At 68.8% G+C, this 56,687-nt stretch carries 54 protein-coding genes, 1 tRNA gene and 1 pseudogene; 8 read left to right on the top strand and 48 right to left on the bottom strand.

All coding sequences use genetic code 11. The features are described 5' to 3' along the window. The gene (locus AQI88_RS24405; RefSeq protein WP_067003045.1) at positions 1-573 is read left to right on the top strand and encodes a cob(I)yrinic acid a,c-diamide adenosyltransferase; all 573 of its coding nucleotides are present in this window, start codon (positions 1-3) and stop codon (positions 571-573) included. On the opposite strand, the gene AQI88_RS24400 is transcribed toward AQI88_RS24405, so the two are convergent. Further along, on the bottom strand, positions 570-1,112 hold the full coding sequence (locus tag AQI88_RS24400; protein ID WP_067003043.1) for a hypothetical protein: 543 nt from the start codon (positions 1,110-1,112) through the stop codon (positions 570-572). The two genes, AQI88_RS24405 and AQI88_RS24400, sit on opposite strands and share 4 nt — an antisense overlap. Positions 1,113-1,262: 150 nt before the next feature. On the opposite strand from AQI88_RS24400, the gene AQI88_RS24395 reads away from it, so the two are divergent. The 3 genes from AQI88_RS24395 (at position 1,263) to AQI88_RS24385 (ending at position 5,041) form a co-directional block, all read left to right on the top strand. After that, positions 1,263-2,435: a sensor histidine kinase gene (locus AQI88_RS24395; protein ID WP_067003041.1), complete on the top strand. Its 1,173-nt coding sequence runs from the start codon at positions 1,263-1,265 to the stop codon at positions 2,433-2,435. Further along, the gene (locus AQI88_RS24390; protein WP_067003039.1) at positions 2,432-3,082 is read left to right on the top strand and encodes a response regulator; all 651 of its coding nucleotides are present in this window, start codon (positions 2,432-2,434) and stop codon (positions 3,080-3,082) included. Before AQI88_RS24395 ends, AQI88_RS24390 begins: the two co-directional genes overlap by 4 nt. Before the next feature lie 138 nt (positions 3,083-3,220). Beyond that, a complete protein-coding gene (locus AQI88_RS24385; protein WP_067003037.1) occupies positions 3,221-5,041 on the top strand; it encodes a glycoside hydrolase family 18 chitinase in 1,821 nt (606 codons plus the stop codon). A gap of 5 nt (positions 5,042-5,046) precedes the next feature. On the opposite strand, the gene AQI88_RS24380 is transcribed toward AQI88_RS24385, so the two are convergent. The 26 genes and pseudogenes from AQI88_RS24380 to AQI88_RS43490 all read right to left on the bottom strand — a co-directional run. After that, positions 5,047-5,493: a DUF2550 domain-containing protein gene (locus AQI88_RS24380; RefSeq protein WP_067003035.1), complete on the bottom strand. Its 447-nt coding sequence runs from the start codon at positions 5,491-5,493 to the stop codon at positions 5,047-5,049. Positions 5,494-5,647: 154 nt separating this feature from the next. Continuing rightward, positions 5,648-6,025, bottom strand: a complete 378-nt coding sequence (locus tag AQI88_RS24375; protein ID WP_067003033.1) for a F0F1 ATP synthase subunit epsilon — start codon at positions 6,023-6,025, stop codon at positions 5,648-5,650. Between the two features lie 110 nt (positions 6,026-6,135). Beyond that, positions 6,136-7,572: a F0F1 ATP synthase subunit beta gene (gene atpD / locus AQI88_RS24370; protein WP_067003031.1), complete on the bottom strand. Its 1,437-nt coding sequence runs from the start codon at positions 7,570-7,572 to the stop codon at positions 6,136-6,138. Then, positions 7,572-8,489: a F0F1 ATP synthase subunit gamma gene (locus AQI88_RS24365; protein ID WP_067003030.1), complete on the bottom strand. Its 918-nt coding sequence runs from the start codon at positions 8,487-8,489 to the stop codon at positions 7,572-7,574. Before AQI88_RS24365 ends, atpD begins: the two co-directional genes overlap by 1 nt. Before the next feature lie 20 nt (positions 8,490-8,509). After that, positions 8,510-10,102 carry a F0F1 ATP synthase subunit alpha gene (gene atpA / locus AQI88_RS24360; RefSeq protein WP_067003028.1) on the bottom strand — a complete coding sequence of 531 codons (1,593 nt, stop codon included), beginning with the start codon at positions 10,100-10,102 and terminating at the stop codon, positions 8,510-8,512. 130 nt (positions 10,103-10,232) lie between these two features. Continuing rightward, entirely contained in the window at positions 10,233-11,048 is an 816-nt protein-coding gene (locus AQI88_RS24355) for a F0F1 ATP synthase subunit delta (protein WP_067003026.1), read from the bottom strand. Beyond that, entirely contained in the window at positions 11,045-11,590 is a 546-nt protein-coding gene (locus AQI88_RS24350) for a F0F1 ATP synthase subunit B (protein WP_067003024.1), read from the bottom strand. Before AQI88_RS24350 ends, AQI88_RS24355 begins: the two co-directional genes overlap by 4 nt. Positions 11,591-11,627: 37 nt before the next feature. After that, positions 11,628-11,876 (bottom strand): ATP synthase subunit c family protein, encoded by a 249-nt coding sequence (locus tag AQI88_RS24345; RefSeq protein ID WP_067003022.1) that lies wholly within the window; start codon positions 11,874-11,876, stop codon positions 11,628-11,630. A 73-nt stretch (positions 11,877-11,949) separates the two neighbouring features. Beyond that, the gene (atpB, locus tag AQI88_RS24340; RefSeq protein ID WP_067003019.1) at positions 11,950-12,777 is read right to left on the bottom strand and encodes a F0F1 ATP synthase subunit A; all 828 of its coding nucleotides are present in this window, start codon (positions 12,775-12,777) and stop codon (positions 11,950-11,952) included. Positions 12,778-13,002: 225 nt separating this feature from the next. Next, positions 13,003-13,449: a Cg1360 family ATP-synthase-associated protein gene (locus AQI88_RS24335; RefSeq protein ID WP_067003017.1), complete on the bottom strand. Its 447-nt coding sequence runs from the start codon at positions 13,447-13,449 to the stop codon at positions 13,003-13,005. 289 nt (positions 13,450-13,738) lie between these two features. Further along, positions 13,739-15,061 (bottom strand): MraY family glycosyltransferase, encoded by a 1,323-nt coding sequence (locus AQI88_RS24330; RefSeq protein ID WP_067003015.1) that lies wholly within the window; start codon positions 15,059-15,061, stop codon positions 13,739-13,741. 150 nt (positions 15,062-15,211) lie between these two features. Continuing rightward, positions 15,212-16,450 carry a serine hydroxymethyltransferase gene (locus AQI88_RS24325; RefSeq protein ID WP_067003013.1) on the bottom strand — a complete coding sequence of 413 codons (1,239 nt, stop codon included), beginning with the start codon at positions 16,448-16,450 and terminating at the stop codon, positions 15,212-15,214. 68 nt (positions 16,451-16,518) lie between these two features. Further along, a complete protein-coding gene (locus AQI88_RS24320) occupies positions 16,519-17,196 on the bottom strand; it encodes an arsenate reductase/protein-tyrosine-phosphatase family protein (RefSeq protein WP_067003012.1) in 678 nt (225 codons plus the stop codon). Then, entirely contained in the window at positions 17,193-17,840 is a 648-nt protein-coding gene (locus AQI88_RS24315) for an L-threonylcarbamoyladenylate synthase (RefSeq protein ID WP_067003010.1), read from the bottom strand. Before AQI88_RS24315 ends, AQI88_RS24320 begins: the two co-directional genes overlap by 4 nt. A 50-nt stretch (positions 17,841-17,890) precedes the next feature. Continuing rightward, on the bottom strand, positions 17,891-18,736 hold the full coding sequence (gene prmC, locus AQI88_RS24310) for a peptide chain release factor N(5)-glutamine methyltransferase (RefSeq protein ID WP_067003008.1): 846 nt from the start codon (positions 18,734-18,736) through the stop codon (positions 17,891-17,893). Between the two features lie 32 nt (positions 18,737-18,768). Then, positions 18,769-19,845 carry a peptide chain release factor 1 gene (gene prfA / locus AQI88_RS24305; RefSeq protein WP_067003006.1) on the bottom strand — a complete coding sequence of 359 codons (1,077 nt, stop codon included), beginning with the start codon at positions 19,843-19,845 and terminating at the stop codon, positions 18,769-18,771. 106 nt (positions 19,846-19,951) lie between these two features. After that, on the bottom strand, positions 19,952-20,176 hold the full coding sequence (rpmE, locus tag AQI88_RS24300; protein WP_014675000.1) for a 50S ribosomal protein L31: 225 nt from the start codon (positions 20,174-20,176) through the stop codon (positions 19,952-19,954). Between the two features lie 137 nt (positions 20,177-20,313). Continuing rightward, complete coding sequence (locus AQI88_RS24295; RefSeq protein WP_067003004.1) at positions 20,314-21,450, bottom strand: LCP family protein; 1,137 nt, start codon at positions 21,448-21,450, stop codon at positions 20,314-20,316. 196 nt (positions 21,451-21,646) lie between these two features. After that, positions 21,647-23,470, bottom strand: a complete 1,824-nt coding sequence (locus AQI88_RS24290; RefSeq protein WP_067003002.1) for a trypsin-like serine protease — start codon at positions 23,468-23,470, stop codon at positions 21,647-21,649. A 204-nt stretch (positions 23,471-23,674) separates the two neighbouring features. Next, a complete protein-coding gene (rho, locus tag AQI88_RS24285; RefSeq protein WP_067003001.1) occupies positions 23,675-25,681 on the bottom strand; it encodes a transcription termination factor Rho in 2,007 nt (668 codons plus the stop codon). 404 nt (positions 25,682-26,085) lie between these two features. Then, the gene (thrB, locus tag AQI88_RS24280) at positions 26,086-27,003 is read right to left on the bottom strand and encodes a homoserine kinase (RefSeq protein WP_067002999.1); all 918 of its coding nucleotides are present in this window, start codon (positions 27,001-27,003) and stop codon (positions 26,086-26,088) included. 295 nt (positions 27,004-27,298) lie between these two features. Continuing rightward, the gene (gene thrC / locus AQI88_RS24275; protein ID WP_067002998.1) at positions 27,299-28,357 is read right to left on the bottom strand and encodes a threonine synthase; all 1,059 of its coding nucleotides are present in this window, start codon (positions 28,355-28,357) and stop codon (positions 27,299-27,301) included. Between the two features lie 6 nt (positions 28,358-28,363). After that, positions 28,364-29,656 (bottom strand): homoserine dehydrogenase, encoded by a 1,293-nt coding sequence (locus tag AQI88_RS24270; RefSeq protein WP_067002996.1) that lies wholly within the window; start codon positions 29,654-29,656, stop codon positions 28,364-28,366. A 146-nt stretch (positions 29,657-29,802) separates the two neighbouring features. Then, a complete protein-coding gene (lysA, locus tag AQI88_RS24265; RefSeq protein WP_067002994.1) occupies positions 29,803-31,194 on the bottom strand; it encodes a diaminopimelate decarboxylase in 1,392 nt (463 codons plus the stop codon). Positions 31,195-31,255: 61 nt separating this feature from the next. Further along, on the bottom strand, positions 31,256-32,239 hold the full coding sequence (gene nrtL / locus AQI88_RS24260; RefSeq protein WP_067002992.1) for an ArgS-related anticodon-binding protein NrtL: 984 nt from the start codon (positions 32,237-32,239) through the stop codon (positions 31,256-31,258). Positions 32,240-32,558: 319 nt separating this feature from the next. Further along, a pseudogene (locus tag AQI88_RS43490) lies at positions 32,559-33,041 on the bottom strand (response regulator); the annotation flags it as partial. A 119-nt stretch (positions 33,042-33,160) separates the two neighbouring features. Between AQI88_RS43490 and AQI88_RS24250 the strand changes: the two are divergent. Both AQI88_RS24250 and AQI88_RS46050 read left to right on the top strand, forming a co-directional pair. Beyond that, a tRNA-Arg gene (locus AQI88_RS24250) sits at positions 33,161-33,232 on the top strand. Positions 33,233-33,526: 294 nt separating this feature from the next. Next, positions 33,527-34,693 (top strand): hypothetical protein, encoded by a 1,167-nt coding sequence (locus AQI88_RS46050; protein WP_159050388.1) that lies wholly within the window; start codon positions 33,527-33,529, stop codon positions 34,691-34,693. Between the two features lie 74 nt (positions 34,694-34,767). On the opposite strand, the gene AQI88_RS24245 is transcribed toward AQI88_RS46050, so the two are convergent. From AQI88_RS24245 to AQI88_RS24160, 19 genes are all read right to left on the bottom strand, one after another. Further along, the gene (locus tag AQI88_RS24245) at positions 34,768-36,249 is read right to left on the bottom strand and encodes a tyrosine-type recombinase/integrase (protein ID WP_208615885.1); all 1,482 of its coding nucleotides are present in this window, start codon (positions 36,247-36,249) and stop codon (positions 34,768-34,770) included. Then, entirely contained in the window at positions 36,246-36,440 is a 195-nt protein-coding gene (locus tag AQI88_RS24240) for a helix-turn-helix transcriptional regulator (protein ID WP_067002990.1), read from the bottom strand. The genes AQI88_RS24245 and AQI88_RS24240 overlap by 4 nt, the downstream gene beginning before the upstream one ends. Before the next feature lie 249 nt (positions 36,441-36,689). Next, entirely contained in the window at positions 36,690-37,844 is a 1,155-nt protein-coding gene (locus AQI88_RS24235) for a DUF3631 domain-containing protein (protein ID WP_067002988.1), read from the bottom strand. A gap of 367 nt (positions 37,845-38,211) precedes the next feature. Next, positions 38,212-39,135: a bifunctional DNA primase/polymerase gene (locus tag AQI88_RS24230; RefSeq protein ID WP_067002986.1), complete on the bottom strand. Its 924-nt coding sequence runs from the start codon at positions 39,133-39,135 to the stop codon at positions 38,212-38,214. 88 nt (positions 39,136-39,223) lie between these two features. Beyond that, positions 39,224-40,507 carry a DNA cytosine methyltransferase gene (locus AQI88_RS24225; RefSeq protein ID WP_067002985.1) on the bottom strand — a complete coding sequence of 428 codons (1,284 nt, stop codon included), beginning with the start codon at positions 40,505-40,507 and terminating at the stop codon, positions 39,224-39,226. 90 nt (positions 40,508-40,597) lie between these two features. Then, positions 40,598-41,050 (bottom strand): single-stranded DNA-binding protein, encoded by a 453-nt coding sequence (gene ssb, locus AQI88_RS24220; RefSeq protein WP_067002983.1) that lies wholly within the window; start codon positions 41,048-41,050, stop codon positions 40,598-40,600. A 2-nt stretch (positions 41,051-41,052) separates the two neighbouring features. Next, positions 41,053-41,223: a hypothetical protein gene (locus tag AQI88_RS46715; protein WP_167357471.1), complete on the bottom strand. Its 171-nt coding sequence runs from the start codon at positions 41,221-41,223 to the stop codon at positions 41,053-41,055. Positions 41,224-41,241: 18 nt separating this feature from the next. Beyond that, the gene (locus AQI88_RS24215; RefSeq protein WP_244184287.1) at positions 41,242-41,463 is read right to left on the bottom strand and encodes a hypothetical protein; all 222 of its coding nucleotides are present in this window, start codon (positions 41,461-41,463) and stop codon (positions 41,242-41,244) included. A gap of 108 nt (positions 41,464-41,571) precedes the next feature. Beyond that, positions 41,572-41,826 (bottom strand): hypothetical protein, encoded by a 255-nt coding sequence (locus AQI88_RS24210; protein ID WP_067002981.1) that lies wholly within the window; start codon positions 41,824-41,826, stop codon positions 41,572-41,574. A 332-nt stretch (positions 41,827-42,158) separates the two neighbouring features. Beyond that, positions 42,159-44,333, bottom strand: a complete 2,175-nt coding sequence (locus tag AQI88_RS24205) for a hypothetical protein (protein WP_067002979.1) — start codon at positions 44,331-44,333, stop codon at positions 42,159-42,161. Continuing rightward, a complete protein-coding gene (locus AQI88_RS24200; RefSeq protein ID WP_067002977.1) occupies positions 44,330-45,403 on the bottom strand; it encodes a hypothetical protein in 1,074 nt (357 codons plus the stop codon). Before AQI88_RS24200 ends, AQI88_RS24205 begins: the two co-directional genes overlap by 4 nt. 11 nt (positions 45,404-45,414) lie before the next feature. Further along, positions 45,415-46,650 carry a hypothetical protein gene (locus AQI88_RS24195; RefSeq protein ID WP_067002975.1) on the bottom strand — a complete coding sequence of 412 codons (1,236 nt, stop codon included), beginning with the start codon at positions 46,648-46,650 and terminating at the stop codon, positions 45,415-45,417. A gap of 2 nt (positions 46,651-46,652) precedes the next feature. Next, positions 46,653-46,928, bottom strand: coding sequence for a hypothetical protein (locus AQI88_RS24190; RefSeq protein WP_067002974.1), 276 nt, complete (start codon positions 46,926-46,928; stop codon positions 46,653-46,655). A gap of 3 nt (positions 46,929-46,931) precedes the next feature. Continuing rightward, a complete protein-coding gene (locus tag AQI88_RS24185; protein WP_244184286.1) occupies positions 46,932-47,981 on the bottom strand; it encodes a C40 family peptidase in 1,050 nt (349 codons plus the stop codon). Between the two features lie 112 nt (positions 47,982-48,093). Continuing rightward, complete coding sequence (locus AQI88_RS24180) at positions 48,094-49,800, bottom strand: FtsK/SpoIIIE domain-containing protein (protein ID WP_067002970.1); 1,707 nt, start codon at positions 49,798-49,800, stop codon at positions 48,094-48,096. 204 nt (positions 49,801-50,004) lie between these two features. Beyond that, a complete protein-coding gene (locus AQI88_RS24175) occupies positions 50,005-51,021 on the bottom strand; it encodes a hypothetical protein (protein WP_067002969.1) in 1,017 nt (338 codons plus the stop codon). A gap of 4 nt (positions 51,022-51,025) precedes the next feature. Further along, positions 51,026-51,409 (bottom strand): RRQRL motif-containing zinc-binding protein, encoded by a 384-nt coding sequence (locus AQI88_RS24170; RefSeq protein ID WP_067002967.1) that lies wholly within the window; start codon positions 51,407-51,409, stop codon positions 51,026-51,028. Beyond that, on the bottom strand, positions 51,409-51,738 hold the full coding sequence (locus AQI88_RS24165; RefSeq protein ID WP_067002965.1) for a hypothetical protein: 330 nt from the start codon (positions 51,736-51,738) through the stop codon (positions 51,409-51,411). The genes AQI88_RS24170 and AQI88_RS24165 overlap by 1 nt, the downstream gene beginning before the upstream one ends. Beyond that, positions 51,735-52,007, bottom strand: a complete 273-nt coding sequence (locus tag AQI88_RS24160; protein WP_067002963.1) for a hypothetical protein — start codon at positions 52,005-52,007, stop codon at positions 51,735-51,737. Before AQI88_RS24160 ends, AQI88_RS24165 begins: the two co-directional genes overlap by 4 nt. A gap of 1,171 nt (positions 52,008-53,178) precedes the next feature. On the opposite strand from AQI88_RS24160, the gene AQI88_RS24150 reads away from it, so the two are divergent. Next, positions 53,179-53,946, top strand: a complete 768-nt coding sequence (locus AQI88_RS24150; RefSeq protein WP_067002959.1) for a helix-turn-helix domain-containing protein — start codon at positions 53,179-53,181, stop codon at positions 53,944-53,946. Positions 53,947-53,948: 2 nt separating this feature from the next. Continuing rightward, positions 53,949-54,422 carry an NUDIX domain-containing protein gene (locus tag AQI88_RS24145; protein WP_067002957.1) on the top strand — a complete coding sequence of 158 codons (474 nt, stop codon included), beginning with the start codon at positions 53,949-53,951 and terminating at the stop codon, positions 54,420-54,422. Here the strand turns inward: AQI88_RS24145 and AQI88_RS24140 are convergent. Continuing rightward, complete coding sequence (locus AQI88_RS24140) at positions 54,410-54,976, bottom strand: HD domain-containing protein (protein ID WP_107118649.1); 567 nt, start codon at positions 54,974-54,976, stop codon at positions 54,410-54,412. The two genes, AQI88_RS24145 and AQI88_RS24140, sit on opposite strands and share 13 nt — an antisense overlap. Before the next feature lies 1 nt (position 54,977). Then, positions 54,978-55,439, bottom strand: coding sequence for a GntR family transcriptional regulator (locus AQI88_RS24135; RefSeq protein WP_067002955.1), 462 nt, complete (start codon positions 55,437-55,439; stop codon positions 54,978-54,980). Positions 55,440-56,687 lie beyond the last annotated feature (1,248 nt).

The following is a 56,687-nucleotide window of genomic DNA, read 5'->3' as shown; positions in this document are numbered from 1 at the left end:
ATGGTCAATCTGACGCGCATCTACACCAGGACCGGCGACAAGGGCTCCACCGCCCTCGGCGACATGAGCCGGGTCGCCAAGACCGACCTCAGGATCTCGGCGTACGCCGACGCCAACGAGGCCAACGCGGTGATCGGCACCGCAATCGCGCTGGGCGGTCTGGACGCGGAGGTCGTCACGGTCCTCACCCGGGTCCAGAACGACCTGTTCGACGTGGGCGCGGACCTGTCGACGCCGGTGGTCGAGAACCCGGAGTTCCCGCCGCTCAGGGTCGAGCAGTTCTACGTCGACCGGCTGGAGGCGGACTGCGACCGCTTCAACGAGCAACTGGAGAAGCTGCGCTCCTTCATCCTCCCCGGCGGCACGCCCGGCGCGGCCCTGCTGCACCAGGCGTGCACGGTCGTCCGCCGGGCCGAGCGCTCCACCTGGGCGGCCCTGGAGGCACACGGCGACCACATGAACCCGCTCACCGCCACCTACCTCAACCGGCTCTCCGACCTGCTGTTCATCCTGGCCAGGACCGCCAACAAGGAGACCGGGGACGTGCTGTGGGTGCCGGGCGGGGAGCGTTAGCGCTCCTGCTCGGAGACCTTGGGGAACACGGTGTAGCTGGCGGCGATCAGCACGTTGATGCCGATCACCCACACCATGCGCAGCTGCCACGCCCGCAGCGAGCCGGTCTCGCCGTCGCCCCCGACGTACCAGACCGCACCCTGCAACAGGGCCATGGCGACGAGCGCGGCCAGGATCCAGCGGCCCGCGACCTTCCACTCGTGGACGGCGCGGGCCGTGCCGTACTTCGGGGGCTGCACGGGCGGCGGGCCGCCGGCGAAACGGTGGGCGACGCGGGCGTCGGCCCACCGGATCGTGGAGTGACCGAGGCCGACGGTGAAGCCGATGTAGACCGCGGCCAGGCCGTGCCGCCAGCCGGGTTCCGCGCCGTTCTTGAGGTCGATCGCGGTCACGGCGAACAGCACGACCTCCAGCAGCGGCTCGCACAGCAGCAGGGCGAGGCCCACGCGGGGCATCCGGAACGCGTACCGGAAGGCCAGCCCCGCGGCCAGCAGCACCCAGAACGCCACCTCACAGGCGATGATCAACCCGACGACCACGGCTCACTCCCTTCCGGTCACTTCCAGGCTGGCAGCCGGGCCCGCCGCTTTCGTCGTCGCCGTGGGGGACCTCGCCGTAAGCGAAAGATGCAGTTCGGGACCGTTCCCGGGAAGCACGCGGACGGGCCGCGGGCCGTGTTGGATGGGGTCATGGCCCGCGCACTCCCCCGCCCGCACCGCGACGACCTGCGCATCGCCGTGGGCGGACTGCTCGGCGGGGTGCTGCTGTGGGCGCTCGGCATCCGCCCCCGCCTGGCCACGGACAGCCTGGTGCTGTGGCCCGCGGCCTGGGGCCCGCTGGTGCCGCTGGCGGTGACCGCCGCCTGCGAGCCGCTGCGCCGCATCCGGCCCCGCATCGCTCTGCTGGCCGGCACCGTCGCGCTGACCCTGGACACGGTGACCCTCGGCAGCATCGTCACCATCGTGCTGTACACCGACCTGGTGTACGCGGCCGTCCTGTACGGCACCCCGGTCTCCGCCCGCCGTATCTTCTGGCTCACCGGGATGCTGACGGTCGTCGGCGGAGTCGTACCCGCCGCGCTCTGGCGCGATCCGCAGGGCCTGCTGATCGGCGTGGGTGTCGGGGTGGTGGCGTTCGCGCCCGCCTCCACGGGCTGGGTGGTCCGCAACCACCGGGACGCGGCCGAGGCCGCCCGGCTGCGCGCCGAACAGACCGCGCTGCTGGCCGAGATGGACCGCACGCAGGCGGTCACGGCCGAACGGGTCCGGATGGCCCGGGAGTTGCACGACATGGTCGCCAACCACCTGTCGGCGATCGCCATCCACTCCACGGCCGCGCTGTCCCTGGACGACCCGAAGACCTCCAAGGACGCCCTGGCGGTCATCCGGGAGAACAGCGTCGAAGGGCTGGCCGAGATGCGGCGGCTGATCGGGATCCTGCGGGAGCGCACCGGTGACCTCGAACCGTCCGCCACCCCGACCCTGGACGGCCTCGGCGCCCTGGTCGCGGGCGCCCGCGCCAACGGCCTGGACGTCAGCCTCGACGCCGTGCACGACGGGGTCCCCGCGCCGGTCGAACTGGCCGCCTACCGGATCGTGCAGGAGTCGCTGACCAACGCCCTCAAGCACGCGGCGAAGGGGCGCGTCCAGGTCGTCCTGCGCCGGCAGGACGACACCCTGCTGGTGCGGGTGACCAGCCCCTACCGGCCCGGCGACACCCCCCGCGCCCCCGGCTCCGGCTCCGGTCTCGCCGGGATGCGGGAGCGGGCCGCGCTGCTCGGCGGCAGCTTCCGGGCCGGACCCGAGGGCCCCCGGTGGGCCGTACGCGCCGCTCTTCCGCTCACCGAAGGAGACCTCGCATGAACCGCACCATCCGGGTCCTGGTCGCCGAGGACCAGTCCGCCGTCCGGGCCGGCCTGGTCCTGATCCTGGGCAGCGCGCCCGACATCGAGGTGGCCGGGGAGGCGGCGGACGGCGAGCGGGCGGTGGAGCTGGCCCGGGAGCTGCGGCCGGACGTGGTGCTGATGGACGTGCAGATGCCCCGCCTGGACGGGGTCTCGGCGACCCGGGCGATCACTGCCGACGGGCTCGCGGACGTCCTGGTGCTGACCACGTTCGACCTCGACGAGTACGTGTTCGGGGCGCTGCGGGCGGGGGCGGCCGGGTTCCTGCTGAAGAACACCGAGGCGAAGGACCTGCTGGAGGCGGTGCGGACGGTGGCGCGCGGGGAGGGGATCGTCGCGCCGGCCGTCACCCGGCGGCTGCTCGCCGAGTTCGCGGCCGGTCCCGGGCGGCGTACGGGGGCGGACCCGGCGGTGCTCGGCGCGCTGACCCGGCGGGAGCGCGAGGTGCTGTCGTGTATCGGCGAGGGGCTGTCCAACGCCGAGATCGCCGGGCGGCTGGAGATGGCGGAGGGCACGGTGAAGACCCACGTCAGCCGTCTGCTGGCGAAGCTGGAGCTGCGCAGCCGGGTCCAAGCGGCCGTGCTGGCGCAGGAGTTGGGGATCTAGCGGGCCGCACGGGCAAGTGGTCCAGACCTATTGACCTGTGGTCCAGACCTTTCTATTCTCGCGGCACCGTGGGTGTGAAGGCTCAGTCATGCCCCTGACACTCCCCATTCCCAGCCCCCTACAAGAGGGAGGCGCAGCATGCGCTTCAGACACAGAGCCGCGGCAGGGTTCGCGACCCTGTTGCTCCCGCTGGCCGGCCTGGTCGGTCTCGCGAGCCCCGCCCAGGCCGCGGGCAACGCCACCGCCACCTACACCAAGACCAGCGACTGGGGAACCGGCTTCGGCGGTCAGTGGACCATCAAGAACACCGGTACCAGCAGCATCAGTTCCTGGACCGTCGAGTGGGACTTCCCCTCCGGTACGTCCGTCACCTCCGCCTGGGACGCGGACGTCACCCACTCCGGCACCCACTGGACCGCCAAGAACAAATCCTACAACGGCACCCTGGCCGCCGGTGCCTCCGTCTCCTTCGGCTTCAACGGCGCCGGATCCGGCTCCCCGTCCAACTGCAAGCTCAACGGCGACAGCTGTGACGGCACCACGGTCCCCGGCGACGCGGCCCCCTCCGCGCCCGGCACCCCGGCCGCCTCCTCCGTCACCGACACCTCGGTGAAGCTCGGCTGGAGCGCGGCCACCGACGACAAGGGCATCAAGAACTACGACGTGCTGCGCGACGGCAAGGTCGTCGGCACCGTGACGACGACGTCGTACACGGACACCGGCCTCACCGCCGGCACCGACTACTCCTACACCGTCCAGGCCCGGGACACCGCCGACCAGACAGGGCCGGTCAGCGGAGCAGTCGCGGTCCACACCACCGGCGGCGGCACCACTCCCCCGCCCACCGGCGACAGGGTCAAGCTCGGCTACTTCACCGAGTGGGGCATCTACGGCCGCAACTACAACGTCAAGAACCTGGTGACGTCCGGCTCCGCCTCGAAGATCACGCACATCAACTACGCCTTCGGCAATGTCACGAACGGCCAGTGCGCCATCGGCGACTCCTACGCCGACTACGACAAGGCGTTCACCGCCGACCAGTCGGTGAGCGGCGCCGCCGACACCTGGGACCAGCCGCTGCGCGGCAACTTCAACCAGCTGCGCGAGCTGAAGGCCAAGTACCCGAACATCAAGGTGCTGTGGTCCTTCGGCGGCTGGACCTGGTCCGGCGGCTTCGGGCAGGCGGCGGCCAACCCGACCGCCTTCGCGCAGTCCTGCTACAACCTGGTCAAGGACCCGCGCTGGGCCGACGTCTTCGACGGCATCGACATCGACTGGGAGTACCCGAACGCCTGCGGGCTGAGCTGTGACACCAGTGGTGCGGCCGCCTTCAAGAACGTGATGGCCGCGCTGCGCGCCAAGTTCGGCGCCGGCGCCCTGGTCACCGCCGCGGTCACCGCCGACGGCTCCTCCGGCGGCAAGATCGAGTCCGCCGACTACGCGGGCGCCGCGCAGTACGTCGACTGGTACAACGTGATGACGTACGACTTCTTCGGCGCCTGGGACGCCCAGGGCCCGACCGCCCCGCACTCCCCGCTCACCTCGTACAGCGGCATCCCGAAGGCCGGGTTCACCACGGCCGACGCGATGGCCAAGTACAAGGCGGCCGGCGTCCCCGCGAGCAAGCTGCTCCTCGGCATCGGCTTCTACGGCCGCGGCTGGACCGGCGTCACCCAGGACGCCCCGGGCGGCACGGCCACGGGCCCGGCGGCCGGCACCTACGAGCAGGGCATCGAGGACTACAAGGTGCTCAAGACGTCCTGCCCGGCCACCGGCACCGTCGCGGGTACGGCGTACGCCCACTGCGGCAGCAACTGGTGGTCGTACGACACTCCGTCGACGATCGCCGGGAAGATGAGCTGGGCCAAGTCCCAGGGCCTCGGCGGTGCGTTCTTCTGGGAGTTCAGCGGTGACACCAGTAACGGCGAGCTGGTGAGCGCCCTCAGCAACAACCTGTAGGACCCCTAAGCGACGTTGACGCGCTGACCGGGCGGGGCTGCCTCCAGCCACGCGAGGAAACCGGTCAGCGCGTCTTCGCTCATCGCGAGTTCGAGGCGCGTGCCCCGGTGGGTACAGGCGAGGACCACCGCGTCGGAGAGCAGCGCCAGCTCCTCCTCGCCCTCGGGCAGCCGGCGGCCGGCCACCTCGATCTGCGAGCGCTCCAGGACCCGGCGCGGGCGGTAGGCGTAGGAGAAGACCCGGTACCACTCGATACGGTCGCCGTTGTAGCGGGCGACGCCGTAGCTCCAGCCCTTGCCGTTGGTGTCCGGTTTCTCGGCCACGTCCCAGCGCAGGGAACAGTCGAAGGTGCCGCCAGAGCGCTGGATGAGTCTGCGGCGCAGGCCGAACAGGAACAGTCCCACCACCACGAGCGCGACCACGATTCCGCACACAGTCAGAGCGAGGACCATCGGCACCGACCTCCTCGTCTCCTAGGCAATGGAACTGATTTTCGAAACTGGGTAATGAAACGGAAAAGACACCCACATCTGGCTCAGCCGCGACCGGCACCGGATTGCTCCGGGCCGGCCGCGGCTGAGTGACGTCATCACACGGCGCGGTGGATCAACGCGCCGCGGTCGCCGCCCGCAGACGGACATCCGCGCGGCGCTCGGCCTCCGCGTCGTCCTCCGCCTTCGCGCGCTCGAGCTCGCGCTCGACACGCTGGACATCGATCTCGTCCGACAGCTCGGCGACCTCGGCCAGCAGCGACAGCTTGTCGTCCGCGAACGAGATGAAACCGCCGTGCACCGCGGCGACGACCGTTCCGCCATCACTCGTACGGATGGTCACCGGGCCCGACTCCAGCACACCGAGCAGCGGCTGGTGACCGGGCATGACGCCGATGTCGCCGGACGTGGTGCGCGCGACGACCAGGGTGGCCTCGCCGGACCAGACCTCTCGGTCGGCCGCGACCAGCGCGACGTGCAGCTCAGCAGCCAAGGGTGGCTCCTCGGGTCACCACCCGGCGGTAGTGCCGGGTGTTGGGGTCAATTCTAGTAGGCGTAGGTGAGGGGGCGGGACGCGCCCGCCCCCTCACCCGAGCTCGGGGCTCAGGAGACGCCCAGCTCCTTGGCGTTGGCCTTGAGGTCCTCAAGACCACCGCACATGAAGAACGCCTGCTCGGGGAAGTGGTCGTACTCACCGTCGCAGATCGCGTTGAACGCGGCGATCGACTCGTCCAGCGGAACGTCCGAACCGTCCACGCCGGTGAACTGCTTGGCGGCGTGGGTGTTCTGGGACAGGAAGCGCTCCACACGACGGGCACGGTGGACGACGAGCTTGTCCTCCTCGCCCAGCTCGTCGATACCGAGGATCGCGATGATGTCCTGGAGGTCCTTGTACTTCTGCAGGATCGTCTTCACGCGCATGGCCGCGTTGTAGTGGTCCTGCGCGATGTAGCGCGGGTCCAGGATCCGGGACGTGGAGTCCAGCGGGTCCACGGCCGGGTAGATGCCCTTCTCCGAGATCGGACGGGACAGAACCGTCGTCGCGTCGAGGTGGGCGAAGGTGGTGGCCGGGGCCGGGTCGGTCAGGTCGTCCGCGGGGACGTAGATCGCCTGCATCGAGGTGATCGAGTGACCACGGGTCGAGGTGATGCGCTCCTGGAGGAGGCCCATCTCGTCGGCCAGGTTCGGCTGGTAACCCACCGCGGACGGCATACGGCCGAGCAGGGTGGAGACCTCGGAACCGGCCTGGGTGAAGCGGAAGATGTTGTCGATGAAGAACAGCACGTCCTGCTTCTGGACGTCGCGGAAGTACTCCGCCATCGTCAGACCGGCCAGGGCGACGCGCAGACGGGTGCCCGGGGGCTCGTCCATCTGGCCGAAGACCAGCGCGGTCTTCTCCAGAACGCCGGACTCTTCCATCTCCGCGATGAGGTCGTTGCCCTCACGGGTGCGCTCGCCGACACCCGCGAAGACGGAGACGCCCTCGTGGAGGTTGGCGACACGCATGATCATTTCCTGGATCAGCACGGTCTTGCCGACACCGGCGCCACCGAACAGACCGATCTTGCCGCCCTTGACGTACGGGGTCAGCAGGTCGACGACCTTCAGGCCCGTCTCGAACATCTCGGTCTTCGACTCGAGCTGGTCGAACGCGGGGGCCGTGCGGTGGATGGACCAGCGCTCGCCGTCGTAGGACTCGTCGGTGTTCAGCACCTCACCGAGGGTGTTGAACACCTTGCCCTTGGTGAAGTCGCCGACCGGGACGCTGATGCCGGCGCCCGTGTCGACCACCGGGGCCTGGCGGACCAGACCGTCGGTGGGCTGCATGGAGATGGCGCGGACCAGGCCGTCACCCAGGTGCTGGGCGACCTCCAGGGTCAGCGTCTTCTTCTCGCCCGCGTTGGCCGGGTCGGAGACCTCGACGTGGAGGGCGTTGTACATCTGCGGCATCGCGTCGACGGGGAACTCCACGTCGACGACCGGGCCGATGACCCGCGCGACGCGGCCCGTCGCCGTGGCCGTCTCAACAGTGGTGGTCATTACTTGTCACTCCCCGCGGTCGCGTCGGCCAGGGCACTGGCGCCACCGACGATCTCGCTGATTTCCTGGGTGATTTCGGCCTGGCGGGCCTGGTTGGCAAGCCGGGTGAGCGATTCGATGAGCTCACCGGCGTTGTCCGTGGCCGACTTCATCGCGCGCCGCGTGGCGGCGTGCTTCGAAGCGGCCGACTGGAGCAGCGCGTTGTAGATACGGCTCTCCACGTAGCGCGGCAGCAGGGCGTCGAGGACGTCCTCCGCCGAAGGCTCGAAGTCGTACAGCGGGAGAAGCTCGCCCTTGGGCTTCGCCTCCTCCGCGACCTCTTCGAGGCGCAACGGCAGCAGCCGTGCGTCGAGCGCCGTCTGCGTCATCATCGAGACGAACTCGGTGTAGACGATGTGGAGTTCGTCCACGCCGCCGTCCGCCGAATCCTTCTCGATGGCCTCGATCAGCGGCGCCGCGACCTTCTTGGCGTCCGCGTACGAGGGCTCGTCGGTGAATCCGGTCCACGACTCCGTGACCTTGCGCTCACGGAAGTTGTAGTGCGCGACACCACGCCGGCCGACGATGTACGTGTCGACCTGCTTGCCCTCGCGCTCCAGGCGCTCGGTCAGCTGCTCCGCCGCCTTGATGGCGTTGGAGTTGAAGGCGCCGGCCAGACCGCGGTCGCTCGAGAGGAGCAGGACCGCGGCACGGGCCGGGTTCTCCGCCTCCGTGGTGAGCGGGTGCTTGGTGTTCGAGCCGGTACCGACCGCCGTGACCGCGCGGGTCAGTTCCTGCGCGTACGGCGTGGAGGCCGCCACCTTGCGCTGCGCCTTGACGACGCGCGAGGCGGCGATCATCTCCATCGCCTTCGTGATCTTCTTGGTCGCGGAGACGGATCGGATGCGACGCTTGTAGACCCGGAGCTGGGCTCCCATGAGTCAGGTCCCTTCCGTCGTCACTTGCCGGAGGTGGCCGGGACGTCCTCGCCGAGCAGCTTGCCGTCGGAGGTCTCGAACTGCTTCTTGAACTCCGCGATCGCGTCCGCGATGGCCTGCAGGGTGTCGTCGGACATCTTGCCGCCCTCCTTGATGGAGGTCATCAGGCCCTGGTGCTTGCGGTGCAGGAACTCCAGGAGCTCCTTCTCGAAGCGGCGGATGTCGACGACCGGGACCTCGTCCATCTTGCCGGTGGTGCCGGCCCAGACGGAGACGACCTGGTTCTCGGTGGCCATCGGCTCGTACTGCGCCTGCTTCAGCAGCTCGACCATGCGCTGACCGCGGTCCAGCTGGGCCTTGGAGGCCGCGTCCAGGTCGGAACCGAAGGCGGCGAACGCCTCCAGCTCACGGAACTGGGCGAGGTCCACACGCAGGCGGCCGGAGACCTGGCGCATCGCCTTGTGCTGCGCGGAACCACCGACTCGGGAGACGGAGATACCGACGTTCAGCGCGGGACGCTGACCGGCGTTGAACAGGTCCGACTCCAGGAAGCACTGGCCGTCGGTGATGGAGATGACGTTGGTCGGGATGAACGCCGAGACGTCGTTGGCCTTGGTCTCGACGATCGGCAGACCGGTCATCGAGCCGGCGCCCATGTCGTCGGAGAGCTTCGCGCAGCGCTCCAGCAGACGGGAGTGCAGGTAGAAGACGTCACCCGGGTAGGCCTCGCGGCCCGGCGGGCGGCGCAGCAGCAGGGAGACGGCACGGTAGGCGTCGGCCTGCTTCGACAGGTCGTCGAAGATGATCAGGACGTGCTTGCCCTGGTACATCCACTGCTGGCCGATGGCGGAACCGGTGTACGGCGCCAGGTACTTGAAGCCGGCCGGGTCGGACGCCGGGGCGGCGACGATCGTCGTGTACTCCAGGGCGCCGTTCTCCTCCAGCGCGCGGCGCACGCCGGCGATGGTGGAGCCCTTCTGGCCGATGGCGACGTAGATGCAGCGGACCTGCTTGTTCGGGTCGCCGGTGCGCCAGTTGTCGCGCTGGTTGATGATCGTGTCGACGGCCAGGGCGGTCTTGCCGGTCTGGCGGTCGCCGATGATCAGCTGACGCTGGCCGCGGCCGATCGGGGTCATGGCGTCGACGGCCTTGTAGCCCGTCTCCATCGGCTCGTGCACCGACTTGCGCTGCATGACCGTGGGGGCCTGCAGTTCGAGGGCGCGGCGGCCCTCGGTCTCGATCTCGCCGAGGCCGTCGATCGGGTTGCCGAGCGGGTCCACCACACGGCCGAGGTAACCCTCGCCGACCGCGACGGACAGGACCTCACCGGTACGGGTGACCGGCTGGCCCTCTTCGATGCCGCTGAACTCGCCGAGGACGATGGCACCGATCTCGCGCTCTTCGAGGTTGAGGGCGAGACCGAGGGTGCCGTCCTCGAACTTCAGCAGCTCGTTGGCCATGGCCGAGGGCAGGCCCTCGACCTTCGCGATGCCGTCACCGGCGAAGGTGACGGTGCCGACCTCTTCGCGCGAGGCCGCGTCCGGCTTGTACGACTGGACGAAGTTCTCCAGCGCGTCCCGGATCTCCTCCGGCCGGATCGTGAGCTCCGCCATCTGGGTTCCCTGCTCTCCTTGTTGGGCCCGAAGTTTCACTTTGGGGGGATGGGGACTCCCCCCATTAGGAGGTGAATCCTCTGCACGGCCCAACCAGGGCCGTCATCAGTACGTACTGCTTGTTGAGTTACTAGCTCGCCATGCGGCGGGCGGCGTCGTCCAGCCGGTCCGCGAGGGAGCCGTTGATGACCTCGTCACCGACCTGTACCCGGATCCCTCCGACAACCTCGGGGTCCACGTCCAGGTTGAGGTGCATCCGGCGGCCGTAGAGCTTCGCGAGGGCGGCGCCCAGGCGCTGCCTCTGCGAGTCGCTCAGCGGCACCGCCGACGTGACGACGGCGACGAACCGGTCCCGGCGCTCGGCGGCGAGCTTGGACAGGGACTCCAGTCCCGCTTCCAGGCTACGTCCACGCGGCGCGGTCACCAGACGCGTCACCAGACGCTCGGTGGCCGGCTTGGCCCGGCCGCCGAGCAGCCGGTGCAGCAGGTCGACCTTGGCGGACACGGCGGCCCTGCGGTCGGTCAGCGCGGTGCGCAGCTCGATGCTCGAGGAGACGATCCGGCCGAACCGGAACAGCTCGTCCTCCACGTCGTCGAGCGTGCCGGCCTTCTGCGCGGCCGTCAGGTCGGCGGTGTTCGCCAGCTCCTCCAGCGCGTCGACCAGGTCGCGGGACTGCGACCAGCGGGCGCGGGCGGTGCCGGCCACCAGGTCGGCGGTCTCCCCGCTGACCTGTCCGCCGACCAGACGCCGGACCAGTTCGGCCTTGGCCTCTGCAGGCTGCGCCGGGTCGGTGAGGGCCCGGCGCAGGCCGGCCTCGCGGTCGAGCAGCGCGGTGACGGCCGCCAGCTCGTCGGCGAGCTGCGCGGCATCCACGGACGTGGAGTCCGTCAGCGCGTCGAGACGCTCACGTGCGGCTGCCAGGGCCTCGCGGCTCGCTCCGTTCATCGCGTGGCCTCGGCCTTCTCCTCGAGCTCGTCGAGGAAGCGGTCGATGACCCGGCTCTGGCGGGCGTGGTCCTCGAGGGACTCGCCGACGAGCTTGCCGGCCAGGTCGGTGGCGAGCCTGCCGACGTCCTGCCGCAGCGCCTGAGCGGCGGCGTTGCGGTCGGCCTCGATCTGGGCGTGACCGGCGGCGACGATCTCCTCGCGCTGACGCTGGCCCTCGGCCCGCATCTCGGCGATGAGCGTGGCCCCCTGCTCCTGAGCCTCCTGGCGCAGGCGCGCGGCCTCGTGCCGGGCTTCGGCGAGCTGGGCCTTGTACTGCTCAAGGACGCTCTGGGCCTCGGTCTGCGCGGCCTCGGCCTTCTCGATACCGCCCTCGATGGCTTCGCGACGCTCTTCCAGAACCTTGTTGATGTTCGGGAGGAGCTTCTTGGCGAGGAAGCCGAAGACGATGACGAAGGCGATGAGGCCGATGACGAGCTCTGGGATCGGCGGGATGAGGGGGTTTTCGGCCTCCTCCGCCGCCAGCTGAACCAGGGGGCTCATATCAGTGCCTTTCGTCTAAAGGTGCGCGACGGTCGGGTCAGGAGGCCGGGTAGACGAACGGCATGACCAGACCGATCAGGGCGAGCGCCTCACAGAAGGCGAAGCCCAGGATCTGGTTGGCGCGGATCAGGCCGGCCGCCTCGGGCTGGCGGGCGAGGGCCTGGGTGCCGTTACCGAAGATGATGCCGACGCCGACGCCCGGGCCGATCGCGGCGAGGCCGTAACCGATGGAGCCGAGGTTGCCCTTGATCTGGACAGCGGCCAGGGTCTCGTGCAGAACGGACATGCCGGTTCTTCCTTCTCTTTCAATGACCGGTGGGGGTTGGCCACCGGATGTCTGGGTTGGGTGGTCGGGGAGCTCAGTGGTGCTCGGCGAGCGCGCCCTGGATGAAGCTGCAGGTCAGCAGTACGAAGACGTAGGCCTGAACAGCCTGGATGAAGAGCTCGAAGGCCGTCATGATGATGACCATGACGAACGAGACACCGGAGTAGGCGATGCCGATGCCGTTCAGCATGTACCAGCTGGCGACGGTGAAGAGCACCAGCAGGGTGTGGCCGGCGAACATGTTCGCGAAGAGTCGCACCGCGTGGGTGAAGGGCCGCACGAGCAGGTTCGAGAACAGCTCGATCGTCATCGACAGCGGGAGCACCCCACCGAGCGACTTGTCGTAGCCGGTGAAGTTCTTGAAGGCTCCGACGAACCCGTGCCGCTTGAAGGTCAGCGAGACCCAGAGGATGTAGACGATGCCGGCCAGCACGGCGGGGTACGAAATGATCGCCGTGACCGGGAACTGGGCGACCGGAATGATCGACCAGAGGTTCATCATCCAGACGAAGAAGAAGAGCGAGACGACCAGCGGGACGTACTTCTCGCCTTCCTTCTTGCCGATGGTCTCGTAGACGACACCGCGGCGGATGAAGTCGTAGCCGGACTCGGCCACCAGCTGGAGCTTGCCCGGCACGACCTTCGGCTTCGCGAACGCAGCCCAGAAGAAGCCGACGACGATGATGGAACCGAGCAGCGCCAGCAGCATCGTCTTGTTGAAGTACACGTTGCTGTCCGCGTCGCCCCAGAGCGGCTTGAACAGGAACGAGTGCAGGCCCGGAGCGACAGTGTCGAAGCCACACCCGTTGAACAGGTGGCAGCTGCTGTCGAAAGCGAGCGTCTGCGTCGGGTCAGCACTCACCGCGGACTCCTTCAGCGTGGCGCATGGGTACGGCAACCTCGTTGTGTCGGCGCGGCGCAGGGCCGCGGTTCGGCACGGGACTGGTGGTTCGGATGTGGGGGCGGCTTGGGGGCATCTCGCCTCGCGATTGAGCAGGCGTCAGCTCGGATGCCCGCGCCCGCGATGCCGCAGTTGGCACCGGACGATAGCAGGGTCTCTCATGTGTCTTTATCCCGGCCCTACCTCTCACGACGAGTGCCCCGACTTGTGGGGCTTTCCGTCACTGGAAGAGGAGGTCGAATCGGGTTCGACGTAGAGAATCTTGGCCTTCATGTGGGCGCGGGTCTGCGCGGCGATCCACGTCAGGGTGGCGACCACGAGAGAGATGGCGAAGGCCCGGGGATTGAACAGCGTCGTGTTCTTGAACGCGGCGACGAAGATGAACAGCAGCAGCAGCTGGGCCGCGTAGAGCATGAGGCCCATCATCTGGAACAGCTGCGGAAATGATTTGGCAGTGCGTTGCAGCACATAGAGCCCGAGCCCCATGAACAGGATCACGACCAGCGTCCCGATGACGGCCCCGATGGCTCCCTTGCCACCGGCGACCACACCACTGACGACGGCGACAAGCGCGCCGACGGCAGCCGTGGGTACGGCGGCTTGGGCCAGGATCCGGGCGTCATTGGACGGCATGGCGGCAACTCCGCTTTCACAAGGGGGCAGGGTGTCGTCATGGACGAGCGTAGTCCCGGGCTGAGTGATCGAGACCTCACACCGAGGGACCGTCGCACTACGGTCCTTCGGTTCTATCCCGGGTTCTCGTGAACCGTATCACAAACTATTTGATGAGGTCTTTACCTGTTGGGTGTGCTTGCTGTCACACATGAGAGTGACAGTGCCCGTCTGTGCAAAAACCGCGCCCTCTTGTCTGGTATTAGGGGACTTCGCTCCCCCACGAGATGGCAATGCTCTAGTCAGATTCTTACCTTGTGGCCTTGCCGATACGCGAACGAGCGCCGATGGCGGTCGCCCCGTTGACGCCTGTCACACCGGCCGTGACCGGGGGCCGCTCCTCGTCCGAGGAGGGCACGCAGACGGGCGCCTCGACGGCCTCGGCCGCCGGCTCGGCGGGCCGGCTGCGCCTCCTGTAACGCGGCGGTACGAACCGCTGCGCCCAGGCCGGCACGCGGGGCGTGAAGCGCGGGAGCAGCAGCAGGACCAGGCCGATCGCGCTGAGGAAGACCACACCGAGCACGATCCACATCGACGCCGAGTTCACCGAGTACGCCAGCGCGCCGAAGCCGATGAGCGCCGACCAGAAGTACATGATCAGCACGGCCCTGCTGTGCGAGTGGCCGATCTCCAGGAGACGGTGGTGCAGGTGTCCGCGGTCCGCGGCGAACGGGGACTGGCCCCGCCAGGTACGGCGCACGATGGCCAGCACCAGGTCGGCGGCGGGCACCGCGATGATCGTCAGCGGCAGCAGCAGCGGGATGTACACGGGCACCGTCTGGTGCACCGCCGCCTTCTCCGAGCCGGTGAAGAGGGCCAGCGCGTCCGGGTCCACCTGGCCCGTGATCGAGATCGCACCGGCCGCCAGGACGAGACCGATCAGCATCGAACCCGAGTCGCCCATGAAGATCCGCGCGGGGTGCATGTTGTGCGGCAGGAAGCCCAGGCACATGCCCATCAGGATCGCCGCGAAGAGGGTCGCCGGAGCGGCGGCCTCGATGCCGTACGAGTACCAGATCCGGTACGAGTACAGGAAGAACGCCGCCGCCGCGATGCACACCATGCCCGCGGCGAGACCGTCCAGGCCGTCCACGAAGTTCACCGCGTTGATCGTGATCACGACGAGCGCCACCGTCAGCAGCGTGCCCTGCCACGGGGTCAGCGCCACGTTGCCGAAGCCCGGGACGGGCAGCCACAGGATCGTCAGACCCTGCATGACCATGACGCCCGCAGCGATCATCTGGCCGCCCAGCTTGATCAGCGCGTCGATCTCGAATTTGTCGTCAAGGACACCGATCAGCCAGATCAGGGCGGCACCGGAGAGCAGCGCCCGCGGCTCGTTGGACTTGGCGAAGACCTCGTTGAGGTTGGTGAGGTGGTCCGCGACCAGCAGGCCCGCGCACAGGCCGAAGAACATCGCGATCCCGCCGAGGCGCGGAGTGGGTTCCCGGTGCACGTCACGTGCCCGGATCTCCGGCATGGCTCCGGCCACGATCGCGAACTTCCGTACCGGCCCTGTCAGCAGATACGTCACCGCGGCCGTGATGCAGAGCGTCAGCAGGTATTCACGCACGGGCTTCCCCACAGGTCTCGCTGGCCATCACAGCCCTACACCCTAGCGACGGACGCATATGGATGAGGACTTCCGGGTAGCGACGATGGTTGCACGTGTGGCTGTGCACGACGGTCACACCAGGGTGTACGGACGTGCGCCTACCCCCGCTCAGCCGGGATACGGCGGAAATCTACCGGTCAGCTCGCGCACCTCCTCCCGCGCCCCGGCCGGTTCCGTCTCGCCCCGCAGGACGGACGCCAGCAGCGCGGCGATCTTGACCATCTCCGGCTCCCCCATGCCCTGGGTGGTCACCGCGGCCGTACCCAGACGCAGCCCGCGGCCCTCGCCGTGCGGCAGCACACAGCAGTCCAGGACGATCCCGGCGGCGGCGAGCCGGCCGCGCGCGGTGCGGCCGTCCACGCCGAGCGGGGCCGGGTCCGCAGTGATCAGGTGGGTGTCCGTGCCGCCGGTGGTGACCGCGAGTCCCTCGGCGGCCAGGTGACGGGCGAGCACCCGGGCGTTGGCGACCACCTGATGGGCGTACACGCCGAACGCCGGCGTTGCCGCCTCGCCGAACGCGACGGCCTTGGCGGCGATGGTGTGCATCTGGGCACCGCCCTGGGTGAACGGGAAGACCGCCCGGTCCACCCGCTCGGCCAGCTCGCTCCCGCACAGGATCATTCCGCCGCGCGGGCCGCGCAGCACCTTGTGGGTGGTGGCGCACACGACGTCCGCGTACGGCACCGGGCTGGGCGCCGCTCCCCCGGCGACCAGGCCGATCGGATGGGCGGCGTCGGCGATCAGATAGGCGCCCACCTCGTCGGCGACCTCGCGGAAGAAGGCGTAGTCGAGGTGGCGGGGGTAGGCGATGGAGCCGCACACGATGGCCTTGGGCCGGTGGTTGCGGGCCAGGTGGCGCACCTGGTCGTGGTCGATGAGCCCGGTCTCCGCGTCGACGCCGTATCCGACGAAGTCGAACCAGCGGCCGGAGAAGTTCGCGGGCGAGCCGTGGGTGAGATGACCGCCGTGCGGCAGCCCGAGGGCGAGGACGGTGTCGCCGGGGCGCAGCAGGGCGGCGTAGGCGGCCAGGACGGCCGAGGAGCCCGAGTGGGACTGGACGTTGGCGTGTGCGGCGCCGAAGAGCGCCTTGGCCCGCTCGACCGCGAGGCGTTCGGCGACGTCGACCAGTTCGCAGCCGCCGTGGTGGCGGGCGCCGGGGTAGCCCTCGGCGTACTTGTTGGCGAGCGCCGAGCCGAGGGTGGTGAGCACGGCCGGCGAGGTGAAGTTCTCGGCGGCGATCAGCTGAAGCGTCGTCGACTGCCGCTCCAGCTCCCCCTGCAGGATCTCGGCCATCTGCGGGTCCTGCCGCCGCAGGACACCGGTCTCGAGGAGGGGTGTGACCGACATGACGGGCTCCGGGCGGTCGACGGGGACGTAGGTCCAATGTAGGCCCGGGGCCGGTGGGGTGCTCGGTGTCACATCCTCGCGGGTACGCCCGTCAGCGCCGTCACCACCGGATCCAGCGCCTCATGTATCTCGTCCCCGATCGACCGGAAGAACGGCAGCGGCGCTCCGTACGGGTCGAACACCTCGTCCGCCTCGGCGGTGGGCGCCAGCAGCCACCCGCGGAGGGCCGCGGCCGCACGGACCAGCGCGCGCGCACGCGCGACGACACCGTCCTCCAGCGGAGGCAGAGTGGCCGGATCAATCGCACGGACCAGACGGGTGAACTCTTTCAGGGTGAACGTCCGCAGCCCCGCGGAATGCCCCATCGAGATCACCTGTGCCCGGTGGTCGCGCGTGGCCGTCAGCACCAGGTCAGCCATGATCACGTGCTCGTCGAGCAGCTCCCTGCCGACGAAGTCGGAGGCGTCCGCGCCGAACTCGGCCAGCACGGTCTCCGCGTTGGCCTCCATGGGCGCGCCCTCGTGGCCCCAGGTGCCCGCGCTCTCCACGATCAGCCCGCCGCCGAGTACGCCGAGCCGCTCCGTCACGAAATGGCGGGTCAGCCGCTCGGTGATGGGCGAGCGGCACACATTGCCGGTGCTGACGTGCAGGATGCGGAACGTGTCGTGCGGCAACCCGAACGTCGTCGTCTGTTCCGCCGCCCGTTCCCCGTTGCCTATGCCACGCCCCGCCTCAGGGGCCGTCAATTCGCCACCTCGAGGTCGGGTACTACCTTTCGCAGCTCGTCCGGGGAGATCGCGCCCTCACGCAGCAGCACCGGCACCGCGCCGGAGACGTCCACGATGGAGGACGGCACGATGCCGGGGGTCGGGCCGCCGTCGAGGTAGACGGAGACGGAGTCGCCGAGCATCTCCTGGGCGGCGTCGCAGTCCTCCGGCGCCGGGTGGCCGGTGAGGTTCGCCGAGGACACGGCCATGGGGCCGACCTCGGTGAGCAGCTCGATGGCGACCGGGTGCAGTGGCATGCGCACGGCAACCGTGCCCCGTGTGTCGCCCAGGTCCCACTGCAGGGACGGCTGGTGCCTGGCGACCAGCGTGAGGGCGCCCGGCCAGAACGCGTCGACCAGTTCCCAGGCCTGCTCGGAGAAGTCCGTGACGAGGCCGTGCAGGGTGTTCGGGGAGCCGATGAGGACGGGGGTGGGCATGTTGCGGCCCCGGCCCTTGGCGGCGAGCAGGTCGGCGACGGCGTCCGAGGAGAACGCGTCGGCGCCGATGCCGTACAACGTGTCGGTCGGCAGCACCACCAGCTCGCCCCGGCGGACGGCGGACGCGGCCTCGCGCAGACCCGTCACACGGTCGGTCGCGTCGTTGGTGTCGTATCGCCGTGCCATCTAGCTGGCCTCCTCGTACACGTACTGCGGGATGTAAGTCGTCGGGGTGCTCACGGCAGCGCCTTGCGGGCGGTCGCGAACCGGGGGCGGTTGTTGAGGTCCGGGTGGTCGGCCGCGTCGGCCCAGCCCCGCTCCTCGGTGAAGATCCACGGCACCTGGCCGCCCTGGGTGTCGGCGTGCTCGATGACGACGACCCCGCCGGGGCGCAGCAGCCGGTGCGCGGTGCGTTCGAGGCCGCGGATGAGGTCGAGGCCGTCCTCGCCGGAGAACAGCGCCAGCTCCGGGTCGTAGTCGCGGGCCTCCGGGGCGACGTACTCCCACTCGGTGAGCGGGATGTACGGCGGGTTGGAGATGACCAGGTCGACCTGGCCGTCGAGGTCCGGGAAGGCGGTCAGGGCGTCGCCCTGGCGCAGGTCGACCCTGGAACCCGCCACGTTCTTCCGCGTCCACACCAGGGCGTCCTCGGACAGCTCCACGGCGTGCACACGGGAGCGCGGGACCTCCTGGGCGAGGGCGAGCGCGATGGCGCCGGAGCCGGAGCACAGGTCGACGATGCAGGGCTCGACGACGTCCATGGCGCGCACGGCGTCTATGGCCCAGCCGACCACGGACTCGGTCTCGGGTCGCGGCACGAAGACACCCGGCCCGACCTGGAGCTCCAGATACCGGAAGTAGGCCCGCCCGGTGATGTGCTGCAGCGGCTCGCGCTGCTCACGCCGGGCGATGACCTCCCAGTAGCGGGCGTCGAAGTCGGAGTCCTTCACGGAGTGCAGCTCGCCCCGCTTCACGCCGTGCACGAACGCGGCGAGCTCCTCCGCGTCGTTGCGCGGCGAGGGCACGCCGGCGTCGGCCAGCCGCTGGGTGGCCTGGGCCACCTCCGCGAGCAGCAGGTTCACGCAAGTCCTCCGTGGTAACTCGTACGTGCCTTTTACGCGGCCGCCAGCTTCGCCGCCGAGTCGGCGTCGACGCAGGCCTGGATCACCGCGGCGAGGTCGCCGTCCAGGACCTGGTCCAGGTTGTACGCCTTGAAGCCGACGCGGTGGTCGGAGATGCGGTTCTCCGGGAAGTTGTAGGTGCGGATCTTCTCGGAGCGGTCGACGGTGCGGACCTGGCTGCGGCGGGCGTCGGCGGCCTCCCGCTCGGCCTCCTCCTGCGCCGCTGCGAGCAGCCTGGAGCGCAGGATACGCAGAGCCTGCTCCTTGTTCTGCAGCTGGCTCTTCTCGTTCTGGCAGGAGGCGACGACGCCGGTGGGCAGATGGGTGATGCGCACCGCGGAGTCGGTGGTGTTGACGGACTGGCCGCCCGGGCCGGAGGACCGGTAGACGTCGATGCGGAGGTCGTTCGGGTTGATCTCGACGTCGACCTCCTCGGCCTCGGGGGTCACGAGGACTCCGGCGGCGGAGGTGTGGATACGGCCCTGGGACTCGGTGGCCGGCACCCGCTGCACGCGGTGCACGCCGCCCTCGTACTTCAGCCGCGCCCAGACTCCCTGACCGGGCTCGGTGGCACCCTGGCCGCCCTTGGTCTTCACGGCGACCTGGACGTCCTTGTAGCCGCCCAGCTCGGACTCGGTGGCGTCGATGATCTCGGTCTTCCAGCCGACCCGCTCGGCGTACCGCAGGTACATGCGCAGCAGATCCCCGGCGAACAGGGCGGACTCGTCGCCGCCCGCGCCCGCCTTGATCTCCAGAATGACGTCCTTGTCGTCGCTCGGGTCGCGCGGGACCAGCAGGAGGCGCAGCTTCTCGGTCAGCTCCTCGCGCTGCTTCTCGAGATCCTTGACCTCGGCGGCGAAGTCCGGGTCGTCGGCGGCGAACTCTCGTGCGGTCTCGATGTCGTCGCCGGACTGCTTCCAGGAGCGGTACGTGGCGACGATCGGGGTCAGCTCGGCGTAGCGCTTGTTCAGCTTGCGCGCGTTCGCCTGGTCGGCGTGGACCGACGGATCGGCGAGCTTCTTCTCCAGATCGGCGTGCTCGGCGACGAGTTCCTCGACTGCCTCGAACATCTTTCGGCTCCTGTACTGCGGGTGAACGGCTGGCGGGCGACCAAAAACGCCGGTCCCGGGCACACCCCCGCGAGGGCATGGCCGTGGACCGGCGAAATCGGGCTCGCTACTTCTTGGAGCCGGCGGCAGCCTTGCCGAAGCGGGCCTCGAAGCGGGCCACACGGCCACCGGTGTCGAGGATCTTCTGCTTGCCCGTGTAGAACGGGTGGCACTCGGAGCAGACCTCGGCCCGGATGGTGCCGGACTCGATGGTGCTACGGGTGGTGAACGACGCGCCGCAGGTGCAGCTGACCTGCGTCTCGACGTACGCGGGGTGAATGTCGCGCTTCAAGGTGTCTCCTAGATTCCGGGAGGGCGCCGGGTCGCAGCCGCGGGATGCGGACGCGTGAACCGGAGCCGACGTACCAGTCTGCCAGGACTGGCGCCATCCCCCAAAACCGGGGGTACGGGCGATCTATTCCCCGCCTCCTACGAGGCGCTGACGACACCCTTCGCCTCACCCGTGGCCGTTCCCTCGGTGGCCGCCTTCGGGATCGTACGGTCGTTCTTCAGGGCCTCCCAGACCAGCTGGGCCTTCGCCTTCTCCATCACGACCCGGTTGGGGTTGGCCGGGTCGTACTGCACCGGCATCGTGACCATCTTCATGTGGGACGAGCTGATGCCCTTGAGGCCGTTCGCGAAGTCGGCGAGGGAGTTGACGGAGCCGAGGTCGGAGTCGGTGGTGACGGCCTGGGTGGCGGTGTCGGCGAGGTCGTACAGCTTCTTGGGGTTGCTGAGGACGCCGACATGCTTGACCTGGTCGATCAGCGCCTTGATGAACGCCTGCTGGAGCTGGATGCGGCCCAGGTCGGAGCCGTCGCCGACGCCGTGCCGGGTGCGGACCAGGCCGAGGGACTCCTGCCCGTTCAGCGTGTGGGTGCCGGCCTTGAGGTTCAGGTGGCTCTGCGGGTCGTGGATGTTCTTGGTCGTGGTGACCTGGACCCCGCCGAGGTCGTCGATGAGCTTCTGGAAGCCGGCGAAGTCGACCTCCAGGTAGTGGTCCATACGGATGCCCGTGAGGGACTCGACCGTCTTCACGGCGCAGGCGGCACCACCGGTGCCGTACGACTCGTTGAACATCACGCCGGACGCGGCCGGATGGGTGGTGCCCTTGGTGTCGGTGCACACAGGGCGGTCGATCAGGGTGTCGCGCGGGATGGAGACCACGCTGGCCTTCTTGTGGCCCTGGTAGACGTGGACGATCATCGCCGTGTCGGAACGGGCGCTGCCGTCGTCGGCGCCGCCGCCGAGCTTCTTGTTGCTGCCGGAGCGGGAGTCCGAGCCCAGGACGAGGATGTTCTCCGAGCCGTTGTCGACCTTCGTCGGGCGGTCGGCACCGAGTGCCTGGTTGATGTCGACGCTCTTGATGTTGCCGTTGAGCTTGAAGTAGACGTATCCGACGCCGGTGCCCCCCAGCACGACCACACCCGCGGCCGTCCAGGCCGTGACGAGCAGGGCCTTGCGGCGCTTGCTGTGGGTCTTGCGGCGGCGGCCCTTGCCACGGCTGCGGGTGCCGATGGTGTTCGGCTCCGGTATGCCGGGCTCCGGCGTGCTCTCGGCGGACACATCACTCCCAGGTCTCGTCCGGTCGGCTACCCCCTGCTTTCAGGGTCGGGTGCGGTCATCACCGCACCATCGTCGCTCCGTCAGGTCAGACGGAGAAACTCGGGAAAGAGTTGCACAACGCCGAGTGCCCACCGCGTACAGCGATGGGCACTCTGCGTAGCCGGCTCAGCGGGACGATCCCCGCTCACCTGCGTTTTCAGCCGAAAAGGTCGTACGCCTGGAAACCGGTACCGACCGAGACACGTGTGGCAAAGATCTCGCTGGTGGCCTTGGCGGTGCCCTTGTACAGGTAGAGCGTGCCGCCGGAGGTGCGCGCCAGGAAGTCGGCGATGCCGTCGCCGCTCACGTCGCCGACCGCGTCGAAGGCGTTGTAACCGGTCCAGGCGCTGCGCACCTTGATACGGGCCGAGAAGGCGCCGGAGCCGGACTTGCCGGTTCCCTTGTACAGGTACAGGTCGCCGGTGCTGGACTGGCGGGCGAGCAGGTCGGCCTTGCCGTCGCCGGTGAAGTCGCCGTGGCCGCGCACCATGTTGTACTGGTTCCACCCGGTGCCGACCGAGACGCGCGAGCCGAAGGTGCCGTTGCCCTGGCCCGGGTAGATCCACAGCGTGCCGCCGGAGTCGACGGACAGGATGTCGGGCAGGTAGTCGCCGGTGATGTCGCCGGGCGCGATGATCCGGGTGCGGGTCGTCCAGCCGCTGAAGATCTTCGTCGTGGTCCAGGAGCCGTCCGTACGGGCGCTGTTGAGCACGAAGTGCTCCCAGTACACGTCACCGGTGGAGCTGACCCGGTAGACCAGGTCCTGGTAGCCGTCCCGGTTCAGGTCGGTCTGCAGGAGCAGGTTGACGCCGCTCCAGTTGCCCCAGGAGACCCGGGAGCCGAACGAGGTGCCGCTCGAGTCCTTCTCGTAGCCGGTCTTCGTGGAGGAGGCCCGCACGAACAGGTCGGCCTTGCCGTCGGGCTTGTTGTTGAAGAGGCTCAGGTTGGTGTCGGCGATCTGCGCATAGGCCGAGCTGACGTAGAAGCCGGCCTTGGTGAACACGCTGTAGTAGCCCTTCTCCACACAGTCCTGGATGCCCCAGGAGACCACTCCGGCGATCCGGCCGCCCACCACGAGCGGGCCACCGGAGTCGCCGTTGCAGGTCGCGCTGGTACCGGTGTCGCTCCCGCTCTGGGTGCCCGCGCAGACCATGCGCCCCGGGACGAAGCCCGTGTCGTAGACGCCGGAGCAGGTGCTGTCGGACTGCAGGGTCAGCGTGCCCGTCTTGAGCGTCTGGGAGATGTCCTGGCTGGTGGAGCTGGTACGGCCCCAGCCGTAGACCGTGGCCTGGGTGCCGGCGGCGTACGAGGCGGTGTCGCCGGAGGTGACCATGCGGATCGGCGTGGCCTTGACCGGGACGGCCAGGGTGAGCATGCCGAGGTCGTCCTGGTTCCGCCCCGCCTCCCTGTCCACCGGGTCGTACCCCGGCTGCCACCACTGGCGCAGCACGGCCGTGGCCTGGCCGCCGTGCAGGTCGGTGGTGCCGGTGGAGTCGGTGGTGGGCAGCTGGTCGGTGCCGGTGACGACGGCGCCGTGGGCCTGCCAGTTGTAGTCCCTGTTGTCGTTCCTGACGCAGTGGGCGGCGGTCAGGATCTTCGTCGGTGAGACGACCGAGCCACCGCAGAAGAAGTTCACGTCGTCGGCGGTGTCGGCGGTGTTCCTGTCGTCGTGGTACCAGAGCTGGGCCATCCAGGGCGCCGAGGAGATGGTGGTCTCGGTACCGCCGATGATCTTCGGCGAGACGGCGGAGGGGCTGCTGGTCTTCGTCGACGCGCCGGTGCGGGAAGCACCCGCGATGCGCTTCTCCAGGGTGGCCTGGGAGGGCTGGGTGACGACCGGCCGGGCGGTCGGCTCCGGCAGCGCGGTGGCCGCACCGGCCGACGTCGTCATCAGCGCGGCGGCGACGGCGGCGGCGACACCGGCAGCGGTGAGGGGCAGAACAAGACGTATACGCCGTCTGTGCCGGCCGGGCAGGGGCATGAGCAAGGGAGTTCCCCCAGGGAGAGATGAGAAGGGAGGGGCGCGTGTTGCACTCCGTACTTCTCAGCGTCGAGAGGTCGGCCCCCGTCACTGTTGTGACGGGGGCCGACCTCAACACCCCAGGGGCGCGGGGAACTGCGCGACCGGCCGAAGACGGCCCGCAGTCAGCGGATCACCGAAGTGATCCTGTTTCCAGCGGAGCGACTAGTCCCCGTTCCCAGGCGTCGGCGTCGTCTTCTGAATCTGCATCAGGAACTCGGCGTTCGACTTCGTCTGCTTCATCTTGTCGAGGAGCAGTTCGACCGCCTGCTGCTGGTCGAGCGCGTGCAGCACCCGGCGCAGCTTCCAGACGATGGCGAGCTCGTCGGGGGCGAGCAGGATCTCTTCCTTACGGGTGCCGGACGCGTCGACGTCCACCGCGGGGAAGATGCGCTTGTCGGCGAGCTTCCGGTCGAGCTTGAGCTCGGCGTTGCCCGTGCCCTTGAACTCCTCGAAGATCACCTCGTCCATGCGGGACCCGGTGTCCACCAGGGCGGTGGCGAGGATGGTCAGCGAGCCGCCGTCCTCGATGTTCCGCGCCGCACCGAAGAAGCGCTTCGGCGGGTACAGGGCGGTCGAGTCGACACCACCGGACAGGATGCGGCCGGAGGCGGGCGCAGCCAGGTTGTACGCACGGCCCAGACGGGTGATCGAGTCGAGCAGCACGACCACGTCGTGGCCCAGCTCCACCAGACGCTTGGCACGCTCGATGGCGAGCTCGGCGACCGTGGTGTGGTCCTCGGCCGGGCGGTCGAAGGTCGAGGAGATGACCTCGCCCTTGACCGACCGCTGCATGTCGGTGACCTCTTCCGGACGCTCGTCGACCAGGACGACCATCAGGTGGCACTCGGGGTTGTTGTGGGTGATCGCGTTGGCGATCGCCTGCATGATCATGGTCTTGCCGGTCTTCGGCGGGGCCACGATCAGACCGCGCTGGCCCTTACCGATCGGCGACACGAGGTCGATGATGCGGGTGGTCAGCACGCCCGGGTCCGTCTCCAGGCGGAGGCGGTCCTGCGGGTAGAGCGGGGTCAGCTTGTTGAACTCCGGGCGGCCGCGGCCGTGTTCGGGCGCCATGCCGTTGACGGAGTCCAGGCGGACGAGGGCGTTGAACTTCTCGCGGCGCTCGCCGTCCTTCGGCTGACGGACCGCACCGGTGACGTGGTCACCCTTGCGCAGGCCGTTCTTGCGGACCTGGGCGAGGGAGACGTACACGTCGTTCGGGCCCGGCAGGTAGCCGGAGGTCCGGATGAAGGCGTAGTTGTCCAGGATGTCCAGGATGCCCGCGACGGGGATCAGGACGTCGTCCTCGGCCAGCTGCGGCTCGGCGATGTCGTCGCGGCCACGGCGGCCACGGCGGTCGCGGTAGCGGCCGCGACGGCCACGGCGGCCGCCCTCGAAGTCGTCGTCGTCCTGCGGACCGACGTTGCGGTCCTGACGGCCGCCGCCCTGCTGCTGACCCTGCTGCTGGCGGTCCTGACGGCCGCCGCCCTGGCCCTGCTGCTGCTCATCGCCCTTGCCCCGGCGGTCGCGGTCCCGGTCGCGGTCGCGGTCCCGGCCGCGCTCGCGGCGGTCGCGGCGGCCACGGCCCTCGCCGTCACCGGCGTCGCTGCGGGCCTCGCCCTGCTGCGGCTGCTGAGCAGGGGTCTCGGCCTTGGGCTCGGCCTTCGCCTCGGCGACGACGGTCTCGGTGCTGCTCGCGGCCGGGGCGCCCGCCTCGGCGGTGGCGCGGCGGCGACGGCGCTCGGTCGGGGCGTCGTCGCTGGCCGGCTGGCCGGGGATCTCGATCTGCTGCTGGGCCACAGCCTTCTCGGCGGGGGCTTCCGCGGCCTTCTCCGCCTTCTTCTCGGCGGCGTCCTCGCCCGTACGGGTCTTCGAGGTGGCCCGGCGCTTGGGCTTGGTCTCGGTGGCGGCCTCGGCCTTGGGGGCGGCGCCCCCGCCGGCCTGGGCCTCCTTGATGACCTCGATCAGCTGGCTCTTGCGCATGCGCGCGGTGCCCCTGATGCCGAGGCCCGAGGCAACCTGCTGCAGCTCGGCCAGCACCATGCCCTCGAGGCCGGTACCGCGGCGCCGCCGGGAGCCGGCACCGGTGGCAGGCGCGGAGGCGTCCGTGGCGGGCGCGGCAGCGGTCTCCTCGACACGTGCGCCCATCAGATCGGTGGTGTCGCTCACGAAGGGTCCTTCCCTGGAGCGGACGTCGGCCTGTCTGGCTCGGCGACCGGTTGTGCTGTCCGGCTACGGTCCTGTCTTCTGTGAACCGTGCCGGGGCGGTGGTCCGCCAAAGCGGCGGAAGAAATTTGCTGGTGATGGCGCTTCCGCGAGCCGTGACACCCAGTGTCACGTGGCGTGGTAGCACCGATTCCGGAGCGTGCCCGGAGTCCCGCTCAGTGTCCGCATACGACGTACTGCCCAGGTACGGCGCACGGAACACGGAGTGGCTCGGGAGGCTCCCGGAAGAAGGTCTGTCCCGGACGGGGACACGAAGCACCTCGCCATGGTGGGGTCGGGTGCAGACTTGAGGTTAACACTACCGGATCCAACAAACATTCCCCCTCTCCAAATCCGGCAACCGTGTCTCAGGTCGCAAGCGGCAGCACGCTCGCTCCCTGTACATCCAGGCTCAGCCGGTTGGCGGCCCAGTCGGCGCCGGCCAGGGCCTCGACCTTGCCGGCGGTACCGGCGTCGGCCAGGGCCATGACGGTGGGCCCGGCGCCCGAGATGACGGCCGGGATCCCGTCGGCGCGCAGCCGCTCCACCAGCGCGGCGCTCTCCGGCATGGCCGGGGCGCGGTACTCCTGGTGGAGACGGTCCTCGGTGGCGGGCAGCAGCAGCTCGGGGCGCCGGGTGAGGGCCTCGACGAGCAGTGCGGCGCGGCCCGCGTTGGCGGCGGCGTCGACGTGCGGCACGGTGCGCGGGAGCAGGCCGCGCGCGGTCTCGGTCAGGACCGGCTTTCCGGGCACGAAAACCACCGGAACGATGGAATCGTTCGGCTCCATCCTGATCGCCCGGGCGGCACCGGCCTCCATCCACGACAGGGTGAAGCCGCCGAGCAGACAGGCGGCCACATTGTCCGGATGACCCTCGATCTCGGTGGCCAGTTCCAGCAGCGCGGCGTCGTCGAGGCGGGCCTCGCCGCCTATGGTCACCGCGCGCGCGGCGACGATGCCGGCGCAGATGGCGGCGGAGGAGGAACCCAGGCCCCGGCCGTGCGGGATGCGGTTGGCGCAAACGATTTCCAGGCCGCGGGGCTGTCCGCCCAGTAGATCGAAGGCGGTGCGCAGGGAGCGGACGAGCAGGTGGCTCTCGTCCCGGGGCAGGGTCCCGCTGCCCTCACCCGCGATGTCGATGTGCAGCCCGGAGTCGGCCACCCGGACGACCACGTCGTCGTAGAGCCCCAGCGCGAGGCCCAGGGCATCGAAGCCCGGACCGAGGTTGGCGCTGGTGGCGGGAACGCGCACCCGGACGGCGGCGGCGCGGAACGCTGGACCGGCCATCGCTCGTTGACTCTCCTTGAGCTGCGTGACTGTCGAATGCCGCTCGATGGACATCCGATGGACATTCGATGACGTACGAAGACCCGTCGGGCCGCGGAGACGACGCGGCGCCGTGCCACACGCGGAGGCATATGCGGTGGGCGGGTTGAGTACAGCCTATCGAAGGAAGGTTCTGTGGCGACATAGGGCGCACAGGAGGCGCACGATGCGTGTCGTATGCCCCCTGTGCACCCCGTCGGGGTTTGCCCCTGCTCGGGCCGGGCCGCTCAGGGCGCGGGCCGGGGCCGCTCAGGGCTCAGGCCAGGCCGAGGCGCTCGGCCGCGGTGGCCGCGTCGACCGGGACGGTGACCGGCTGCGGGGCGCCGGCCACGGCCCAGTCGGGGTCCTTCAGGCCGTTGCCGGTGACCGTGCACACGATCGTCTGGCCCGGGTCCACCTTGCCCTGCTCGGCGGCCTTCAGCAGACCGGCCACGGAGGCGGCGGAGGCGGGCTCCACGAAGACCCCCTCCTGCGCGGCCAACAGCCGGTAGGCGCGCAGGATTTCACGGTCCGTCACCTCGTCGATGGCACCGCCGGACTCGTCCCGCGCCGCCAGCGCGTACTGCCAGGAGGCCGGGTTGCCGATGCGGATCGCGGTGGCGATGGTCGAGGGGTCCTTGACAACCTCGCCGCGCACGATCGGGGCGCTGCCGGAGGCCTGGAAACCCCACATCCGGGGGGTCCTGGCGGCGATGCCGTCGGCGGCGTACTCCCGGTAGCCCTTCCAGTAGGCGGTGATGTTGCCCGCGTTGCCGACCGGGAGGACGTGGATGTCGGGGGCGTCGCCGAGCATGTCCACGATCTCGAAGGCGGCCGTCTTCTGCCCCTCGATGCGCACCGGGTTGACCGAATTCACCAGCGCCACCGGGTAGTTCTCGCTCAGGGCTCGAGCGAGCGTCAAGCAGTCGTCGAAGTTCCCGTCGACCTGGAGGATCTTCGCGCCGTGCACAAGGGCCTGGCCCATCTTGCCGAGCGCGATCTTGCCCTGCGGCACGAGGACGGCCGACACCATGCCCGCACGCACCGCGTACGCGGCGGCGGAGGCGGAGGTGTTGCCGGTGGAGGCGCAGATGACGGCCTTCGCCCCCTCCTCCTTGGCCTTGGAGATGGCCATGGTCATGCCGCGGTCCTTGAAGGAGCCGGTGGGGTTGGCCCCCTCCACCTTCAGGTGGACCTCACAGCCCGTGCGCTCGGAGAGCACCTGCGCGGGCACGAGCGGCGTACCGCCCTCGCGGAGCGTCACGACCGGCGTGGTGTCGGATACCGGCAGCCGGTCCCGGTACTCCTCGATGATTCCGCGCCACTGGTGGGTCATTGCTGGTTACTCTCCTTCAACCCGCATGATGCTGGCGACACCCCGCACGGTGTCGAGCTTGCGCAGCGCCTCGACGGTCCCGGACAGGGAGGCGTCGGACGCTCGGTGGGTGACGACGACGAGGGAGGCCTCGCCGTCCTTGCCCTGCTGCCGAACCGTATCGATCGACACGCCGTGCTCGGCGAAGACGGTCGCGACCTGGGCGAGTACACCCGGTTTGTCCGCGACGTCAAGGCTGATGTGGTAGCGCGTGACGACCTCACCCATCGGCGAGACGGGCAGGGCGGCGTACGCCGACTCACCGGGCCCCGTTGCGCCGTTGAGCCGGTTGCGGCAGACGGCGACCAGGTCGCCGAGGACCGCGGAGGCCGTGGGCGCACCGCCGGCGCCGGGGCCGTAGAACATGAGCTGCCCGGCCGCGTCGGACTCCACGAAGACGGCGTTGTACGCGCCGCGCACGGAGGCGAGCGGGTGGGTCAGCGGAATCATGGCGGGGTGCACCCGCGCGGTGACCGACGCGCCGTCCTTGGAGCGCTCGCAGATGGCGAGCAGCTTGATGGTGCAGCCCATCTCCTTGGCGGAGCGGAAGTCGGCGGCGGTGACCTCGGTCATCCCCTCGCGGTAGACGTCGTCCAGGCGCACTCTCGTGTGGAAGCCGATGCCGGCGAGGATGGCGGCCTTGGCGGCGGCGTCGAACGCCTCGACATCGGCGGTCGGGTCGGCCTCCGCGTACCCGAGGGCGGTGGCCTCGTCGAGGGCCTCCTGGTAGCCGGCCCCCGTGGAGTCCATCTTGTCGAGGATGAAGTTGGTGGTGCCGTTGACGATCCCCAGCACCCGGTTGACCTTGTCACCGGCGAGGGACTCGCGCAGCGGCCGGATCAGCGGGATGGCACCGGCGACGGCGGCCTCGTAGTAGAGGTCCTTGCCGTGCTCCTCCGCCGCCGCGTGCAGGGCGGCCCCGTCCTGCGCGAGCAGCGCCTTGTTGGCGGAGACCACGGACGCCCCGTGCGCGAAGGCGGTGGTGATGAGGGTGCGGGCGGGCTCGATCCCGCCGATGACCTCCACCACGACGTCGATGTCGCCGCGTTTGACCAGGGCGGTGGCATCGGTGGTGACGAGTTCGGCGGGGATGCCCTCACGCACCCTGGAGGGCCGCCGTACGGCGACCCCGGCGAGCTCCACCGGGGCCCCGATCCGGGCGGCGAGGTCGTCGGCGTGCGTCGTCATGATGCGCGCCACCTCTGAGCCGACCACTCCACAGCCCAGCAGCGCCACCTTCAGCGGACGCGTACGCATCATCCGACCTCGTTTCCTCATACCGTCTACGGTTTGACCAGTCTCACTCACCGGACGGGAGTTTCTACCCTTCGTCCGGATCGTGAGACATCTATTTCATTTGTACGGGGGTGGAAGACCGGAGATCTTCCGGGCCCTTGACCGGGGGTCTATCCGACGTCGAGACGCAGGAGGTCCTCCTCCGTCTCACGGCGGACGATGACCCGGGCCTCGCCGTCGCGCACGGCGACCACGGGCGGCCGCAGCACGTGGTTGTAGTTGCTGGCCATGGACCGGCAGTAGGCGCCGGTGGCCGGTACGGCGATGAGATCGCCCGGGGCCAGGTCGGCGGGCAGGAACGCGTCCTTGACCACGATGTCCCCGCTCTCGCAGTGCTTGCCGACGACCCGGGCGAGCATCGGCTCGGCGTCGGAGGTGCGCGAGACGAGGGCGACGCTGTACTCGGCGTCGTAGAGGGCGGTCCGGATGTTGTCGGACATGCCGCCGTCGACGGAGACGTACGTCCGCAGCCCGTCGAGGGGCTTGACGGTGCCGACCTCGTAGAGCGTGAAGGCGGTGGGGCCGACGATGGCGCGTCCCGGCTCGACCGAGATCCGCGGGGTGCGCAGCCTGGCGGCGTCGCACTCGCGGCTGACGATCTCACTGAGCGCCTTGGCGATCTCGTGCGGCTCACGGGGATCGTCGTCACTGGTGTAGGCGATACCGAGCCCGCCGCCGAGGTCGATCTCGGGCAGCTCGACCCCGTGCTCGTCCCGGATGTCCTTGAGCAGCCCGACAACACGGTGAGCGGCGACCTCGAACCCGGACATGTCGAAGATCTGCGAGCCGATGTGGGAGTGGATCCCGGTCAGCTCGAGCCCGTCGAGCTGAAGGGCCCGCCGTACGGCCTCGGCGGCCTGCCCGCCGGCCAGCGGAATCCCGAACTTCTGGTCCTCGTGGGCGGTGGCGATGAACTCATGCGTATGAGCCTCGACCCCGACGGTGATCCGGATCTGGACCTTCTGCCGCTTCCCGAGGGACTGCGCGATGTGGGCCACCCGCACGATCTCCTGGAAGGAGTCGAGCACGATCCGCCCGACGCCGGCCTCTATGGCCCGGGTGATCTCCTGGACGGACTTGTTGTTGCCGTGGAAGGCGATGCGCTCGGCGGGCATGCCTGCGGAGAGGGCGGTGGCCAGCTCCCCACCCGAGCACACGTCCAGATTCAGCCCCTCCTCATGCAGCCAGCGCACGACGGCACGGGACAGGAAGGCCTTGCCGGCGTAGAACACGTCGGCGTCGGCACCGAAGGCGGTACGCCATGCGCGCGCCCGGGCGCGGAAGTCGGCCTCGTCGAGGATGTAGGCGGGGGTGCCGAACTCATCGGCGAGCCGGGTCGCGGTGATCTGGCCGACGGTGAGGACGCCGTCGGCGTTCCGGCCGACCGTCTGGGCCCAGACCTTCGGGTCGAGGGTGTTGAGGTCGGCGGGCGGGGCGGCGTAGTGCCCCTCGGGAAGGACGTCGGCGTGACGGGGCCCGGCAGGATGCGCGGAACGGCTCATGACGTTGCTCTCAGACTCTCTGTCTCTCTCCGGGGCCTCATGTCTTTTCCTTCTCCGGCCCTCAGAGGTGTTCGGGTGCGTCGATGCCGAGCAGGGACAGGCCACCGGCCAGCACCGTCCCGGCGGCTTCGGCAAGGGCCAGCCGGGCGCGGTGGGCGGCCGAGGGTTTCTCCTCGCCGCGCGGAAGCACGGAGGGCAGCAGCGGCAGGACGGCATCGGCGACGGTGACGAGATGCCGGGCAAGCCGGTCCGGGGCGCGATGGGTGGCGGCCGCGGTGAGGATACGGGGGTGGTCGGCGAGGGCGGTGAGCAGCTCACGCACCTCTGCCTGCACTGCCAGGGGCCCGGGTTCGGCACCGAACCCGAGGCGCCCGGCGTTGCGGGTCAGTGCGCGCACCCGGGCGTGCGCGTACCGCACCCGGAACAACGGGTTGCTCTCCCGCTGGACGAGGTGATCGGCGGTGATCCGGGGCCGGTCGTGCGCAGCGGGATGCAGCAGGGCCCACTGGGCGGCGTCGGCCCCGAGCGGCGCAGGGTCCTCCGGCGCCGGAACGGGCCGCAGGTTCACGGGCTCGCCGTGCTGGACCTCAGCGCGCCCGCCCTGCGTCGCGACGATCCGCACCACGGCATCGGCGACGACCTCGGCCCGCGCCTCGTAGGGCACGCGCAACACGACCACCTGCCCGGCGAGCGCATCACCGCACCCGTACACGCCGCCGCGCTCACGGATGTCCCGCACCAGCCCGACGACGAGGTCACTCTGCTCTTCAAGGCTGATGTTGAGAAACCCGGGCCCGGTGACGACGACGTCCCGAACCCCCTCGGCACGGACGAGATGAGCCCGCAGAATCTCGGCCACCTGCCGCGGCGCCCGCCCGGCCGGCCCGGCAAGCTGCAGAGCGACATTGGTGGCGTAGTCCCCGCACCCCCCGCCCCCCGGCTCACTCACCACAACCCGCTCCGGCACGGTCACACTCAGCTCCCCCTGCTCAACAGCACACCGCACCGCGCGCAGCACGGTTCGGGAGAGCTCGACGGGGGTCACGGGACAAGCGTAGGGGAGGAGGGGGGTGGGTACGCGAGCCGGTTTGTGTCGGGGAGGGGGAGGCCACGGATGGGGGAGAGAGGGGCGGGGGTGAAACGGGGGCCGGGGGAGGGTACAGGGGGCGAAGCAGCCCGGGAGGGGAAACGGTGGCCAAGTCCGGGCCGACTAACCGCCGAAGGAGACTCCGTTAGCCGTTAGCCGTTAGCCGTCAGCCGCCGAAGGAGACTCCGTCGGACACCTCGCGCACCTCGGTCATCTTGACCACGTCGGTCACCACGTCGGGAACCCTGTCGATCACCCCGCCGCTCTCACCGTCCTCCCCATCCCCCTCCCCCTCACCCTCACCTTCATTGCCCTCCCCGCCCTTACTGCCCCCCGGCCTCCGCTCGATGAGGTGCCTGACGAGCCTCACGAGTTCCGCGGGTTCGAAGGGCTTGGCGAGGAAGGCGTCGACGCCGACGTCGAGGCCGCTCTCCACCTCGTACTGCGTGCAGGCACTGATGATGGCGAGGGGAAGGTCATGCGTCCGCGGGTCGGCCCGAAGTCGAGCGGCGGTCCTGATCCCGTCCAGCCGAGGCATGACGACATCGAGCGTCACGACATCGGGCCGCACCTGATGCACCACATCCAGACACTCGGCACCATCGGCCGCGGTCACGACCTCAAGCCCCTCCAGCTCGAGGTTGACCCTGATCAGCTGCCGGATGACCTTGTTGTCGTCCACAACAAGCACCCGACCCGACGCGCCTGGCACAACTCGAGAGTAGGTCCGCCCCGGCCACCGCGTCCGGGTTTTCCCCACTTCCACCCCCACCGGGGGACCCACCCCCGCCGGGCCCCTGGAAACCAGTTCCTGATCACCCCGGAAGACCTGCTAGGGTTCTATCCGTCGCCGCGAGCAAGAAGCTCAGCGCCCGACACGCCCCCGTAGCTCAGGGGATAGAGCAACGGCCTCCGGAGCCGTGTGCGCAGGTTCGAATCCTGCCGGGGGCACTCGTCCAGGATCAGCAGAGATCAAGCGCTGACCAGGGTGGATGCCGACAGAAGAGGGCGGGAGTCAGTCTCACTGACTCCCGCCCTTTCTCATTGCCTCTCAGCGTTCGCGACACACCTCCGACACACTCGTCAGCAGCAACGCGCTGCCGCTCGCGGCGAGAATGATCCACAGGACACCCGGCCACGCCATGCAGTGCCCGGAGCGCCGCTTCTAGAGCCGAGCGAGGAATAACTGGCTCAGATGCGTGAAAACTGAGACATCAGAGGAAGTTGCGGAGCACACTATCCAACATGGTGAATCTTATACAGATTGTGGCCACACCCTTTAGACGGGCAGCAATTGGGGCTTCTCGCCGTTTCATCCAAGACACCATGCAAGCGGTTGATGACTTGCCTGGACTCGACCCCATGCAACGCAGGCTACTGCGAGTGGACGTACGGCGCGCCATTTGCCGCCCTCGCGCAAAAACGACTTACTTCACGCAGCTCTGGATGCCTGTCTATTTTCTTCTGAGCGCGATGTCAGCCATTGGAGTTCTGATCGGAACGTCCGCATGGACGAAAGGGCTGGAGTCGAAGCTGATCACGGTGGGATTCACTGCCGGGGCGGCCTCAACTATAGTTATTATGTTCATCGCCAAAAGACTCAATGGACGATATCGCAGATCGCGCCTACTGAAGATCTACCTCCAGTCTTCATTCATGCTCTACCTCTTCTCATTTCTGGCCTATTCCGCACTAAGACAGCCATGGACGGGGGTGACGCTATCAGCGGCATCGATCCCGATGACGCTATTTATCGGCGTCTACTCGTATAGTATATTCGTCGCCGTGGGCATGCGGCGCCAATCAGTCTCGGCTGGCACTATATATGGACGCGCAGCCCGATCGATGCTTGAGACCGCCGCTTTCATATCACGCAACCGATCAAAGTGGGACTCCGCCCGGGTTGCTCGGAAAGCAGTAGCAGCCATTGAAGATCTAGGGAGGACCTGCCAGGACACACTGGCACTTAGATCCCGAATCGGGGTGTGGCACGCTGACGTGTTCTCACAAACAGCGACCGAGGCACTGCGGGTCGCCCACCTAGTGCGCGAGCACAAGAAGTTGATCGTTTGCGCTTCCACCGAAGACGATTTCGAAAGAGTTGCTATTTCTTTTTCTAATGGACTAGCAGCCCTGCTGCAAAACGATCGAAGCAAGTTGCTTGAGAATGCACCCGAAGCCGTACGCAAGGAACGATTTAAGATCCTGATTCAACACCTACTGCCAGTAGTTCTATTCACCACAGCAGCGATCACGCTTCCGATGGTTCCACCAATATCTAATCAAGATAAAATCGCCGAAAGCGTCCGCCTCACCTTCATTGTGGCAGCGGTTCTTTCCCTGGTTTCCCCTCGGAGCGACTCCTCAACTCGTATCCTCGACGTGCTAGGTAAAGCCTTGCCATCCAAATAGTGCATCGCGCTGCATTGATTCGAGAAAATCTTCCCAGGGCGACAGGGTCCGCCCTGGGAAGCTGATACGAATGGCTAAACTGTGTCGCCCTCTTCCTCCAGCACCTTTGTGATCTTCGCGTTTGCGGTCTCCTCATGACCGTCGATACAGCCGTGATACCGGCGGTGGATCACCTCTGGAGAGTTGCCGACCCGGCGAGCCACTTCGGCGATGGGCACCCCCGCGTTCAACCACCGCGTGATACAGGCATGCCGCAGGTCGTACGGGCGCCCAGCCAACGGCGAGTCGATGCGCTCCGGGGGGAGCGCGTACTCTCGCGCTTCCTCCCACACTCGCCAGTAGGTAGACGAGCCGACCACTCCCCCACGCTCGTTCCCGAACACACGCCCTTCCTTGGCGGTCCCGAACTCCTTCAGGTGAGCCCGGAGGATGGCGACCAGGACCGGTGGAATGGGTACCGGCCGGTCAGTGGACGCCTCGCGCGCCTTCAGGCCCCGCCGGTCGTGGCGCTCCCCGGAGTCGGTCCACTGCTTGCCAGAGACGGGGCGTGTCTCCCGCAGCGTCAGCGTGCCCCAGCCCTTCTCTGGAAGGTGGCAGTCCGACAGCCGTAGCCCGACCGCCTCAGCAGGCCGGAGCCCTGCGTAATACAGGACCGCGTAGAAGGCCACCAGGCGCCGCCCGCGGCAGCGATCCCACGATCCGACGTACGAGACGGACGTGAGCAACTGCCGCGCCTGTACGGCGTTCACCAGCACCCGCGGATCCACCACGTCGTTGGAGCCGACGCGCTTTCGGCGGGTCCGCTGAAGTGGGTTCTCTGGGAGCTTCCCCGTGGCAACTGCGTGTTCGAGAGCGGCGTTCAGGGCCCGGCGCCGGCGCTTGTACGTGTCGCCCGCGGCCGGGGTGCCGTCCAGCTTGTAGCTGACGCGGTACAGCACACCCTCGAACACCTCAGCGTCGCAGACATCGCCCAACGGCCGGTCGGCCGTCGTGACCCAGTCGTACGCGGCTTTGAGTTCGGCCGGCGGGTCCTCCCCCTCGTTCGCGGGCACGATCCCCCATCGGAAGGCCAGCCGAAGGGACTCATCCTCGGGGGTGTCGCCCCCACGCTTGACCATGGCGAGCGTCACGGCCGCGAGACCGTCAGCCATGCCTTCACGGCTCTTGGCCGCACTCGTGCGCCACCGCCCGGCCACGTACTTCCGGCAGAACTCGAACCACCTCAAGGGCGGTTCGGCGTCCGCCGCCTCGGCGGCTTCGGCGGCTTCGGCGGCTTCGGCGGCTGCGCGCACCTCGGACTCAGGCAGACCGGATTCGATCTCGAACGCTTCACCGCGTCGATTCATGGCCTGCCACAGCTCGTTTCGTCGACTCTCCGCGAGAGCCGACGTGGTGAACGTGTCGCCGTGCACCTGCCCTGCGACCACCCACCGAAGGCGCCACGGGCGGGACTTGCGGCCGGTCTTGGACACCTTCCACAGCTTGACGTCGAAGGAGTAGCCCGGCCGAGCCGACCCACGAGGGCGCCCGGCAGGGGTGTCGTTCTCGGTGCTCACGCAGCGTCCTCCCGCTCCGCAAGCCAGCGCTCGTACTCGGATCGACGAATGCGCACGTCCCCGTTCGGCAGCTTGATCGAGCGGGGTCCTTTCCCGAGCTGGCGCCACCGGTAGAAAGTCGCCGGGGCCACTTTGAGGTCAGCGATGACCTCCTTGATGGTCAGCTTCTCGTCCCGCACGCGGGCGTTCATGCCGCGGTCCTCTCTGCTGTTGTGTTCGGGGTGAGGGGCTTGGTGCCCCCTTCTCGTAGATCCGCTACATGCGTCACGGCTGCTACGCCGCAGGTCAGATCCTGATTCCGGCGTAGCGGCGGCGCGGGATGTAGCGGACAGAGCCGCTACGCACTCGGAGGTTGTAGCGGCTGTGGGGTGTCCGTAGCGGGGGCGTAGCGGGTTGCGTGGGTAACAGCCGCTACACCGTTTCCGCTGGTCAGATGGTGGCTAGTCGGTGTTCGTGGCGGGTGTAGCGGACTCCTTCGGCGCGGGGCAGTAGCGCTTCCACGCGTCGTATAGGTCGGCCGCGTAGTAGCCCTTGACGACTCCCGCCCCGGTGCGGATGTTGCGCGCCTTGATCGGGGTGTTGTCGGCGGTGACGTACTCCCCGAGTCGCTTGGCCAGTTGCCGGGAATCGAGCGGCTTGCCGCCCATGTCGGCCCACGGCGCCTCGTCCATGGCGTTGAGCGCGGCAAGGATCTGCGCCGTGGGCATCCGATCGGCGCCGTTGAACACGACGTCGCGCAGGTCGGTCAACAGCCGGATGCCCAGGGACGCCTTGTCCCCAACGGTGGCTGCGGTGACCAGTTCGACGCACGCTTCGCGGGCGCGCTGCGGCCAGTCACTGCCGGCCGCGTCGGCGATTGCGAGCAGGGGTTCCCACACGTCCGCGGGCCGGTCGGAGACCCCGTCGGGCATCTCGGGGAAGGCGTCCTGCAACGGGCCGCGGACGGTGTCCGCCCACGCGGCGAGGCGGTCACGCAGGGCGCGCCCCTCGGGTTCGTGAAGGCGGCTGCGGAAGGACTCCACGGTCTCATTGGGTGCCCGGCGGCGCATGCGGATGATGACGGAGCGGGTCAGGATCGTGTCGGGCAGCCAGCCGAGACCGGCGACGGCGACCGCGGCGTACGAGGGGAACGCCTGCACACTTTGGGTGCCACCATCCCCAACGCACCGGTATGAGACGCCGGTTCGGCGGTGGCCAGCATTCAGCAGGCCGCGCAGCTCCTCATTGTCCTTGGCCTTGGGGCCGAAGACGGTGTCGATCTCATCGAACAGGATCGTGGGACGGCCGGAGTCCATCCCGGAGACCGCGCGGAACAGCGCGGCTGGTGACGCGTTGACGGCGACCATCGGCTGCGGGACCAGGGTGCCGCAGATCTCCAGCGCTCGCGTCTTGCCGGAGCCCGGCTCCGGGGAGAGGAAAGCCAGGCGTGGGGTGGACTCGAACGCGTCCAGCAGGTGCGCGTGGGCGTCCCACAGGGCAACGGCGACGTAGGCGGACTCGGTGGGGAAGACGTTGAAGCGACGGTGGAACGCTTCGACCTCATCGAGCAGGGCCGCGCCGTCGATCAGCGGTGCGGGCGGGTTGGTGCTGGTCATGCGGCGTTCCTCCTTTCCTGGGTGGTGCGGAGCGGGCAGAGGTCTCGGTGGGCTTCGTGGTCAGCGATCAGGTCGAGCACCTTGCGGTGGCCGATGGCGCTTGCGTCCCAGCCACACAGGCACTTCGAGGTAGCCGTGGGAGTGGCGCCGCGCGGCGCGCCGATGTGGAGCCAGGCCACGGGGAAGCGACCGTCACCGCCGGTCGGGCTGCTGGAGTGCCGGTCGAGAGGAAGAGATGAAAGGACGCCCTGACGGGCGGCCTTTCCTTGGCCGCACCTCTCAGTCGGGCGTACCGCGCTGGTGGCGGAGCCAGGGCGACCGGCCGTGTCCGGTGGGCATTTGGGCTGCGGGCGGGGCGGGCGGGGCCTCATGCCGTCACCGGGGCGCGGCAGGTACGGGCGGAGTAGGCCAGCGCGTCCCGGATCGTCGCGCGGCACTCGGCCGCGGGCAGTCCGGCCGCCTCACCTGCCGCCCCAAATGCCACCTCGACCACGTCCCGGGCAATCTCGCCCCAGACGACGAAGCGTCCGATGGCGATCGTGCGGGTGAGAAGGAGGTGATGGCGCTGCCCCTCCGGCGCCTTGCTGACCCGCGCGGTCTCCCGCTCCAGCGCCACCGTGGCCCGGCGGGTGGCCCCGCCCGGGATCAGCAGCGGGGCGGGCGCCGGGGCTGGTGTGGGCGTGGGCCGAAGGCGGTGCAGCAGCCACGCGGGCAGCACCGCCACGGGGGCGTTGTCGGTCACCTCGTACGCTCCGGCTGTGGTGACGCTGCCTGCGGCGACGATGTTGCCGCCCCACGCCCGGGTATCGACGTTCGGCGCCATGGTCTTGGCCGTACAGGGCAGGCGCACGCCGGGCGGGGCCGTGAAGTACAGGTGCATGCCGCCGGAGGGCGTCCGCACCGTGTAGGTCGTCGGCCATGGCACTCCGGCGCGCTCGCAGAGCGCCGAAAAGGTCGTCGCGCCGTCAGGCGCGTCCGAGCTGGCCTTCCCGCTGTTCTCCTTGGGCATGTCCAGGTCGATGACGACCAGGCCGGAAGGTCCGGTGGCGATGCCGACGTTGAACGCGCCCGCGGACCATGCGGCTCGGATGCGGTCGGGGTCGGTGGTGGCGCGCTGTTCCCACTTCACGTGTCCGCCGGCGCACTCGCCTGTGTGGGGGCAGGCGTGTTCGCCGTGCAGCGCGGATGCCTTGCTGCCGGGGCGGAGCGGGTGGACGTGCCAGTCGCGCGCGGCGGCGGCCATAGCTGCGGAGAGCAAGTGTGCTCGCCGCATGGCGGTGCGATGGGTCATGCTGGATGCCTCCAACAGGTTCGTTGTGGACTGGTTGGCCGGGGCGACCGCGTGTCTTTGGCGAGAGGTGCGGTCGCCCCGGGCGTCTTCAGGCGATGTCCAGGGCGAGCTGGGACGGGGCGGGTTCCGCAGCGTTGGGCGCGTCGGCGGCCAGCAACGTGCGGTAGGCGAGTGCGGCTTGGTGGATGACGACGCCGTTGCCGAGGATCTTGAGCTGGTCAGAACGGGACAGGCCCAGGTCGGGGCCGGTCACCCACTCCGGATCGGCGCCCATCATCCACTCCACGAACGCTGGAGACAGCCGGCGGTTGCCCTTGGTGCCCGGCTCTGTCGGCTCCGGCGCCCGGCGTCCCAGCACCTGCTCCCAACGCCGGATGGCGGGCCCGTAGTCGGTGCCGTTGGTGGCCACCCACCGTGAGCCGTCGGCCAAGTCGCGAGCCAGGTACTCGATGGACGGGCGAGAGCTCGCACCTGGCGAGTCGGATCGGTTGCGGCCATAGCGGGCGGCGGTCGGGGTGGGCAGCAGGTTGACGACCACCTCGTTCAGCGGGCGGGAGTTGGTGCCGATCAGGTTGGAGGCACCGGACTTCCAGTCCCGCGCGGCGGGGGTGGGCAGCAGGGTTACGGCGGTGCGCAGGTTCATCCCGCCCTGCCGCTTGGGTGAGGTGCCGGGGCCTCCGGTGCCGTCGGCGGCGGCCGGAGTGGGCAGCAGCCTCAGGCTTCGGCCGGGGGCAGCAAGAAGACCACTTCGTCCTCCAGCGTCGGCCCGTGCCCACCCGCCTTGCGCTTGTCCGGGTGCTGCGGTCCGCCGTTCCTGCCGAGCTGTGAGGTGGGGGTCTTCAGCAGTGGGATACGCGACGGCGAACCAGCGGTCCCGGCGGTGGCAGGCGCCGACTTCGGGATCTCCAGCGCGTAAGCACATCCACCGCGCGTCGTACCCGATCGTGGCCAGGTCGGCGGCGACGACGTCGAGTCCCCGGCTTCGCAGGGCAGCGACGTTTTCCAGGAACACGAGTCGGGGTCGAAGATGGCGAACGGCGCGGGCGATGGTTTTCCAGAGTCCGGAGCGGTCACCGGCGATCCCTCCCCGAGGTCCGGCGTTGGAGATGTCCTGGCAGGGAAACCCGGCGGTCAGCGCCGCCGGACGCGCAATCTTGGCAGCGAGCGCGGGCCAGTCGACGGCCGTGATGTCTCCGAGGTTGCGGGCATGGGGCAGGCGGGCGGCGAGGAGGCGGGAGGCGGCCGGGTCCTTCTCGCCGACCAGGACCGTGGGCAGGCCGCTGACGGCTTCCACGGCCAGGTCCAGCGCACCGGACCCGGTGCACAGGCTGATGTTGCCGCCCTCCGGCGGCACGACGGGATGCGAGGGCATGTGGGATGTGCCTCCAACAGGTTGGTTGTGGACTGGTTGGCCGGGGCGACCGCGTGTCTTTGGCGAGAGGTGCGGTCGCCCCGGGCGTATCTAGAGCGGCGGCTCGTTGCCCTGCTCGGGCCGGTTGTCCCCGGTGTTCCACGGGGCACCGGACGTGGCGGCGCTGTTTCCGCCGGTGCGCTTGGCGTTGATCGTGACCGTGGTGAAGCGCAGCGAGGCGCCGATCTCGTCGACCTCGACGGCGAGCATGGAGCGGTTGTCGCCTTCCGGGGTCTTCCAGTCGTGCTGCCGGATTCGGCCGGACAGCACCACCCGCGAGCCCTTACCAAGGGATTCGGCGACGTGCTCGGCGAGCGCGCGCCAGGCGGCGCAGCGGAAGAACGTGGACGTGCCGTCCTTCCACTGGTTCGCCTCGCGGTCGAAGGCGCGCGGGGTGGAAGCGACTGTGAACTTGGCCAGGGCCTGACCGGAGTCGGTGAACTTCAGTTCCGGGTCTGCGGTCAGATTGCCGATGATGGTGATCGGGGTCTCTCCGAAGGACATGGTCACTCGCTTTCGGGTGTGGTGGGCCGGTGGTCGGCGGTGATGTAGAGGCGGGTGCGCTTGCCGTCGCGGGTGGGGTACTGGCGTGCCGGGCCGGTGTCGAACGCGGTGGCCAGGGCCTGGCCGATGCGGTCGGCGTCGTCCGGCTTGCAGATGACGCGGATCTCGAACATGGCGCTCCTTTTTGCAGGTCAGCGCTTGGAGCTGAAGAGTTTGAGGGTGATGCCGCCAACGCCGATGGGTCCGGCAGCGTGTGCGATGACGGTTGCGGTGTGGGCGGCGATGTTGAGCAGCCAGGCCAGGGCGGCAACCAGTCCCCAGCCGCCGACGACGACCGCGCCGGCGATGGCGAACGGGTACAGGAAGCGCCGCCACGGGAAGTCGGTACCGCTGGTGCCGTTGATGTTCGCCACAACAGGATCTCCTTGTCTCTCGGGGGCGGTGCAGGGTTGGCCGGGCGGCCTGTCCGGTGCTCGCCGGGCCCGCAGGGCGGGCGGACGAGGACCAGGCAGGGCGTCAGGTCAGCGGGCGTGGCGAGTGCGGAACCGGCGGGCGGCCCACTGCCGCAGCTGGTCGAAGCGCGTGGGGTGGGTGTGCCGCCAGGCAGTGGGGAACAGGCCATGCTCGGTGGGGAAGTCCTGGAACGCCCCGCAGGTGCACGTCCAGGCGTAGGGCTCGGGGCGCGTGTCGTCGCGGGTGGCGGTGACCGTGACCGGGGTGCCGTCGTGGCGTCCGTGGTAGGTGCCGACCCAGAACGCGTTTTGCTGCTGCTTCATGGGATTCCGTTCGGGTTCGATGGCGCGGGCGCGCCAGGTGGGCGGTCCTGGACCGGGCGGAGCGCACAGGGGTCAGCGTTGGGGCGGGTGGATGTTGTCGGGTTCGTCGCCGAAGTCGTCGCCCGCCGGGGTGGGGGCGGGGAGGGTGGCGTGGATGTGGAGCGCGGGGTTGAACCGGAGCTGGAACTACGGCGGGTGGTTGGGGACGATGGGCCGCAGGCTCAGGCCGCGCAGGCCACGGTCTAGGCGAGGACCAGGCAGAGTGCCCTGAAAGGAGAGACGGCCCGCATCCTCGTGGGATGCGAGCCGTCAGGGGGATACAGGAGCGTGGGTCAGAGATCGGACGGGAGCTTCTCCCCGGTCTCGGAGTCGTACGCGATGCCGGTCGGAGTCAGTCGGACTGTCCGGGAGTACGGCTTCATGCCTTCCTTCCAACGTTTTCCGCCAACCGCTATCCGGACTGTCACGTCGGCGAGAGGATCCTTGACTGGCAGGGCGACTTCGGGAGTTTTGGGGAACCATCTGTCTTCCCCACGGGTGCTCTGGGCGCTCTGACCTGATGAGGCATCGATCCGCAGGAACTTTGCGTTGCGGTCGAAGTAGGAGCGCAGTTCCACGACGACGCGCTCCCTGTCGGTGCTCCAGTGGGCCACGACATCGGCGTCGACCCCGTCGATACGGACCGCGGCGCCGGACCTGCCCTTGTAGGCGGCGGCCTTCTCCTGGCGCTGCTGGGCATGCTGTTGGTCCTGGGAGTTCTGTGCCACGCACGCGCCAACGAGGCCCAGGGTTGCGATCGCCGCGATGTAGGGCCAGGTGCGGCGGCGCGGTCGCACGGGTGCGTCGGCGTCAGGAGTCGGTGCGGGTGTGGGCGGCTGAGGTGCGCTGTGCCACGCTGCTGTCGCAGTGTCACCGATCGTGGGCTGCCGCCACCATTCGACGTCTTTACCCATGCGGGCGACGGTAGCGCGGAGCTGCGCCGCTTGGTCGGGGTTGTCGCACAGTTCCGCCACCTGAGCCCGGGTCTCAAGCCACGAAATGGCCTGATCCGAGTTGATTCCGTGGGTGTTGATGTCCTCTCGCTCGCCGATGGCTGCCATCTGGGCGGCCTCGCTGCACCGGCCTTCCATCGCGGCATGGAGGACGTCCTGGTGCCGGGTGTCGATGACGTTCGGAGGCATCTCCCAGTCCCAGGCACCGTCGTCGGTGTGCTGCTCGACCGGTGCCCCCGTGTCCGCCAGGTTTTCGCTGTAGCCGTCGTAGTCGCTGTCGACGCCGAACTCCGTCTCCGTTGCGGCGGGTTCCTGGTTGGCATCCTGGACCGTCTCGACGGCCAGGGCCTGCTGTGCCTTGCGGCGCCGCGAGGAGGTGTCGGTGAGCTCGGCTTCCTCGTCGCTGAGGACGGTTTCGATGATGTCGACGTAGTCGGGGCCGACCTTCCACACGGCCTGGCCCGGTTCCAGCGTCGGGATCTGTTCGACCGCCCAGACGGGCAGGCCGAGCAGGGCGCCGACGATGGCCGCTTCTTCCGGGTTCAGGCGTCCGACGTGGGCGATCTCGCACAGGCGCGCCAGGTCCTGTGCCTTGCCGTCGCCAAGGTCGGAGAGCGTGTGCATCACCACGTCCAGGGACAGCCCCGCTTTCCGTGAGTTCTTCAGCTGCCGCTGGATCAGCTCGCTCGTGGCCGGGGACAGCAGGATCTGCCACGCTTCCTCGAGCACCAGGTGCCGGTGCACGGCGGTCGACTGGCGCAGCCAGACGTGTTCTGCCCAGCACGACACCGCGGCCATCAGCGACGGGATTGCGGGGCCGTTGCGGTCCAGGCCGGTGAAGTCGAAGGAGAGGATCGGCAGGTCCGTCTCGGGAAGGCTTGCGTTCTGGCCGTCGAACAAGCCGCGCAGTGAGCCCTCGGTGTAGCGGGACAGCGCGATGGCCGCGCCCTCGCCCCACTCGGTGAGCTTCGCCGACGGCCACCGTCCGTCCTCGGGGCGGACCAGAGCGTCCACCAGCCCGTTCAGCGACGTTGCCTTCGGATGGTTCAAGGCGTGTTGCAGCGCGTGGGCGGCCTGGTGGGTGAGTGCGCCGGGCTCGACAGCGGCGATCAATGACCGGATCAGCTGCTCGCGGACCTCGGGCGGGAACATCGGGCTGCACGGGTTCAGCGTGAAGGCGCCGGCTTCGATGACGTGGCCCCCCAGGGAGCGGACGAGCGGAGCCCACTCTCCGGCGTCGTCCTCGCCGAAGCTGTCGATGATGACGGCCTGATGCGCGTGGTGGAGGACTTCGCGGCGGATCCGTGCCTTCGCCGTCGTCGACTTGCCGGAGCCGAGTCCGCCCAGGGCGAGGCTGTTCGTCGACGGCAGCACGGCGGCGTCGGTCAGGACGGGGGAAAGGCGGAACGGGCGCCCGTCGAGCAGCGACCGTCCGATCGGGATGCCAGGGAAAGCGGTGCTGGACGCGACCAGCGGCGCCGTGATCGCGGCGTGGTTGGAGGGCAGGCGGATCACAGGAGCGCCCCTTTCCTGGTGGTGGCTCCGTGGGGGGTGTTCATCACGTGAGCGCGGTGCTGCTGGCCTGCCAGCCAGTCGAGGTGAATGCGGTGCCGGTCGGCATCGAGCGAGGCCTGCCAGCGGGCGTCGATGACGGTCTCCGGGCTGTCGCCCCACACCGTCAGGTAAGCGTCGAGGTCCACGAGGGTCGCGCCCTGGACAAGTGCGCCGTGCGTCGTTCCGCTGGCGATCTCGTTCGCGTCCTGCTTCACCTTGTCGGCGGTGAAGGCTTCTGCCGCAGCGCGCTGCCACTTCGCCGACCGGCGCGACTGGCCTGGCGGCAGAGGCCGGTACAGGACGGCGAACGACCGGTCCGCGTCCTGGCCCAGGAGCAGCTTCGGCATGAGGTCTGAACCGGTCTCTTCGGGCCATGCGGTGACCCGTGCGGTCGCCGCGTAGCGGCCGTCGTCCAGAGCGGCCCAGCCGGGGCCCCGGCCGGTCACGGCGGGAATCGGCTCCGGTGTGATGGGCGTCAGGACGCCGAGAGCGGCGAACTCGCCCTCCAGGGTCCCGATGACCCGGCAGGGGTGGCCGACCAGCCCCTTGGGGACGTGGACGGAGATCGTCTGCGTGTGGGCGGTGTGGTCGCGGACGGTGGTGTGGTGGGTGACGTGGACCTGGATGCCCGCGCTGCGGGCCTGGCCGCCGGCGAACGCGAGGGCGCGCGAGAACGCGGCATGAAAGGCGGCCCTGCGCTGCGGGTCCTGCATGGTGCCATGCTCCGGGTACAGCGCCCAGGTCGTGGTCGCTCCGGACTGGGCGACCACGGAGGCGGGCACGGTGCGCTCGCGCCAGTGCCGGTAGCCGACGGTCACCCACCGGGCGATCGAGCGGGGCCCCGGCGCCACATTGAGCAGCATCGCGGCCGCGCCCACTGCGCCGAAGGTCCATGCGGGCGGCGGGGTGATCACCGCCGACATGAGGACGGCGCCCCCGACCCCGGCGTTCGCTTTCGTCAGCAGAGTCTCGACGGGACTGAGTCCGCGCTGCAGGGCGGGAATGCGATAGCCGGGGGTCAGGGAGTACATGGTTTTCCCTCCTACGGGTTGTTCGGCCGGTTGCGCACCGGACGGGGGTTCGGCGTGCGGTTGGGGTTGGGGTTGGGTGTCTGGACGGCAGCCCGCGCCTGCCGGCGCGCTTGGCTGATCTGCGAGCTGCGGGCCACGCGGTCGGTCTCATCCCGCCGGGCCTTGGCAACAGCGGACGCGGTGGTCAGCCGTCCCGACCTCTTGTCCTGCTTGATGCCGTAGGCGGCGAACAGGACACCGCGGTCCTGGGACATGGCGCGGCGCGGGGTGTCCACCGTGCGCGGGCCCCGGGGAGTGTTCTCCTGCTCGTAGAAGTCCGGCGCGCCGGCCCTGACGACCGCCCGTGCCAGGGGATGGGTGGTGTTGCGTTCCACCAGCGTCCGGGCGGCACGGGCCACCTTGGGCCCGAAGTAGGGCACCCCGTGGAAGATCATCCGCAGCATCAGGACGTCCGCGGCGATGAGCAGCACGGTGTCCAGGACCAGCGCACCGTGGCTGAACTCGACGAACGGTGAGATCAGCAGCAGCGCGAGCGGGGCGAAGATCAGCCCCAGCAGCCGCTGCGCCCACTCCTTGACCGCGGTCATGTCGCCCCCGCGTGCCAGGGAGGCCAGCACCAGGGGAGCCATACACACGAACGCGAGGATCCCGATCTGGCGCGTCATGAACACCAGCGCTGCGAAAGCGAGAGCCACCACGAGCGCGGAGATGATCAGCAGGATCCCCAACGGGTTCCCCGCATCCGCCCCGTGCTTCAGATCGTCACGGATGACGCTGAACAGGGTCGACTCGTTGCTGTCGAACGCGGCTGTGAACGCAGCGCTCACGGCCCTGTTCAGCAGCATCACGGCCCCCGGCACCGATGCCATGCCGGCAACGGCCGCCAGGGTCCACCCCGTCGACGCCCCCATCTGTTTCAGACGGGGTGCGCCCTGCCAGGCGGTCAGGGCGCACACGACGACCACGCACACGAAGATGGCGACGGCAAGATGCTGGCCGAGCCACAAGAACGGCTCGTACACCACGCTGTCGGACTTCTGCGGCGCCCACGCATGCTTCGGCGCGACCAGATCAGTGATCTTCTTGAGCAGGCTGTCAGCGAGTTCCCTGACATGCTGGGAGGCGCCGTTGGTGAGGCCCCCGCCTCCACCGTTGCCGTGGTAACTGCGTCCGTTCAGGTCCTTTTCGCAGAACTCCCGTGCCGAGCCGTCGATCTTGTCGCACGGGTTGTTGCCCTTGTCCGCCATGATCAGCCCTTGGCCTGGGTGACGGTGGAGAACAGGGTGTCGCCGTAGAGCGCGAGCACCACAGCGACGAACAGCGTGCCGACGGCCATCGACCCCTTCCGCAGAGCGCCCTTGGGGTCGCCCGACAGCTGCAGCAGCATGCGGACTGCGATCACGGCGATCACAGCGGCGATGCCCTTGGTGACCAGGCCGCCGCCGGTCAGGCCGATGGTGTCGAAGAAGTCCTTGAAGCCGCCGGACATGTCGACGGGCTTGGCGAGGACGGTGAACTTGGACATGGATCAGATCTCCTTGTTGCCGTGGGAGGTGGGGCGGGCGACGGCGATCAGGTCGGTCATGACGTCAATGGGGTCGTAGCGGACCTGTGTGCCGGGGCGGGGGGCGTCGATCATCCAGCCGCCGCCGATGGAGATGCCGACGTGGTGAATGCTCGTGAGGCTGGAGCCGTAGAAGACGAGATCCCCGGGGTGTACATCACCAGGCTTGACCGGCTCCGAGGCCGCGTACTGTTCGGCCGCCGTGCGGGGCAGGGAAATACCCGCCTTCGCGTAGGCGTAGAGCGTGAGCCCGGAACAGTCGAACCCGGAAATATCTGTTCCGGAACGGCCCTTGGGGGAGCAGCAGGTTCCCGTGCTGGGTCCGGAGGCGTTTCCACCGCCCCACGAATACGGGGTGCCGATCATGTCTTTCGCGACGCTGATCGCAGTTTCGGCCTGCGTTGTGGTCGCGGTTTTCCCGCCGGACGGCTGTTGCGCTAGTGCCTGAATGGATTTGACGTAGTTCTGTGTCTCCTTGTAGGGAGGTATGCCTCCGTATTTGCGGACTGCTCCGCTTCCGGCGTTGTAGGCGGCCAACATGTTGCTCTGCTTGTCGCCGGGAACGTCCTTGACGTCCTTGGCTATGCCGCAGAGGTATGCGGCCGCTGAGGGAATCGCGTCGGCGGGGTCCCACACGTCGCGCTTGCCGTCACCGTTGCCGTCGATTCCGTGGGCCTGCCAGGTGGATGGCATGAACTGTGCGATGCCTTCCGCGCCGACCTGGGACTGTGCTTTCGGCTTGAAGCCGGATTCCTGTGTCAAAAGCGCGGCGAGCAGGTTCGGGGTGACCTCGGAGCAGGTATGTCCCGCGTCCTCGATCAGGGATTTGTACTGGCTGGGGACGGTCAGGCTGAGCGCCGTGGACACGGGGTCGTCGCCGGCGCCCTGGACGAGCGCGGCCACGAGGACGGCCGCGGTCGCTCCTACGCCGATGGTGACGGTTGTAGAGGCACGCAACGGGCCTCCTCCCTCTTTCCTGGAGAGTTGATCGTTTTCACTGGTCAGCACCGCCACCCGGCACCGCCGGGTGACCGCCGGACCACCGCCACCCAGGCTGGGGTGACCGCCACCCGGGCAGGCTGGGTGGCGGTGGCCTGGCGGTGGTGTTGGCGGTGCGGGATGGCGGTCACGAACGGGACATGGCGGCTGTGGTGAGATCGGCCAGCCGGTAGCCCCGCACACCCTTGGCGCCCTTGTCGGCGGGAACACCGAGAAGACGGCTCAGTTGCTTTCCACGCTCTGCCGGATCGCTTTCTGTGATCCCGAGCGACGGGGCGAGTTCGGCCGTGGGCATGAACTCGACACCGTCATTGCGCATGATGTCGATGGCCTGCTTCAGCGGAGAATCCGGGATCGCCTGTTCACGCCGGGCATGGACTTCGTCGACCACACCCCAGATGAACTCGTCCGAGAAATTGAAGCCCCGGAGCAGAGTTGACGAGCCGTTCGCGAACAACACACCCTGACCCTTGACGTCCGGATCGAGAAGCGCCGGGTGAATGGGGGCGACCGTATCGAAGTAAGAGTCCCCGAGGGCGACCTTCGCGCTTCCTTCCGATGCCACATACAGACACATCCGGTACAGGAACTGATCCCGCACCTTCACCGGAATCGCATCCCTGGCCGGGCGCTGCGTCAGCATCACCGTGGAAATCCCGGATTCCAGAGATTTCGCCACCAGGGAACGCGACTTGTCCTCTACCCGGCGAACCTGTTCCTTTGACTCCTTGGTGCCGTTGTCGGTGTAGAAGTCGGCGGCCTCGTCGATGATGAAGAACACCGGCTTGAACACCGGTGCGGGCTGCCGGTTGCGGATGGCGTCCTGCAACTGCGTGTACCGGTCGTCCACGCGGACAAGCAGCTCATCGAGCATGCTCTCCAGGACGGCCGGGTCGTCCGACGCCTCGTAGCGCACGGCGAGCTTTTCGAACCTGGTCAGCCCGCACAGCTTGCCGTCGAGCAGGTACAGGTCGAAGTCGCCGTACGCGATCAGCAGGCACGTGATGAGCCCGTTGATCAGCGTCGTTTTGCCCATCTGGGTCATGCCGCCGACCAGCAGGGATGCCTTGTCGAAGGTGGGCACCCCGGCGAGCCGGCCGGTGACCTCGTGTCCGAGGGGAACCCCCGCGAACGTCTGGATCTCCTGCCGGGTCGGCGCCGGGAACGGCCGGCTGAACGGGGGCTCGTTCAGCACCAGAAGACGCACACTGCGCTCGGTCTTCCTGCTCGTCTCCAGCTTCAGGTGCAGGCGGGTGACGCCGAACATCGACGCGATCGGACCGAGCCGTTTTGCCACGTCGTCGTGGGTGCGGCCCTCAGGCACCAGGAAGTCGTAGACGGTGCCGATACCTGGCAGCGTCTCGATCGTGACGTCACCGGCACGGACTCGTTCATCCCTGCCGATGGCCCCAACCCGGCTGAGCACCATGGTCAGTTGCGGGTGGCTCTCATCCCCTCCCGGCGAGGCCTCGACAGGCACCTGTGCTTCGCCTACCGACTGACCGGGCCCCTGCCCCTCGACGGCCTGGACAGGGGATTCCTGTTGCAGGGACGTCTGTTGGGCTGCCGGGGAGGTATCCGGTTGGCGCGCCCACAGGCGCGGGACGCCCCAACGGATCCTCCACGCCAGGTAGCCGAGTCCGACCAGCCCGCCGGCGGTGAGCAGCACCGTGGCCGGCCAGGACAGGCCCAGCTTGTCCTTGAGGGTGGCGAGGCCTCCGAAGGCGATGGCGAGAACGCCGATTCCGCCTGCCATCTGCCCGTACGTGTCCTCGCCCGGACCTTGCTGTTTCTTCCTTCCCACACCCCCTCCGTTCTTGGTGATCGTGGACACGCGGGCATGGCCCGCGCGCCCCTGCGGATTCATGGGATTTGGTTTCTGTGGCGCTCGCCGGGTCTGCGCGCCGGGTCTGCGAAGGTGCCGCTCGCCGGGGCTCACCGGGTCTGCTTCACTGGTCTCGACTGCTTCCGGCAGTCGCAACGAGGGCCAGCCCAATTCCCGTGGGCTGGCCCTCATTGGTGTGTGCCGGAGGCCGGCTTACGGCTGTGCGTCCTCCGCATCGATCAGGGCGGCGTACGCCTTGCGCACCCGCTCTTCCTTCGCGGAAAAGCCCGCCGCGCGGTACGCAGCCAGCGCCTTGCGGTAGGACAGCGGGGGGTTCTCCGAGTGGCGCAGCCACCGCAGCACCACCATGAGCTGTTCCTCGGTCAGCGGCTCACCCGGCTCGGGAGTTTCGACGCCGGCCACGGCAGCCACCGCAGCCAAAGCCGGCCAGTCCAGCGGAGTGTGTCCCTCGCCCTGCGGCGCGGGGAGTTCCGGCACCGGGGACACGGGGCCGACCTGCGGGGACACAGGGGACACACCCAGGGACACACCCTCCTGTGTCCACTGGCCCAGCACCCGGGCCAGGTCCTCATCGGAGAACAGCGCCGGAACCTCCTCGGGGAGGTCCGCGGCCGGGTGCTCTGAGGTGAGCTTCGTCAGCTTCTCGGCAGCCTCGTGGCGCACCTTGTGCGCCTGGCCGCGGGCGGTGTGCTCCTCGCGCTCCAGGTGGGCTGCCGTCTTGTGCCGGTCGGCCTTGGCCCGGGTGACCGCGCGGCCGATCGCCACCTGATCCCGCGTCGCGCTGCGCACAGCGTCGATCTGCTGCTGTGCTGCGCAGGAGATGCGGGTGGTGTCCCGCTCCACAGCCATGATCAGCGTGGCCTTGGCGGCGGCCGGAACCACCGCGCCGATCACCGCGACGACAGCCGTGGCGTACAACAGGCCGTGGGTGACCAGCACCCCGACCGAGGTGACCAGGAACAGCCACCCGAGCACCGCCGGGAGCGTCCCGTTGGAGCCCTGCCGGCGGTGCGCGGTCTCCATCGCCAGCGCGTACAGCCACACCGCGTCGTAGATACCGGCCACCGTGTACGCGAGCGGCGCCGGGGCCTGATGGGCGAGGATCTCCCCCACCGCGTAAACCGTCCAGCCCAGTGACAAGCCGGTCAGACCGACCGGCAGACTCCAGTGCACCGCCCTGCGGGCGGCTACCTTCCACTCCCTGTCCATGCGATCACTTCCTTTCGTGTTCGTCGGGGTAGGCGCACAGCACACACATGCCGAGCGAGGTCGGCAGGCAGTAGCTGTAGGTGACACCGCACTTCGGGCACGTGCGGCGGGCGAGCATCGCCAGCGCGAGCGCGCCCCACTTACGGGAGGTCATCGGCCGCACCGGAAGCGCGCGGTCGACGTGGTAGAGGTAGGCGACCCTGGGGGTCCCGGTGCGCCGGTTCATACGCATGGCCTGAGCCGCTACCGGTTGGCCACCCGGGCGCAGGCCACGGGCCCGTAACTGCCGGCGCGTCGCGAGCCCGTCAGGGGCGAGCTTCCAGGGGTACGTGGGCACGCCGTAGCGGGCGCCGGACGGGTCGAAGCACTTGCCCCACGCGGCCGACATCAGGCCGCTCCGGTCAGTGCCGGGTCGGGCATGTCGGCGTAGGCCACCAGCTCAAGCACCGCGCCCGCGTACTCGATGGACGCCTTCAGCACGCGCGTCCCGCCGTCCGGACCCTGCGTACCGTGCTCCACAGTGTCCGGGGCGATGCCCAGCGCTTCACGCCATGCTTCGAAGTCGGCCAGGTCGTAGTGGAAGGCCAGCTTCAGCCGGTCCGGGAAGATGGTGGACAGGTCCAGCATCGGTGCCGGAAGGTGCCCGAAGTCCACAGTGAGCAGGCGCAGCGCCCGCAGCGGCATTGACAGGTCGTCCAGCGTCAGCCCCTCGCTCATGCAGCCGCCCTCCGACGGACCGGGCGGCGGCGGGGGAGGCGGGGCAGCGCCACCACGTTGAACAGCTCCGGGTCGTGGTGGATGACGCGGGCGGGCAGGTCGTAGAACTCCGGGTCGGTGATGATGTCGCAGGCAGCGTCCAACCGGGCCGCGCGCTCCTCCTCGCTCTCGCCCTCGACCCCGAGCCAGAGGTCGACGGGGGCGCCGAGGGCGAGTTCGAAGAAGTCGTGTGGGGTGTCGGCCCGGTGGCCGCCGACGTAATTGAGCATGGGAGCTCCCATGTCGAAGGGACAGAGAAGAGCCGGGGGCCGCGAGGGAGCCCCGACGGGGCGGCGGCCGGTCCGGGAAGTGCGGCCCACGCCGATCGAGGCGGCGGGCCGGAGCGTCCCGGTCGGGAGTCGAACCCGACCTACGACCATCGGGGCTGATCAGAGCGACTAGGCCTAGTTCTTGGGAAGGATCGCCACGATCGCGCCTGGGAACTCCTCGCGCAGTTCGTGAGCGAAGTAGCTGGCGTCCGTCCCGTTGAGGCCGGCGCCTACGCTGGCGACCTCACACACTGCGGCGGAACGCTGATACGCCACGACCATGTACCCGGCGGCTGGCGCCGGGCTGTCGTCCGCCCTGGCCTGTTCGCTGCCGACCATCACTGGCCGCCCCGGGCACGGGCGTTGTCCTCGCTGTGCTTGTTCGCCTCAGCGTTCTTCCGTGACAGGTCGTCGCGTTCCTGGTCTGTCAGACTGGTGATCACAAGTGCCTCCTCTTCAGGTGCCTGTCCGCGGTCCCCTGGGTGGCCCCCCGGGGGGGCTGTTTCCTCATCAAACGGGCAGGGCACCGACGTGAGGCCGCCGCCCTGCCCGCATGACGAGTGACGGGAAAACCCGTCACTGTCATCTCGCGGCTCCCGTGTGCGCCTTGCTCCGCCTCCTTTGGACGGCGCGCGGTCACCGCGTCACTCAGACGTCACTCGCTGAGTCGATCTCCCTGGAATGGCTACCTGTCATGGACCGGGTGCAGCCCAACCACCGGGATCCCCGCGATCCGGTCCCTGGGTCTACGCCCGAGGGTCAGACCAGCGGCTTAGCCGATGACACCGATCGATCCGTGAAGACGACGGACTTCTACGCCTCCCCTGCCGCTCGAACCGCGTGTAAGCGGGTCCGACGGGGTCCTTCGCGGTGCGGTTCTTGCAGGTCAAGCACTTGCAACACGACTGACGGAGTCCTTGCGGGCCCCTCCCGTCGTTGCAGTACCTGTTTTACAGGTACTGCATAGGGGTTCGTCAAGCACTGCGTCCGAACCCTCTTGGTTTTGCGCCGGACTTCTTGGCGCACCATCAGAATCACTGCAGGTCAGGGGAGTTCATAACCGCGCCCCTGGAAAGGTTGAGGAGCGCTCGGTACCGTCAAGAAGTCCCTACAAGTCCCTCAGGGGGTGCAGATGTCCAACGAGCGCTTGAGGTCTGCCCTGTTAGCGCGTGGCATGACCGTTCAGGACCTGGCCGAGGAGATCGGCGTGATCCCGAAGACCGTCGAACGCTGGATCACCAAGGGGAAGGTGCCGTACCGACGTCACCAGTACGCGACGGCCGCAGCGCTCAAGATGGACGTCACAACGCTGTGGGATGACGGCCGCACGGTCGACAGCGCAACCGACATGGCCAAGGCCGAGATTGGCACCGTCTACCCCCACCGGCACACGGTGCCCTCAGGACTCTGGCGGGAGCTCTACAGCAGGGCACAGAAGACCCTCGATGTGCTGGTCTACTCCGGGCTGTTCCTGTCCGAGGACCCACTGTTCCACGACCTTCTCAAGGCGAAGGTGGCGGCCGGCGTCCAGGTGCGCATTCTGCTCGGCGACCCCGATTGCGCGGCCGTACGACAGCGCGGCATAGACGAGGGGCACCAAATCATGGATGGCAAGATCCGCAACGCCCTGCATCTCTACCGGCCTCTCATGAGGAGTCACCCGGACATCGGGTTCCGGCTGCACGACTCGACTCTCTACAACTCGATATACCGGGCCGATGACGAGATGCTCGTGAACCCCCACGTGTACGGCATCGGCGCCTACCTGGCACCCGTGCTGCATCTGCGTCGGCTGGGGGCCGGAGGGGTGTTCGACACGTACGCGAATAGCATCGAGCACACGTGGGAGAACGCACGCCCGGTCGGCGAAGCCGACGTAGCAACCATCACGGGAGCCTGACCATGGGACGCATCGACTACCTTCACGACCCCGACGCGCCGCCGGCCAACTCGGTTGTGCCGTCCGTCGTCGCGTTCGTGCAGAACGACGCGGGACAGGTGCTCATGATCCAGCGCTCCGACAACGGGCGGTGGGCCCTGCCGGGGGGTGGCCACGACGTGGGCGAGTCCATCAGCGACACCGTGGTGCGTGAGGTCTGGGAAGAAACCGGCGTCAAGGCCGAGGTCACCGACATGTCCGGGATCTACACCGACCCCGGGCACGTCATGAAGTACGACGACGGGGAAGTCCGCCAGCAGTTCAGCATCTGTTTCCGGGCCCGGCCGACCGGCGGTGAGCTGCGTACGAGCAACGAGACGACACAGGTCCGCTGGGTGGACCTGGCGGACCTGCGTGACCTGGACGTCCACCCCACCATGCGGCTTCGCATCGAGCACGCCATGGACCGGACGCGCACTGCTCCCTACATCGGCTGACGCTTCACGACGGCGACGCGTTCGAGCACACGTGATGTGCTCGCCAGGATCTCGGGTTCCGCCCGGCGGATGAACGTACCAATGAGACTGTCTGAGCCGTAGCGTCCCGCGATCTCGTTGACCCGATCGATCGGGTTCGTCGACGTGCCGTCCGGCGTGGTGTTCATGTCGCAGTAGCACAGCGCGTCATTCAGGTGCGCGCTCTCGCGGGGGAACTCCCCCTCCAGCTCGCTACGCAAGCCGCGGGCTTCTGCTTCCATCCAGGCACACGAGTGGTGAGCCACGAGGTTTACGACCCGTTCGTCGGCGTCTGCAACGTCCCGCAGGTATCGGGCGCCGTCGAGCGGGTGGAAGCCGGTCTTGGCGAGGTCGGGGGCATACCCGATGTCATGGAGGACGGCCGCTGCTTCGAGTAGGTCGGCGTCTTCACCGAGGATCCGCGCGATGGTGCGGGCCCGCTCGGCGACACCCATGCAGTGCTTCCAGCGCCGGGGCAGCGGCTCTGCGAGCAACGACTCGGCGAGGGGATAGGCCCACTCCGTCAGCTTCGACAAGCTACGAACGCTCCTCTCGATTCGGCACGGCACGGACCGTCCGCACCTTGCCCTGCCCGCCTGCGGACAGCCATCCAGCGGCTTCCAGCTTCTCCAGAGCCTTGGTCACGGTGGGCCGCGAGACACCGAACCTCACGGACAGCGCGGAAGCACTGGGGAAGGCTGCCCCCACCTCCAAGCCGTCATCCACGAACACATCGACAAGCCGCTCTGCCAGTGGCCGACGGTCCGTCGACTGTCCCGTCCGGATCACCCGCCAGCGCCCACCTGGCACCGACTCGGCAGCCCCCTCCTTGCGCAGCGCGCCGAACGCTCGGAGGACGACGCCACGGGAGACTTCGTACTTGTCGATGAGTTCCGCGACCGACGGCAGCTCCGCCATCGCCGGATCCGCATCGATTTCCGCTTTCAGCTGCTCCGCGATCCTCTGAAAGGTCCCCCGCGGGCTCGCCTCTTGCGACACTCGTTCTCCCTCCCTCAACCCGTCGTCGTCCTCAAGCCTCCCACGCCGTGGCTACATCTGAGGCGTCCCATGTGTCCGAGCGTCCGGCTGAGAGAACCTTCCCTACGCCATCAAGTGCCCGCGCAAGCGCGGGCTGGCCCCCTGGGCCCGACCCCTCTGCGCCTTCGGCGCCGGGGCCGGTCCCCTGGGGCCGCAGCGAACTACGGCCCCGAGTCGAGAACCTGGATGAGCAAAGCCGCGCTCAGAACAGAGCCTCCGGCGGGGGATCGGCCAGCACCGGGATGGAGGGAGCGCCGTCGCCGCCCGCGGGTCCTCCGTGGCGGATGCAGGGGGCTTCCATCCCGCACACCGTCGACCCAGGCAGAGCCGAGCAGACGCGGCCCCTGGCGTCCAGGTCGTTCGTACAGTGGCGCGCTCCACCTGGACGCCAGGAACCACGCCCGCTCCACGATGTGTGGGTCGACGGCGTACGGGATGGAAGCTGGGTGGACTGGTGGGTGAGGCGAGTGAACGAGCGCGGGCGAAGGGGCAGCGGCGCCCAACAATGGTAGGATGCCGCCCAGTTGTCGCCAGACAACGACGAGCAGCCGTGTGCGCAGACCCTGGAAAGTAGGCGCATCACGGCTGAAGCTCGGTCCAACGAGCGCCGTGGGAGGCCTCTGTGACGAAAACCCAAGGTCAACCCGCTGTACCCGCCAAAGCATTGCATAGCAATGCTTTAACTAAATCAGGAGAGTACAGCGGCGACATACATGCGTGCAAGCCCGAAGCGCACGCATGCCGGCCAGTCGACCACGTCTGTGCACACTCCAGGACCGCGACCTTGACGCAGCTCCTGCAACTGATCACAGCGATCCTTGGTCTCCTGGTGGCCGTCATTCCTGTGGTCATGATGCTGACGTAGCAGGGCTCTCGTGTCCCCGCCGTGCCCGACACACAGGGGACTGGCGGGGAACAGAGGGGGTTCGCGGGCTGAGCACCGGAAAACCGCAGGTCGTCACCCTCCCAGCTCAGCTGCACCCCGCGTACGCGATCTTCCAAACTGGTGTTCCACGAAGACCTAGAAACGCTTTCCTGGGTCATTGAGACTCCACCGACCCTGAGCCGTCAGCCTTCCTGCCAGCCTCAATTCACTACTGGGTTGCTGGGCTGGTGGACGCGGTCCCCTCGCCGCTGTTGGGCGCTGTTTCCACGCCCGAGTTGTTGCTCGAAGTATCGGTGGTGCTGGTCGGCGGAGTCTGCGTCGTG

Source organism: Streptomyces cellostaticus (assembly GCF_001513965.1).
In the GTDB taxonomy this organism is placed as follows: Bacteria; Actinomycetota; Actinomycetes; order Streptomycetales; family Streptomycetaceae; genus Streptomyces; species Streptomyces cellostaticus.
This window is presented reverse-complemented; position numbering and strand designations above follow the sequence as displayed.

Coding starts and splice junctions, on each gene's coding strand:
- AQI88_RS24405 (WP_067003045.1), top strand. CDS start 1: ATGGTCAATCTGACGCGCATCTACACCAGGACCGGCGACAAGGGCTCC.
- AQI88_RS24395 (WP_067003041.1), top strand. CDS start 1,263: ATGGCCCGCGCACTCCCCCGCCCGCACCGCGACGACCTGCGCATCGCC.
- AQI88_RS24390 (WP_067003039.1), top strand. CDS start 2,432: ATGAACCGCACCATCCGGGTCCTGGTCGCCGAGGACCAGTCCGCCGTC.
- AQI88_RS24385 (WP_067003037.1), top strand. CDS start 3,221: ATGCGCTTCAGACACAGAGCCGCGGCAGGGTTCGCGACCCTGTTGCTC.
- AQI88_RS24380 (WP_067003035.1), bottom strand. CDS start 5,493: ATGGTCCTCGCTCTGACTGTGTGCGGAATCGTGGTCGCGCTCGTGGTG.
- atpD (WP_067003031.1), bottom strand. CDS start 7,572: ATGACCACCACTGTTGAGACGGCCACGGCGACGGGCCGCGTCGCGCGG.
- AQI88_RS24365 (WP_067003030.1), bottom strand. CDS start 8,489: ATGGGAGCCCAGCTCCGGGTCTACAAGCGTCGCATCCGATCCGTCTCC.
- atpA (WP_067003028.1), bottom strand. CDS start 10,102: ATGGCGGAGCTCACGATCCGGCCGGAGGAGATCCGGGACGCGCTGGAG.
- AQI88_RS24355 (WP_067003026.1), bottom strand. CDS start 11,048: ATGAACGGAGCGAGCCGCGAGGCCCTGGCAGCCGCACGTGAGCGTCTC.
- AQI88_RS24350 (WP_067003024.1), bottom strand. CDS start 11,590: ATGAGCCCCCTGGTTCAGCTGGCGGCGGAGGAGGCCGAAAACCCCCTC.
- AQI88_RS24345 (WP_067003022.1), bottom strand. CDS start 11,876: ATGTCCGTTCTGCACGAGACCCTGGCCGCTGTCCAGATCAAGGGCAAC.
- AQI88_RS24335 (WP_067003017.1), bottom strand. CDS start 13,449: ATGCCGTCCAATGACGCCCGGATCCTGGCCCAAGCCGCCGTACCCACG.
- AQI88_RS24325 (WP_067003013.1), bottom strand. CDS start 16,450: ATGTCGGTCACACCCCTCCTCGAGACCGGTGTCCTGCGGCGGCAGGAC.
- AQI88_RS24315 (WP_067003010.1), bottom strand. CDS start 17,840: ATGGCACGGCGATACGACACCAACGACGCGACCGACCGTGTGACGGGT.
- prfA (WP_067003006.1), bottom strand. CDS start 19,845: ATGTTCGAGGCAGTCGAGGAACTCGTCGCCGAGCACGCCGATCTGGAG.
- AQI88_RS24290 (WP_067003002.1), bottom strand. CDS start 23,470: ATGCCCCTGCCCGGCCGGCACAGACGGCGTATACGTCTTGTTCTGCCC.
- thrB (WP_067002999.1), bottom strand. CDS start 27,003: ATGGCCGGTCCAGCGTTCCGCGCCGCCGCCGTCCGGGTGCGCGTTCCC.
- thrC (WP_067002998.1), bottom strand. CDS start 28,357: ATGACCCACCAGTGGCGCGGAATCATCGAGGAGTACCGGGACCGGCTG.
- AQI88_RS24270 (WP_067002996.1), bottom strand. CDS start 29,656: ATGATGCGTACGCGTCCGCTGAAGGTGGCGCTGCTGGGCTGTGGAGTG.
- lysA (WP_067002994.1), bottom strand. CDS start 31,194: ATGAGCCGTTCCGCGCATCCTGCCGGGCCCCGTCACGCCGACGTCCTT.
- AQI88_RS46050 (WP_159050388.1), top strand. CDS start 33,527: ATGGTGAATCTTATACAGATTGTGGCCACACCCTTTAGACGGGCAGCA.
- AQI88_RS24240 (WP_067002990.1), bottom strand. CDS start 36,440: ATGAACGCCCGCGTGCGGGACGAGAAGCTGACCATCAAGGAGGTCATC.
- AQI88_RS24235 (WP_067002988.1), bottom strand. CDS start 37,844: ATGACCAGCACCAACCCGCCCGCACCGCTGATCGACGGCGCGGCCCTG.
- AQI88_RS24230 (WP_067002986.1), bottom strand. CDS start 39,135: ATGACCCATCGCACCGCCATGCGGCGAGCACACTTGCTCTCCGCAGCT.
- AQI88_RS24225 (WP_067002985.1), bottom strand. CDS start 40,507: ATGCCCTCGCATCCCGTCGTGCCGCCGGAGGGCGGCAACATCAGCCTG.
- ssb (WP_067002983.1), bottom strand. CDS start 41,050: ATGTCCTTCGGAGAGACCCCGATCACCATCATCGGCAATCTGACCGCA.
- AQI88_RS46715 (WP_167357471.1), bottom strand. CDS start 41,223: ATGTTCGAGATCCGCGTCATCTGCAAGCCGGACGACGCCGACCGCATC.
- AQI88_RS24210 (WP_067002981.1), bottom strand. CDS start 41,826: ATGAAGCAGCAGCAAAACGCGTTCTGGGTCGGCACCTACCACGGACGC.
- AQI88_RS24200 (WP_067002977.1), bottom strand. CDS start 45,403: ATGTACTCCCTGACCCCCGGCTATCGCATTCCCGCCCTGCAGCGCGGA.
- AQI88_RS24195 (WP_067002975.1), bottom strand. CDS start 46,650: ATGGCGGACAAGGGCAACAACCCGTGCGACAAGATCGACGGCTCGGCA.
- AQI88_RS24190 (WP_067002974.1), bottom strand. CDS start 46,928: ATGTCCAAGTTCACCGTCCTCGCCAAGCCCGTCGACATGTCCGGCGGC.
- AQI88_RS24175 (WP_067002969.1), bottom strand. CDS start 51,021: ATGGACAGGGAGTGGAAGGTAGCCGCCCGCAGGGCGGTGCACTGGAGT.
- AQI88_RS24170 (WP_067002967.1), bottom strand. CDS start 51,409: ATGTCGGCCGCGTGGGGCAAGTGCTTCGACCCGTCCGGCGCCCGCTAC.
- AQI88_RS24165 (WP_067002965.1), bottom strand. CDS start 51,738: ATGAGCGAGGGGCTGACGCTGGACGACCTGTCAATGCCGCTGCGGGCG.
- AQI88_RS24160 (WP_067002963.1), bottom strand. CDS start 52,007: ATGCTCAATTACGTCGGCGGCCACCGGGCCGACACCCCACACGACTTC.
- AQI88_RS24150 (WP_067002959.1), top strand. CDS start 53,179: ATGTCCAACGAGCGCTTGAGGTCTGCCCTGTTAGCGCGTGGCATGACC.
- AQI88_RS24145 (WP_067002957.1), top strand. CDS start 53,949: ATGGGACGCATCGACTACCTTCACGACCCCGACGCGCCGCCGGCCAAC.